Origin of the sequence: Streptomyces sp. KL109B (assembly GCF_030766935.1) — a bacterium.
GTDB lineage: Bacteria > Actinomycetota > Actinomycetes > Streptomycetales > Streptomycetaceae > Streptomyces.
Window position 1 is genome coordinate 224,719 of the sequence record NZ_JASERL010000012.1, and the last position, 56,219, is coordinate 280,937.

Annotated in this window: 55 protein-coding genes and 1 pseudogene (2 of these 56 only partly in view); 29 read left to right on the plus strand and 27 right to left on the minus strand. The window is 71.7% G+C overall.

Annotated elements, in window-relative coordinates; genetic code table 11:
* The 9 genes in view from RBJ65_RS33110 to RBJ65_RS33150 are tightly spaced (at most 43 nt apart) and all read left to right on the plus strand, a layout consistent with a single transcriptional unit that may run on beyond the window.
* Positions 1-330 carry the 3' portion of a glucose-1-phosphate cytidylyltransferase gene (locus RBJ65_RS33110; RefSeq protein ID WP_306320220.1) on the plus strand. It extends 465 nt beyond the left edge of the window, so 330 of the gene's 795 nt are visible here — the last part of the coding sequence; the start codon falls outside the window, past its left edge; it ends in the stop codon at positions 328-330.
* Positions 327-1,010 (plus strand): PIG-L deacetylase family protein, encoded by a 684-nt coding sequence (locus tag RBJ65_RS33115; RefSeq protein ID WP_306320219.1) that lies wholly within the window; start codon positions 327-329, stop codon positions 1,008-1,010. The genes RBJ65_RS33110 and RBJ65_RS33115 overlap by 4 nt, the downstream gene beginning before the upstream one ends.
* 3 nt (positions 1,011-1,013) lie before the next feature.
* A complete protein-coding gene (locus tag RBJ65_RS33120; protein WP_306320218.1) occupies positions 1,014-2,039 on the plus strand; it encodes an NAD(P)-dependent oxidoreductase in 1,026 nt (341 codons plus the stop codon).
* Positions 2,040-2,056: 17 nt separating this feature from the next.
* Positions 2,057-3,310 carry a DUF4910 domain-containing protein gene (locus tag RBJ65_RS33125; RefSeq protein ID WP_306320357.1) on the plus strand — a complete coding sequence of 418 codons (1,254 nt, stop codon included), beginning with the start codon at positions 2,057-2,059 and terminating at the stop codon, positions 3,308-3,310.
* Positions 3,307-4,626 carry a hypothetical protein gene (locus RBJ65_RS33130; protein WP_306320217.1) on the plus strand — a complete coding sequence of 440 codons (1,320 nt, stop codon included), beginning with the start codon at positions 3,307-3,309 and terminating at the stop codon, positions 4,624-4,626. The genes RBJ65_RS33125 and RBJ65_RS33130 overlap by 4 nt, the downstream gene beginning before the upstream one ends.
* The gene (locus tag RBJ65_RS33135) at positions 4,623-5,570 is read left to right on the plus strand and encodes a glycosyltransferase family 2 protein (RefSeq protein ID WP_306320216.1); all 948 of its coding nucleotides are present in this window, start codon (positions 4,623-4,625) and stop codon (positions 5,568-5,570) included. Before RBJ65_RS33130 ends, RBJ65_RS33135 begins: the two co-directional genes overlap by 4 nt.
* A complete protein-coding gene (locus tag RBJ65_RS33140; protein ID WP_306320215.1) occupies positions 5,567-6,781 on the plus strand; it encodes a polysaccharide pyruvyl transferase family protein in 1,215 nt (404 codons plus the stop codon). Before RBJ65_RS33135 ends, RBJ65_RS33140 begins: the two co-directional genes overlap by 4 nt.
* A complete protein-coding gene (rfbC, locus tag RBJ65_RS33145; RefSeq protein WP_306320214.1) occupies positions 6,778-7,329 on the plus strand; it encodes a dTDP-4-dehydrorhamnose 3,5-epimerase in 552 nt (183 codons plus the stop codon). The genes RBJ65_RS33140 and rfbC overlap by 4 nt, the downstream gene beginning before the upstream one ends.
* A 43-nt stretch (positions 7,330-7,372) precedes the next feature.
* Positions 7,373-8,716, plus strand: a complete 1,344-nt coding sequence (locus tag RBJ65_RS33150) for a glutamate-1-semialdehyde 2,1-aminomutase (RefSeq protein ID WP_372341320.1) — start codon at positions 7,373-7,375, stop codon at positions 8,714-8,716.
* A 2-nt stretch (positions 8,717-8,718) separates the two neighbouring features.
* On the opposite strand, the gene RBJ65_RS33155 is transcribed toward RBJ65_RS33150, so the two are convergent.
* Positions 8,719-9,408, minus strand: coding sequence for a phosphatase PAP2 family protein (locus tag RBJ65_RS33155; protein WP_306320213.1), 690 nt, complete (start codon positions 9,406-9,408; stop codon positions 8,719-8,721).
* Between the two features lie 247 nt (positions 9,409-9,655).
* On the opposite strand from RBJ65_RS33155, the gene RBJ65_RS33160 reads away from it, so the two are divergent.
* The gene (locus tag RBJ65_RS33160) at positions 9,656-11,071 is read left to right on the plus strand and encodes a DEAD/DEAH box helicase (RefSeq protein WP_306320212.1); all 1,416 of its coding nucleotides are present in this window, start codon (positions 9,656-9,658) and stop codon (positions 11,069-11,071) included.
* A gap of 6 nt (positions 11,072-11,077) precedes the next feature.
* On the opposite strand, the gene hutH is transcribed toward RBJ65_RS33160, so the two are convergent.
* From hutH to RBJ65_RS33180, 4 genes are all read right to left on the minus strand, one after another.
* Positions 11,078-12,712, minus strand: coding sequence for a histidine ammonia-lyase (hutH, locus tag RBJ65_RS33165; RefSeq protein ID WP_306320355.1), 1,635 nt, complete (start codon positions 12,710-12,712; stop codon positions 11,078-11,080).
* Positions 12,713-12,781: 69 nt separating this feature from the next.
* Entirely contained in the window at positions 12,782-13,843 is a 1,062-nt protein-coding gene (locus RBJ65_RS33170; RefSeq protein WP_306320211.1) for an acyl-CoA dehydrogenase family protein, read from the minus strand.
* Positions 13,840-14,103, minus strand: a complete 264-nt coding sequence (locus RBJ65_RS33175; protein ID WP_306320210.1) for a hypothetical protein — start codon at positions 14,101-14,103, stop codon at positions 13,840-13,842. Before RBJ65_RS33175 ends, RBJ65_RS33170 begins: the two co-directional genes overlap by 4 nt.
* Before the next feature lie 46 nt (positions 14,104-14,149).
* A complete protein-coding gene (locus tag RBJ65_RS33180; RefSeq protein ID WP_306320209.1) occupies positions 14,150-14,641 on the minus strand; it encodes a hypothetical protein in 492 nt (163 codons plus the stop codon).
* Between the two features lie 153 nt (positions 14,642-14,794).
* On the opposite strand from RBJ65_RS33180, the gene RBJ65_RS33185 reads away from it, so the two are divergent.
* Entirely contained in the window at positions 14,795-15,430 is a 636-nt protein-coding gene (locus tag RBJ65_RS33185; protein ID WP_306320208.1) for a YdcF family protein, read from the plus strand.
* A gap of 53 nt (positions 15,431-15,483) precedes the next feature.
* Here the strand turns inward: RBJ65_RS33185 and RBJ65_RS33190 are convergent.
* Positions 15,484-16,416: pseudogene (locus RBJ65_RS33190) on the minus strand (LuxR family transcriptional regulator); the annotation flags it as partial.
* A gap of 83 nt (positions 16,417-16,499) precedes the next feature.
* Here RBJ65_RS33190 and RBJ65_RS33195 point away from each other — a divergent pair.
* The 11 genes from RBJ65_RS33195 to RBJ65_RS33245 all read left to right on the plus strand — a co-directional run bounded on the left by RBJ65_RS33195 (position 16,500) and on the right by RBJ65_RS33245 (position 27,203).
* Positions 16,500-16,676 (plus strand): hypothetical protein, encoded by a 177-nt coding sequence (locus tag RBJ65_RS33195; protein WP_306320207.1) that lies wholly within the window; start codon positions 16,500-16,502, stop codon positions 16,674-16,676.
* 52 nt (positions 16,677-16,728) lie between these two features.
* A complete protein-coding gene (gene hemA / locus RBJ65_RS33200) occupies positions 16,729-17,943 on the plus strand; it encodes a 5-aminolevulinate synthase (protein WP_306320206.1) in 1,215 nt (404 codons plus the stop codon).
* 60 nt (positions 17,944-18,003) lie between these two features.
* On the plus strand, positions 18,004-18,855 hold the full coding sequence (locus tag RBJ65_RS33205; RefSeq protein WP_306320205.1) for a TauD/TfdA family dioxygenase: 852 nt from the start codon (positions 18,004-18,006) through the stop codon (positions 18,853-18,855).
* Positions 18,843-19,802: a 3-oxoacyl-ACP synthase III family protein gene (locus tag RBJ65_RS33210; RefSeq protein ID WP_306320204.1), complete on the plus strand. Its 960-nt coding sequence runs from the start codon at positions 18,843-18,845 to the stop codon at positions 19,800-19,802. Before RBJ65_RS33205 ends, RBJ65_RS33210 begins: the two co-directional genes overlap by 13 nt.
* Entirely contained in the window at positions 19,799-21,022 is a 1,224-nt protein-coding gene (locus RBJ65_RS33215; RefSeq protein WP_306320203.1) for an acetyl-CoA carboxylase biotin carboxylase subunit family protein, read from the plus strand. The genes RBJ65_RS33210 and RBJ65_RS33215 overlap by 4 nt, the downstream gene beginning before the upstream one ends.
* Positions 21,019-22,032, plus strand: coding sequence for an NADP-dependent oxidoreductase (locus tag RBJ65_RS33220; protein ID WP_306320202.1), 1,014 nt, complete (start codon positions 21,019-21,021; stop codon positions 22,030-22,032). The genes RBJ65_RS33215 and RBJ65_RS33220 overlap by 4 nt, the downstream gene beginning before the upstream one ends.
* Before the next feature lie 42 nt (positions 22,033-22,074).
* Entirely contained in the window at positions 22,075-22,629 is a 555-nt protein-coding gene (locus RBJ65_RS33225; RefSeq protein ID WP_306320201.1) for a hypothetical protein, read from the plus strand.
* Positions 22,626-24,461: a phenylacetate--CoA ligase family protein gene (locus tag RBJ65_RS33230; protein WP_306320200.1), complete on the plus strand. Its 1,836-nt coding sequence runs from the start codon at positions 22,626-22,628 to the stop codon at positions 24,459-24,461. The genes RBJ65_RS33225 and RBJ65_RS33230 overlap by 4 nt, the downstream gene beginning before the upstream one ends.
* 11 nt (positions 24,462-24,472) lie before the next feature.
* Positions 24,473-25,738 carry an MFS transporter gene (locus RBJ65_RS33235; RefSeq protein WP_306320199.1) on the plus strand — a complete coding sequence of 422 codons (1,266 nt, stop codon included), beginning with the start codon at positions 24,473-24,475 and terminating at the stop codon, positions 25,736-25,738.
* 236 nt (positions 25,739-25,974) lie between these two features.
* Complete coding sequence (locus RBJ65_RS33240) at positions 25,975-26,676, plus strand: helix-turn-helix transcriptional regulator (protein ID WP_306320198.1); 702 nt, start codon at positions 25,975-25,977, stop codon at positions 26,674-26,676.
* 29 nt (positions 26,677-26,705) lie between these two features.
* Positions 26,706-27,203, plus strand: coding sequence for a YbaK/EbsC family protein (locus RBJ65_RS33245; RefSeq protein WP_306320197.1), 498 nt, complete (start codon positions 26,706-26,708; stop codon positions 27,201-27,203).
* Here the strand turns inward: RBJ65_RS33245 and RBJ65_RS33250 are convergent.
* The 13 genes from RBJ65_RS33250 to RBJ65_RS33310 all read right to left on the minus strand — a co-directional run bounded on the left by RBJ65_RS33250 (position 27,192) and on the right by RBJ65_RS33310 (position 39,605).
* Complete coding sequence (locus RBJ65_RS33250; protein WP_306320196.1) at positions 27,192-27,809, minus strand: LysE family translocator; 618 nt, start codon at positions 27,807-27,809, stop codon at positions 27,192-27,194. The two genes, RBJ65_RS33245 and RBJ65_RS33250, sit on opposite strands and share 12 nt — an antisense overlap.
* A gap of 23 nt (positions 27,810-27,832) precedes the next feature.
* Positions 27,833-28,573: a 2OG-Fe dioxygenase family protein gene (locus RBJ65_RS33255; protein ID WP_306320195.1), complete on the minus strand. Its 741-nt coding sequence runs from the start codon at positions 28,571-28,573 to the stop codon at positions 27,833-27,835.
* 169 nt (positions 28,574-28,742) lie between these two features.
* Positions 28,743-29,762, minus strand: a complete 1,020-nt coding sequence (locus tag RBJ65_RS33260; RefSeq protein WP_306320194.1) for an amidohydrolase family protein — start codon at positions 29,760-29,762, stop codon at positions 28,743-28,745.
* An 85-nt stretch (positions 29,763-29,847) separates the two neighbouring features.
* Positions 29,848-30,423, minus strand: coding sequence for a 3-hydroxyanthranilate 3,4-dioxygenase (locus RBJ65_RS33265; protein WP_306320193.1), 576 nt, complete (start codon positions 30,421-30,423; stop codon positions 29,848-29,850).
* A gap of 40 nt (positions 30,424-30,463) precedes the next feature.
* Positions 30,464-30,940 carry a RidA family protein gene (locus tag RBJ65_RS33270; protein ID WP_306320192.1) on the minus strand — a complete coding sequence of 159 codons (477 nt, stop codon included), beginning with the start codon at positions 30,938-30,940 and terminating at the stop codon, positions 30,464-30,466.
* A complete protein-coding gene (locus RBJ65_RS33275; protein ID WP_306320191.1) occupies positions 30,937-31,719 on the minus strand; it encodes a 2-keto-4-pentenoate hydratase in 783 nt (260 codons plus the stop codon). Before RBJ65_RS33275 ends, RBJ65_RS33270 begins: the two co-directional genes overlap by 4 nt.
* Entirely contained in the window at positions 31,716-33,170 is a 1,455-nt protein-coding gene (locus RBJ65_RS33280; RefSeq protein ID WP_306320190.1) for a 2-hydroxymuconic semialdehyde dehydrogenase, read from the minus strand. Before RBJ65_RS33280 ends, RBJ65_RS33275 begins: the two co-directional genes overlap by 4 nt.
* A 199-nt stretch (positions 33,171-33,369) precedes the next feature.
* Positions 33,370-34,344, minus strand: coding sequence for a LysR substrate-binding domain-containing protein (locus RBJ65_RS33285; RefSeq protein ID WP_306320189.1), 975 nt, complete (start codon positions 34,342-34,344; stop codon positions 33,370-33,372).
* Positions 34,345-34,402: 58 nt separating this feature from the next.
* Positions 34,403-35,206, minus strand: a complete 804-nt coding sequence (locus RBJ65_RS33290) for a hypothetical protein (RefSeq protein ID WP_306320188.1) — start codon at positions 35,204-35,206, stop codon at positions 34,403-34,405.
* 100 nt (positions 35,207-35,306) lie between these two features.
* The gene (locus RBJ65_RS33295) at positions 35,307-36,542 is read right to left on the minus strand and encodes a nitrate/nitrite transporter (protein ID WP_306320187.1); all 1,236 of its coding nucleotides are present in this window, start codon (positions 36,540-36,542) and stop codon (positions 35,307-35,309) included.
* The gene (locus RBJ65_RS33300; protein WP_306320186.1) at positions 36,539-37,402 is read right to left on the minus strand and encodes an alpha/beta hydrolase; all 864 of its coding nucleotides are present in this window, start codon (positions 37,400-37,402) and stop codon (positions 36,539-36,541) included. Before RBJ65_RS33300 ends, RBJ65_RS33295 begins: the two co-directional genes overlap by 4 nt.
* A complete protein-coding gene (locus tag RBJ65_RS33305) occupies positions 37,399-38,223 on the minus strand; it encodes an alpha/beta fold hydrolase (protein WP_306320185.1) in 825 nt (274 codons plus the stop codon). Before RBJ65_RS33305 ends, RBJ65_RS33300 begins: the two co-directional genes overlap by 4 nt.
* 200 nt (positions 38,224-38,423) lie before the next feature.
* On the minus strand, positions 38,424-39,605 hold the full coding sequence (locus RBJ65_RS33310) for an FAD-dependent monooxygenase (RefSeq protein WP_306320184.1): 1,182 nt from the start codon (positions 39,603-39,605) through the stop codon (positions 38,424-38,426).
* Positions 39,606-40,004: 399 nt separating this feature from the next.
* On the opposite strand from RBJ65_RS33310, the gene RBJ65_RS33315 reads away from it, so the two are divergent.
* Genes RBJ65_RS33315 through RBJ65_RS33330 form a run of 4 tightly spaced genes read left to right on the plus strand, consistent with a single transcriptional unit; the run spans position 40,005 to position 44,174 of the window.
* Positions 40,005-41,195 carry a cytochrome P450 gene (locus RBJ65_RS33315; RefSeq protein ID WP_306320183.1) on the plus strand — a complete coding sequence of 397 codons (1,191 nt, stop codon included), beginning with the start codon at positions 40,005-40,007 and terminating at the stop codon, positions 41,193-41,195.
* Positions 41,196-41,232: 37 nt separating this feature from the next.
* Entirely contained in the window at positions 41,233-41,430 is a 198-nt protein-coding gene (locus RBJ65_RS33320) for a ferredoxin (RefSeq protein WP_306320182.1), read from the plus strand.
* Positions 41,427-42,677, plus strand: a complete 1,251-nt coding sequence (locus RBJ65_RS33325) for an NAD(P)/FAD-dependent oxidoreductase (RefSeq protein WP_306320181.1) — start codon at positions 41,427-41,429, stop codon at positions 42,675-42,677. Before RBJ65_RS33320 ends, RBJ65_RS33325 begins: the two co-directional genes overlap by 4 nt.
* Before the next feature lie 33 nt (positions 42,678-42,710).
* A complete protein-coding gene (locus RBJ65_RS33330) occupies positions 42,711-44,174 on the plus strand; it encodes an amidohydrolase family protein (protein ID WP_306320180.1) in 1,464 nt (487 codons plus the stop codon).
* 102 nt (positions 44,175-44,276) lie between these two features.
* Here the strand turns inward: RBJ65_RS33330 and RBJ65_RS33335 are convergent, their stop codons facing one another.
* Together RBJ65_RS33335 and RBJ65_RS33340 are read right to left on the minus strand one after the other, a co-directional pair.
* The gene (locus tag RBJ65_RS33335) at positions 44,277-45,701 is read right to left on the minus strand and encodes a serine hydrolase (RefSeq protein WP_306320179.1); all 1,425 of its coding nucleotides are present in this window, start codon (positions 45,699-45,701) and stop codon (positions 44,277-44,279) included.
* Positions 45,702-45,812: 111 nt separating this feature from the next.
* The gene (locus tag RBJ65_RS33340; protein WP_306320178.1) at positions 45,813-47,309 is read right to left on the minus strand and encodes a DUF6056 family protein; all 1,497 of its coding nucleotides are present in this window, start codon (positions 47,307-47,309) and stop codon (positions 45,813-45,815) included.
* Positions 47,310-47,538: 229 nt separating this feature from the next.
* On the opposite strand from RBJ65_RS33340, the gene RBJ65_RS33345 reads away from it, so the two are divergent.
* Together RBJ65_RS33345 and RBJ65_RS33350 are read left to right on the plus strand one after the other, a co-directional pair.
* A complete protein-coding gene (locus tag RBJ65_RS33345; RefSeq protein ID WP_306320177.1) occupies positions 47,539-49,032 on the plus strand; it encodes a glycosyltransferase in 1,494 nt (497 codons plus the stop codon).
* Between the two features lie 321 nt (positions 49,033-49,353).
* On the plus strand, positions 49,354-50,031 hold the full coding sequence (locus RBJ65_RS33350) for an alpha/beta hydrolase (RefSeq protein ID WP_306320176.1): 678 nt from the start codon (positions 49,354-49,356) through the stop codon (positions 50,029-50,031).
* Position 50,032: 1 nt separating this feature from the next.
* Here RBJ65_RS33350 and RBJ65_RS33355 read toward each other — a convergent pair whose 3' ends face one another.
* Together RBJ65_RS33355 and RBJ65_RS33360 are read right to left on the minus strand one after the other, a co-directional pair.
* The gene (locus RBJ65_RS33355; RefSeq protein ID WP_306320175.1) at positions 50,033-50,356 is read right to left on the minus strand and encodes a hypothetical protein; all 324 of its coding nucleotides are present in this window, start codon (positions 50,354-50,356) and stop codon (positions 50,033-50,035) included.
* Complete coding sequence (locus RBJ65_RS33360) at positions 50,353-51,162, minus strand: SDR family NAD(P)-dependent oxidoreductase (RefSeq protein WP_306320174.1); 810 nt, start codon at positions 51,160-51,162, stop codon at positions 50,353-50,355. The genes RBJ65_RS33355 and RBJ65_RS33360 overlap by 4 nt, the downstream gene beginning before the upstream one ends.
* A 195-nt stretch (positions 51,163-51,357) precedes the next feature.
* On the opposite strand from RBJ65_RS33360, the gene RBJ65_RS33365 reads away from it, so the two are divergent.
* Positions 51,358-53,055: an amidohydrolase gene (locus RBJ65_RS33365; RefSeq protein WP_306320173.1), complete on the plus strand. Its 1,698-nt coding sequence runs from the start codon at positions 51,358-51,360 to the stop codon at positions 53,053-53,055.
* Positions 53,056-53,089: 34 nt separating this feature from the next.
* On the opposite strand, the gene RBJ65_RS33370 is transcribed toward RBJ65_RS33365, so the two are convergent.
* The 4 genes from RBJ65_RS33370 to RBJ65_RS33385 form a co-directional block, all read right to left on the minus strand.
* On the minus strand, positions 53,090-54,262 hold the full coding sequence (locus RBJ65_RS33370) for a hypothetical protein (RefSeq protein ID WP_306320172.1): 1,173 nt from the start codon (positions 54,260-54,262) through the stop codon (positions 53,090-53,092).
* On the minus strand, positions 54,259-55,113 hold the full coding sequence (locus RBJ65_RS33375; RefSeq protein WP_306320171.1) for a hypothetical protein: 855 nt from the start codon (positions 55,111-55,113) through the stop codon (positions 54,259-54,261). The genes RBJ65_RS33370 and RBJ65_RS33375 overlap by 4 nt, the downstream gene beginning before the upstream one ends.
* Positions 55,106-55,390, minus strand: coding sequence for a hypothetical protein (locus RBJ65_RS33380; RefSeq protein ID WP_306320170.1), 285 nt, complete (start codon positions 55,388-55,390; stop codon positions 55,106-55,108). Before RBJ65_RS33380 ends, RBJ65_RS33375 begins: the two co-directional genes overlap by 8 nt.
* 85 nt (positions 55,391-55,475) lie before the next feature.
* On the minus strand, positions 55,476-56,219 hold the 3' portion of the coding sequence (locus RBJ65_RS33385; protein ID WP_306320169.1) for a helix-turn-helix domain-containing protein. It continues 96 nt past the right edge of the window; only the last 744 of its 840 coding nucleotides appear in the window; its start codon lies beyond the right edge, outside the window — the gene reads right to left on this strand; it ends in the stop codon at positions 55,476-55,478.

Here is a 56,219-nt window from a genome sequence, read left to right on the forward strand (position 1 = left end):
CCGCCGCAGTCCTCCTTCCACTGCGTGGACCTCGGCGAGGACGGCCTCGTCGGCGGCATCACCGCGGTCAGCGACATGCCGCTGTGGGAGAACGGCGGCTACTTCGTGCTCCGCCAGGAGGTCTTCGACCACATCCCGGAGAACGGGGACCTGGTCGCCGACGGCTGCCACCAACTCGCCAAGCGGGGACGGCTCGTGGCCCACCAGCACCGCGGCTTCTGGAAGCCCACCGACACCGTCAAGGAGCGGGCCGCGCTCGACGCCGGCTACGCGCGCGGCGACCGGCCGTGGGCCGTGTGGGAGCGCGGCGGCGTGGAGGTGGGCGCGTGATCCGGCTCGAAGCCGGCCGCACGGGCCCGGACCGTGTCGTCGCGGTCGGCGCGCACTGCGACGACATCGCCATCGGAGCGGGCGGCACGCTGCTCGCGCTGTGCCGGGCCCGACCCGGCCTGCGCGTCGACGCGCTGGTGCTCTCCGGCGGCGGAAGCGAGCGCGAGGAGGAGGAGCGGGCCGCGCTCACCGCCTTCTGCCCCGGCGCCGACCTGCGCCTGACCGTGCTCAAACTGCCGGACGGCCGCATGCCCGTGCACTGGGAGGAGGCCAAGTCCGCCGTCGAGGAACTGCGCACGCGCACCGACCCCGACCTCGTCCTCGCCCCGCGCACCGACGACGCGCACCAGGACCACCGCGGCCTCGCGCGCCTGATGCCCACCGCGTTCCGCGACCACCTCGTCCTCGGCTACGAGATCGTCAAATGGGACGGCGACCTCGGCCGCATGAACGCCTACCAGCCACTGACACCCGACACCGCCGAGGACAAGGTGCGGCTGCTCCAGGAGCACTACGCATCCCAGCGGCACCGCCCCTGGTACGACCGCGAGGCCTTCCTCGGCCTCGCCCGGATCCGCGGCATCGAATGCCACGAGCGCTACGCCGAAGCGTTCGCCGTCACCAAACTCACGCTCGACCTGGGGACTTGTACCCCGGGCAGCTCCACTCAGGGGGATTGAACCTTGCGCGTACTACTGACCGGACACCAGGGCTACCTGGGCACCGTGATGGCCCCGGTCCTCAAGGCCGCAGGACACGACGTCGTCGGCCTCGACTCCGGCCTGTTCGCCGACTGCGTCCTCGGCCCGACCCCCGACGACCCGCAGGGACACCGGGTCGACCTCCGCGACGTCACCGCCGAGCACGTGGCGGGCGTCGACGCCGTGATCCACCTCGCCGCGCTCTCCAACGACCCGCTCGGCTCGCTCGCGCCCGAGCTCACGTACGACATCAACCACCACGCCTCCGTCCACCTCGCCCGCCTCGCCCGCGAAGCCGGTGTCAAGCGCTTCCTGTACGCCTCCACGTGCTCGGTGTACGGCGCGGCGGGCGGCGACGAACTCGTCGGCGAGGACGCCCCGTTGCGCCCCGTCACCCCGTACGCCGAGTCCAAGGTGCGCGTCGAGGACGACCTGCACGCCCTCGCCGACGGCGACTTCACCCCGGTGTACATGCGCAACGCCACCGCCTTCGGCTACTCGCCGCGGCTGCGCGCCGACATCGTCCTGAACAACCTGGTGGGCCACGCGCTGCTCTCCGGCGAAGTGCTCGTCCTCTCCGACGGCACCCCGTGGCGCCCCCTCGTGCACGCCGCCGACATCGCCCGTGCCTTCACCGCCGCGCTCACCGCGCCCCGCGAGGCGGTCCACGACCGGGCGTTCAACATCGGCAGCGAGACCAACAACGTCACCGTCGCCGAGATCGCCGAACAGGTCGCCGAGGCGGTCACCGGGGCGAAGGTGCGGATCACGGGCGAGTCCGGCGCCGACCCGCGCTCGTACCGGGTGGACTTCTCCCGCTTCCGCACGGCGATAGAAGGCTTCGACTGCGAGTGGGACGTCAAGCGCGGCGCCCTCGAACTCGCCGACGCCTACCGGAAGTTCGGCCTCACCAAGGACGCCTTCGACAACCGCTTCACCCGCCTCGCCGTGCTCCGCTCCGCCTCCGAGGCCGGCACCGTCGACGACACCCTGCGGTGGCGCCCGTGACCGGGCCGGGAGCGGAGATGCACGCCCTGGTGGAGCGCCTGTACCCGCTCTGCCGGAGCATCACCGGCGACGGGGTGCGCGCCACCCTGGCCATCATCGGCGAACACATCCCGCTCGACGTGCACGAGGTGCCGACCGGAACCCAGGTCCTCGACTGGACGGTGCCCCAGGAGTGGAACATCCGCGACGCGTACATCGCCGACGCCGCCGGGAACCGGCTCGTCGACTTCGCCGCGTCCAGCCTGCACGTGCTCGGCTACAGCGTCCCGGTGTCCGCGACACTGCCCCTGTCCGAGCTGCGCGAGCACCTGCACACCCTGCCCGAACAGCCGAACCTCGTTCCGTACCGCACGAGTTACTACAAACCGGAGTGGGGCTTCTGCCTCGCTCAGGACACCCTCGACGCGATGCCGGAAGGCGAGTACGAGGTGTGTGTCGACTCGACGCTGGAGGACGGACACCTCACGTACGCCGAGCACGTGGTCCCCGGCCAGGTCCCGGACGAGGTCATCGTCTCGTGCCACATCTGCCACCCGGCGCTCGCCAACGACAACATGGCGGGCGTCGCGGTGGCGGTGCAGCTGGCGCGGGAGCTCGCGGAGCGCAACCCGTACTACACCTACCGGTTCATCTTCGCGCCCGGCACCATCGGCGCCATCACCTGGCTCGCCCGCAACAAGGAGCGGGTCGACCGGGTCAAGCACGGGCTCGTGCTTGCCTGCGCGGGCGACCCCGGTGACATCACGTACAAGCAGAGCAGGCGCGGCGACGCGGAGATCGACCGGGTCCTGCGGCATGTGCTGCGGACCTCCGAACGGCCGCACACCATAAAGGAGTTCACGCCGTACGGCTACGACGAGCGGCAGTACTGCTCGCCCGGCTTCGACCTCGGCGTCGGCTCGCTCACCCGCACCCCGTACGCCGAGTACCCCGAGTACCACACCTCGGGCGACAACCCGGACTTCGTCACCCCGGAGGCGATGGCCGACACGCTCGCCGTGTGCCGGGAGGCGTTCGCCGTGCTCGACCGGAACCGCACGTACCACAACCAAAGCCCGTACGGGGAACCCCAGTTGGGGCGGCGCGGGCTGTACGAGGCGCTCGGCGGGCGCAGTGACACCAAACAGGCGCAGATGGCGATGCTGTGGGTGCTCAACCTGTCCGACGGCACACACAGCCTCCTGGACATCGCCGAGCGCTCCGGGCTGCCCTTCGACACCGTCGCCGACGCGGCCGCCGCGCTGCGCGAAGCGGGGCTGGTCAAGGCATGACGTCGACGACCACCGAGGGGGAGGGCGCCACGAACGGGGAGGGGACCACGAAGCCGTCCGCCGGATCCGCGAAGCGGGCCCTCGCGGGCCGGCTGTCCTGGGGCCTCGCCGACCAGGCCGCCTCCAGCATGTCCAACTTCGCGGTGGGCATCTACGTGGCCCGCTCCCTCGGCGTCACCGCGTTCGGCGTGTTCAGCCTGGCCTGGGTGACGTACGGCGTCGTCCTCAACGTCTCCCGCGGCCTGGCCACCGACCCGCTCATGGTGCGCTTCAGCGGGGTGTCCCAGGAGTCGTGGCGACGGGCGGTCGCCCGGTCCTCGGGCACCGCGCTCGGTGTCGGCTGCGCCCTCGGTGCGGCGTCCCTCGTGGTCGGCCTCGCGCTCGGCGACCGGGTCGGGCCCGCCTTCGCGTGCCTCGGAGTCGTCCTGCCGGGGCTGCTGTTGCAGGACTCCTGGCGGTTCGCGTTCTTCGCCGCGGGCACCGGGCGCAAGGCCTTCGTCAACGACGTGGTGTGGTGCGTCGCGCTCGTCCCCGCCCTGCTGATCGCGGCCCGCGTCGGCGGCGTCGCCGCGTTCGTGCTCGCCTGGGGCGGCTCCGCCGCGGTGGCCGCCGCGTACGGCTGGTTCCAGTCCGGGATCCGGCCCCGGGTGACCGGCGCGCGCGAGTGGCTGCGCGCGCACCGCGACCTTGGCTCCCGCTACCTCGTCGAGAACGTCAGCAACAGCGGCGGCAGCCAACTGCGGGCGTACGGGCTCGGCGTGATCGTCGGGGTCGGCGCGGTGGGTGTCGTGCGCGGCGCGGAGCTGCTGCTCGGCCCGTTCATGGCCGTCCTCATGGGCCTTTCGCTGGTGACCGTCGCGGAGGCGGCGCGCGTGCTGCGCCGCGCCCCGCACCGGCTCGGGAAGTTCTGCCTCCTCCTCGGCGGCGGGCAGGCCGTCGCCGCGCTGCTGTGGGGCGCCGCGCTGCTCCTCGTACCGGACAGCGGCGGCGAGTTCGTCCTCGGCGACGTATGGGCAGCGTCCTCGCAGCTCATCGTGCCCGTCACGCTCGGCGTCGCGGGCGCGGGGCTCGGCACCGGAGCGGCGGCAGGACTGCGCGCGCTCGGCGCGGCCAGACGCAGCCTGCGCTCCCAGCTGTTCGCCTCCGTCTTCTACGTCGGCGGCGGGCTCGGCGGCGCGGCCGTCGGCGGCACGGTCGGCTCGGCCTGGGGCGTCGCCACCGCCACCCTCACCGGCTCCGTCGTGTGGTGGCTGCAGCTGCGGACCGCCCTGCGCGAGCACCACCACAACCCCACCCCCGAAGCGAGGACCCCATGACCGACCGACCCCGGCTGAGTATCGGCCTGCCCGTCTACAACGGCGAGGAGTACCTCGCCGAGTCCCTCGACGCGCTCCTCGGCCAGACCTACGAGGACTTCGAGCTGGTCATCACCGACAACGCCTCGACCGACGGGACGCAGGACATCTGCCACACCTACGCGGCCAAGGACTCCCGCATCCGCTACATCCGGCTGCCGCAGAACATCGGCGCCGCCCCCAACCACAACTACGTGTTCACCCAGTGCGACGGCGAACTCTTCAAGTGGGCCTCGCACGACGACCTGTACGCCCGCGACCTGCTGGCCCGCTGCGTGGACGCCCTCGACGAGCGGCCCGACGTCGTCCTCGCCCACGCCGACCAGGCCGTCATCGACGAGCAAGGCAAGGTGAAGGTCCCGTACACCTACACCCTCAACACCGCCTCGCCGTCCGCCCCCGAACGGTTCCGCAGCATGCTCTTCGAACCCGGCGGCGACGACTTCTACGGCGTCATCCGCGCCGACGTGCTCCGCAAGGTGAAGCCGCACGACAGCTACCACCACGCCGACCGCACCTTCGTCGCCGAGATCGGCCTGCACGGCCCCTTCCACCAAGTGCCGGAACTGCTCTACTTCCGCCGCGACCACCCCACCCGCGCCGAACGCGCCAACCCCTCCAAGCGCGCCCGCTGCGTCAACCTCGACCCGCGCCGCGCGGGCCGGCTGCACCCGACGCCGCGCCTGCTCGCCGAGTACGTCGCCGGGTTCGTGTCCGCGATCCGGCGCGCCCCGCTGTCCTCCGCCGAACGCCGTGCCTGCTACGGGCACTTGGCGACGTGGGCGACCAGCCGGGCGAGGCCGGGAGCGGGGGAGCGGGTCGAGGACCGGGCGCCGGTGGACCCGGCGACGTACAAGGTGTCCGTGGACGACATCGTCGCGGGCCGCGAGGGGCGCAAGCCATGAGCCGCGTACGCGTCGGGGTGTTCGGCCTGCTCGGCTCCGGCAACCTCGGCAACGACGGCTCCCTCGAAGCCGTGCTCCACTACCTGCGCGCCGAACACCCGGACGCGATCGTCGACGCGCTGTGCGGCGGACCCGAGATTGTCACCGCCCGGTACGGGATTCCCGCGACCCGGCTGCACTGGAACCGCGGCGAGTACGCGACCGCCTCCCGGGTGGGCGCGCTGGCGTCGAAGGGCGTCGGCAAACTCGTCGACATCGCCCGCACCGCCGCCTGGGTGCGCCGCCACGACGTGGTGATCGTGCCGGGCATGGGCGTCCTGGAGGCCACGCTGCCGCTGCGGCCGTGGGGATTCCCGTACTCGTTGTTCCTGCTGTGCGCGAGCGGCAGGCTGTTCGGTACGAAGGTGGCGCTGGTCAGCGTCGGCGCGGCGAAGATCCGCGTCCCGGCGACCCGCGCCCTCGTCCGCTGGTCGGCGCGGCTCGCCGCCTACCGCTCCTACCGCGACACCCAGTCCCGCGACGCGATGCGGGCGATGGGCGTGAACACCGCGCGCGACGCGGTCTACCCGGACCTCGCGTTCGCCCTGCCGACCCCCGGGGCCACGCCGGACGTGGGCACGGTCTGCGTCGGCGTCATGGACTTCCACGGCGGCAACGACGACCGGGCACGCGCCGACGAGATCCACCGCCGGTACGTGGACGGCACGACCCGGTTCGTGCGGGCGCTCGTCGAGGACGGCAGGCGGGTGCGGCTGCTCACCGGCGACGACTGCGACGTGACGGTGGTCGGCGCGATCCTCGACGCGGTCGACTCGCCCCTCGTCACCGCCGCCGAACCGGCGTCCCTCGCCGACCTGATGAAGGAGACGGCCGCCGCCGACACCGTCGTCGCGACCCGCTACCACAACCTCATCTGCGCCCTGAAGTCCGGCACTCCGACGCTCGCCCTCACCTACGCGGCCAAGAGCGACGCCCTCATGGAGCGGATGGGCCTCGGCACGTACTGCCATCCGGCCCGCGAGGTCGACGCCGACCGGCTCCTCGAACAGTTCCGGGACCTGGAGAAGCGTTCGGCGGACCTGCGCCGCACCCTGACCGGCCGCAACCAGGACGCGACACGCCAACTGGCCGACCAATTCACGGCGTTGACCGCCGCCGTGTTCCCGACCACCGGCCGCACACACCACCACGCACCTCGGGGGAACCGATGAAACTGACCGAAGTCCCGGAGATCGACGGGGCGTTCCTGCTGGAACCCACTCCGCACGCCGACGAACGCGGCTTCTTCTGCCGCACCTTCGACGCCGACGTGCTCCGCTCCGTCGGCCTCGACCCGCACGCCTTCGTCCAGGACAGCGTGTCCCGCTCGGTGCGCGGCGTGCTGCGCGGAATGCACCTGCGCTCCGGCAAGGGCGAGGCCAAGCTGGTGCGCTGCTCGTACGGGAAGATCTTCGACGTCGTCGTCGACCTGCGGCCCGACTCCCCGACGTACCGCAATCGCGCCACCTTCGAGCTGTCCGGCGACACCCAGGCCACCCTCTACATCCCGGCCGGATGCGCGCACGGCTTCCAGGCGCTGACCGAGACCGCCGACACCTCGTACCGCATCGACCGCCCGCACGACCCGTCCGAGGACGTGACGATCGCCTTCGACGACGCGGAGCTCGCCATCCCGTGGCCGCTGCCGCCGACCGCGATGTCCCAGCGCGACCGGCAGGCGCCCAGCCTCGCCGAAGTCCTCAAGCAGAAGGGGAGTTGAGGCCGTCGTGCCCACCGAAGACACCGTGCCCACCGAAGACGCCGTGACCACCGAAGACATCGTGCCCGCCGAGGACATCGACCTGCCCGCGTCGCGCGCGGCCAACGACCGACTGCACGCCATGATCCCCGGCGGCGCCCACACCTACGCCAAGGGCGACGACCAGTACCCCGAGCACCTCGCCCCCGTCATCAGCCACGGCCGCGGCGCCCACGTCTGGGACGTCGACGGCAACCGCTACATCGAGTACGGCTCCGGGCTCCGCTCCGTCAGCCTCGGCCACGCCCACCCGCGCGTCACCGAGGCCGCCCGCCGCGAACTCGACCGCGGCAGCAACTTCGTACGCCCGTCGATCCTGGAGGCCGAGGCCGCCGAGCGGTTCCTCGCCACCGTGCCGACCGCCGACATGGTGAAGTTCGCGAAGAACGGCTCCGACGTCACGACCGCCGCCGTCCGCCTCGCCCGCGCCGCGACCGGCCGCCCGCGCGTCGCGATCTGCGCCGACCACCCGTTCTTCTCCGTCGACGACTGGTTCATCGGCGTCACCCCCATGTCCGCGGGCATCCCGGCTGCGACCACCGAACTCACGGTGTCGTTCCCGTACGGGGACCTGGCCGCCACGGAGGAACTCCTCACCCGCTACGAGGACGAGATCGCCTGCCTCGTCCTCGAACCCGCCGCCCACACCGAGCCACCTCCCGGATACCTCGCCGGACTGCGCGCGCTCGCCGACCGGTACGGCTGCGTCCTCGTCTTCGACGAGATGATCACCGGCCTGCGCTGGTCGGAGGCGGGCGCCCAGGGCCTGTACGGAGTCGTCCCCGACCTGTCGACCTTCGGCAAGGCGCTCGGCAACGGGTTCGCGGTGTCGGCGCTGGCCGGGCGCCGGGACCTGATGGAGCGGGGCGGACTGCGGCACTCCGGCGAGCGCGTCTTCCTGCTGTCCACGACGCACGGCGCGGAGACGCACTCCCTGGCCGCCGCGATGGCCGTGCAGACCACGTACGTCGAGGAGGGCATCACGGCGCGGCTGCACGCGCTCGGCGAGCGCCTGGCCGCCGGGGTCCGGGAGGCCGCGTCGAGCATGGGGGTCGCCGAGCACGTCCTCGTACGAGGACGTGCCAGCAACCTGGTCTTCGCGACCCTCGACGAGACCGGGCAGCCCTCGCAGCCGTACCGCACCCTGTTCCTGCGCCGTCTCCTCATGGGCGGGGTGCTCGCCCCGTCGTTCGTGGTGAGCAGCGCGCTGACCGAGGACGACATCGACGCCACCGTCGACGTGGTGGCCGAGGCATGTGCCGTGTACCGCAAGGCACTTGACGCCGGGGACCCCACGCCGTGGGTGGGCGGCAGGCCGGTGAAGCCGGTGTTCCGACGCCTGGTGTGAGCTCAGCGGGGCGTGGCTGGTCGGCGGGCGTCCGCGACCCGGTCGACCAGCCACCCCGTCAGCGGCACCACCGCGAGCGCCAGGCACCAGCCGCCGAGCACGTCGGTCACGTAGTGGGCGCTGAGGGCGGCCTGCGCCCACCCCATGACGGCGCCCGCGACCAGCGCCGCACCGCACACCAGCCACGCCCCGGCCGCTCTCCCCAGGCCGAGGCGCCCGGCCGCGAGCAGCGCCACGGTGAGGGCGAGCGCGGTGAGGAATCCGGTGTGGCCGCTGGGGTAGGACAGGTTCTCGGGACCGTGGATGGTGCGCCCGACGACCGTCTTCAGGGCCGTCCCCACACCCACCGTCACGGCGACCGCGACGACGACGAGCACCGCCCCGCGCGGCCATCGCAGCAGCAGGCAGCCGGTCACGACGGCCGCGACCAGCACGGCCGAGCCCACGGGTTCCCCCAGGAAGTCGATGGCGAGCCCGATGCCCCGCCAGGGGCTGCCGACGCTGTCCGCCGTCGGGTCGACGAGCCACGAGTCCACCGCGCCGCCCGCGCCGTCACCCGCGTACAGCACGCCGAGAGCGGCGACGAGCAGGGCGGAGAGGGCCGCGACCAGGCCGAGAGGGGCGCGCAGCGCGGTGGGCAGGACCGCGGGCTGAGCGTCGGAGACGGTGTCGTTGGTGTCGTCGTCGTCCACTTCGGTCAGGCAATCCAACGCGAGCCCCCCCATAGCCGTCTCTTCCCCTCGGATCCCCTCGGATCCACTCTTCGGTGACGATATCCGGCCCGGCCGTGCCGTGTCCTTCCAACTCCGCAAGGCGGTGGGGGAGTTGGACGGGCCCGCTCGTGAGCCGCGGCCCCGGTGGCGGGCTCCGTGCTAGCGTTGAGCGTTTGCCGCCGCGCCTTCCCCGGTACGGTCCGGTCCCCTCGGAGGAAGGCTCTCAGTGAGCGAATCAGCACGTGCCGACGCCCGGCAGCAGGACGGACCCCCGTCCTTCGCGGACCTCGGCCTGCCGGCCACGGTGCTGCGCACGCTCGACGAGCAGGGCGTCACGACGCCCTTCCCCATCCAGGCGGCGGCGCTGCCGGACGCGCTCGCCGGGCGCGACGTCCTGGGCCGGGGCCGCACCGGCTCCGGCAAGACACTCGCCTTCGGCCTCGGCCTGCTCGCCCGCACCGCCGGCCGCCGCGCACAGCCGAAGGAACCCCTCGCCCTCGTCCTCGTCCCCACCCGGGAACTGGCGCAGCAGGTGACGGAGGCGCTCACCCCGTACGCGGAGGCCCTGCGGCTGCGGCTCGCGACGGTCGTCGGCGGGGTGTCCATGGGGCGGCAGGCGGCGGCGCTGCGGGACGGCGCCGAGGTCGTCGTCGCGACGCCGGGCCGCCTCCACGACCTGATCGGCCGCAAGGGCTGCCGCCTGGACCGGGTGCGGATCACGGTCCTCGACGAGGCCGACCAGATGTGCGACATGGGCTTCCTGCCGCAGGTCACGGAGGTCCTCGACCAGGTGCGCCCCGACGGGCAGCGCATGCTGTTCTCCGCGACCCTCGACGGCGACGTGGACCACCTGGTGCGCACCTATCTGCGCGAGCCCGCCACCCACTCCGTCGACCCCTCGTCCGGCGGCGCGGTCACCACGATCGAGCACCACCTCCTCGTCGTGCACGGGCCCGACCGCTGGTCCGTCGCCACGGAGATCGCGGCCCGCGAAGGCCGCGTCCTGCTCTTCCTCGACACGAAGCACGGCGTCGACCAGCTCACCCGGCATCTGCGGGCGAGCGGAGTGCCGGCCGCCGCGCTGCACAGCGGCAAGGCGCAGCCGCAGCGCACCAAGACCCTCGCCCAGTTCAAGAACGGCGAGATCACCGCGCTGGTCGCGACGAACGTCGCCGCCCGCGGCCTGCACGTCGACGACCTCGACCTCGTCGTGAACGTCGACCCGGCCACCGACCCCAAGGACTACCTGCACCGCGCGGGCCGCACGGCGCGCGCGGGCCGCTCCGGCACCGTCGTCACGCTGGTCCTGTCCGGGCAGCGCCGCGAGACGGGCCAGGTCCTGGCGGACGCCGAGGTCACGGCGAAGACCACGAAGGTGCGCTCCGGCGAGGCGGAGCTGAGCCGCATCACGGGTGCGAAGGCCCCCTCCGGGAAGCCGCTCGACGGCTCCCCGGCCGCGTCCCGCGCCAAGAACCAGAACACCCCGTTCCGCGGCCTCGGCAGCACCAAGGACCCGAAGCGCGCCGCCGGTTCGGGCACCGGCTCCGGTTCGGGTTCCGGCGGCCGTGCCTCCCGGAAGACCAACGAGGCCCGCAAGCTGGCGGAGGCGCGGAAGGCGGCGCGGGTGCGGCGGGGGCGCTGAGCCCGGCTATCCGGCGGGCTCGTCCTCCAGGTCGAGGGCTCCGCCGCGTACGAGGTCCGCGACGGCCGTGATGTCGTGCTCCAGGGCCCGGTCGCCCTCGACGAACGGCGACACCTTTCGTACGAGGGCGTGCACGCGCCGGAGTTCGGGGGACAGCACGTCCGTGCCGCGCAGGTCGGCGGCCTGGCACAGCGCCAGCAGGTGGATGGCGGTGAGCCGCAGGGTCAGGTCGACGGCGGTGCGGGTGTGGCGGGCCGCGATGGTGCCCATGCTGACCTTGTCCTGGTTGTGCGCCTCGGTGGACCGGGAGAAGCTCGTCGCCGGCATCGTGAGGTGCAGCGCCTCGGCCGCCAGCGCGGAGGCGGCGAGCTGCATGCCCTTGAAACCGTGGTGCAGACCCGCCTCCCGGCTGTCCTCGGGAAAGCGCGGGATCAGGTTGGGCGTCAGGCCGTTGTTGAACTTCTCGTCGACGACCAGCTGCAACTGCCGGTCCAGGAGGTCCGCGACACCGGCGACGGCGGTCCGCAGCGCGTCCATCGCCTGCCCGACATGACCTCCGTAGAAGTTCCCGCCGTTGTGCACCCGACCGGTGTCGGCGTCGAACAGCGGGTTGTCGTTGGTGGAGTTGACCTCCGTCCCGATCCACGGCTCCACCCAGCTCAAGGTGTCGCGCAGCACACCGGTCACGTGCGGGGCGCAGCGGATCGAGTATCTGTCCTGAATGGGCCGATCCAACTGCCGGTACCCCGCCTCCGGGACGCCCGGGCCGCCGTCCTGCCCGGCGGCCTCGGGCTCCGCGGCCCGGGGCTCCGCGGCGGCGGACCCCAGCAGCGTACGGACGACGGCGGCGCTGCGCGCGGTCCCCGGATGGGGCTTGTGCGCGAAGACGAACGGGGCGAAGTGGCCGGGGTTGCCGACCGTGACCCGGGAGGTCAGCGCCGTGCACACCTCGGAGGCGAACGCCAGCCTGCGCGCGTCGTGCACGGCGAGCGCCGCGAACGCCGACATGAACGACGTCCCGTTGAGCAGGGCGAGCCCTTCCTTGGCCACCAGCTCGACCGGTTCCAGACCGGCCCGCTCAAGCGCCGTGGCGGACGGCACCACCTCGCCCGCGCAGCGCACCTCGCCCTGCCCCGTCAGCAGGTTGGCGAGGTAGCTGAGCGGGATCAGGTCGCCGCTCGCGCCGACCGAGCCGCGCTCCGGGACCAGCGGCAGCAGCCCGGCGTTCAGGCAGTCGAGCAGCAGCCGTACGACGTGCGGGCGCAGCGCCGAATGGCCGCGGGCCAGGCAGTTGGCCCGGATGAGCATCGTCGCGCGCACCACTTCGTCGGCGGCGTGCGGGCCGACGCCGCAGGACAGGAACCGGACGAGGTTCGTCTGGAGCGCCGCCGCCTTCGCGCCGGAGATCTGCCGGGTGTTGCTGTCGCCGAAGCCGGCGGTGACCCCGTACAGCGGAACCCCCGCGTCGACCAGTCGCTCCTTCACGTCGACCGAGCGCCGCATGCGCCGCTCCGCCTCCGCGCACAGCACCACCGCGCGCCGCTGAGGCGTGCGGGCGGTCTCGGCCACCTGCGCCAGGCTCAGGCTGTGCCCGTCGACGCGCACCACGTCGTCGACCGGACCGGACCAGTTGTCTTGCATCGTCACGCGCGACTCCACCCTTGACCATGATCATCGGACGCGACACCCAACGACCACCCACCGCCCCGGTCACGCGCGCAGCGCCGCCAAATGGGCGGAGCGGACCTCCGGCGTCTGCCCCTGCACGACGAGGAACAGGCCCTCCCTGGCCAGCCGTTGGGCGGGCTGCGACAGGCCGAAGGCGCGCCCGCCGCCCGCCGCGATGGCCGCGGTGGTGGCCGCGCGCATCAGGTCGTAGGCGCGGGTCTTGGCCGCGAGCCGGTCGTCGAGGCGCTCGGCGGCGGGGACTTCGTCGACGAGGGCGTACGCGTCGCGGCGCACGACATGGATGCGCTCGCGCAGCACCGCCGCCGTCTCCTTCGCCTCGCCGTCGCCCGCCGCGTCGAGCAGGTCGAGGGCGGCGCGGGCCACGCCGAACACGGCGGGGTTGGTGTTGGTGTTCTTCGGCCGGTCCTGCGTGGCCCACCGCTCGTACGGGAGCCGCACCGCCACCGCCTCGTCGGGCAGCACGAGCCCGTCGAGGACCAGGCCGACCGTGCGGGAGCCGGTGAGCGCGGCGAGTTGGAGCGGCGCGGTGGGGGCGAGCCCCGGCTGCTCGCGCGCTTCGGCGGCGGCGAACACCACCTCGCCGTCCTCGGTCGCCCCGCCGAGCAGGAACATGTCGTTCAGGCCCCAGCCGGTGTACCAGGGCACGCGCCCGTCGAAGCGCCAGCCGCCCGCGACCCGGGACGCCCGCACCGGCAGCTTCGGGTACGCGCGCAGGTGCGAGAACGCGATCCCCGCCAGCAACTCGCCCTCGGCCAGCGGCCGCAGCCACCGCTCGCGCGCCACTTCCTCGCCCGTGGCAAGGGTCCGCACCGGCGTGTGGTGCTGCGCCTGGATGAAGAACGTGGAGCAGCAGGCCCCCGCCAGGATCTCGGCGACCTCACGGCCGACGGCCGCCGGTGCGTCCGCGCCGCCGTACGCCGCGGGCGCGTTGACGCCCAGCACCCCGGACGCCTTGACGGCCGCGACGGCCTCGGGCGTGACGCCCCCCTGGTCGTGGGCCTGCGCGGCGGGAGCGAGGACGTCGTCGGCGAGGCGGCGGGCCGCCGCGACGAGAGCGTGGTCGGCGGTGGCGTCGGTGGTCATGCGGTGGGCTCCTGTTCGACGGTGCGGGGCTCGCCCGAGGTGCGTATCGGACGGTCGGCCCAGTCGAACACGGCGTAGCGGTGACGCAAGATGGGGTCCATGACTCTGGCCACCCCATCGCTGCGCACCGCCCGCTTACGGCTGCGCCCCTTCACCGACGCCGACGCGGACTCCCTCTTCGCGCTGCACAGCAGCACGTACGTCATGCGCTGTTGGGACTCCCCGGCGTGGCACGACAGGGCCCGGGGCGAACGCTTCATCGCCGTGTGCCGGAAGGTGGCGGACGAGGGCGCCGTCGCGCATGTGTCAGTCGAAGACGACGGTGTTGGTGTCCGGCGCGCTGTGCGGCAGCATCGTCGCCTCGCCGGTCGCGCCCTTGAAGTCGCCCGTGCCTCCGATCACCGCGGAACGGGTGGGCCGGGGCATGGTGTCCTCGTCCTTCTGGATGGGCTTGAACGCCTGGGTGAAGATCTCGCCCCTGCCGTCGATGACATAGGCGCCGGAACACATCGAGCCCACCGTCTGCTTCCCGGGCGCCTGCGCGGTGCAGTCGTAGTAGAACCGACCCACCAACTCCCCCGTGGCGTCGAGGAGTCGGGCGTCGCCGTCGAACTGCTGGCCCTCCGCGCCGCTGGGCTGCTCGTCCTCGTAGCCGAAGTCGACGGTCATGGTGGGCAGCGGGTCCGGCTCCGACGCCGAGTCCAGGGCCGAGGCCGGGGCGGCCAGGGCGCCGACCGCCGCGGTGACCGAGGCGGCCGCGAGGCCCAGGGAGCGTCCGAGCAGGTGGGTGGGTGTCATGAGGAGCCCTCTCCGTCGAGTCGGGTGCGGGTCACCCCGCGCGGTAAATACGCACGGTAGTTGAGTGACACCGTGTGTCACCGGCATCAGAGGTGTGACGGCGTGCCCGGGGCATCAAGGTGTGGTGGCCTGCCCGGGGCTTAGGGTCGCCGCATGCGACGTACGACGGCAGTGACGGTCACGGGGCTCGCCGGGGTCCTGGCCTGGGGCGAGTGGCTGAACCGGCGCTGGTCCCGGGCGCTCGTGGGGGAGGGGGACGGTGGTGGTGGCTCGGAGGTGGTGGTCGTGCTGGGGTTCCGCAACGCGCGGCGGACGGCGAATCTCGTCAACCGGTGGCGGGTTCGCGCGGGTGTCCGGTCCGCCGTCGCGCGCGACACACGCCTGGTATTCAGCGGTGGCGCGGTCGGCGGTGATGTCACCGAGGCGCGGCTGATGGCCCGGTACGCGCGGTCGGTCCTCGCGTACGACGGCGCCGTGGTCCTGGAGGAGGCGAGCGCGACGACCTGGGAGAACGTCAGCCACGTGATCCCGCTCGTCGAGCACGCCGACCGCATCAAGGTCGTCTCCCAGCCCGCCCACGCGCTCAAGGCCCGCGCCTACCTGCGGCGGCAGCGCCCCGACCTCGCCGAACGGCTCGTGCGCGCGGACGACTACCGGCCCGGCGAGTGGCTGCTCGCCAAACCGGTGCTGGCCGTGTACGGGCTCTGGACGCTGCGCGGTGTCACCGGCGCGCGGTCGTCGGGCTCGGGAAGCTCCTCGTCGAGCAGGCCCGACTTGGCGATCATGTAGGCGAGTTGGGCGCGGCTGCGGCTGTCGAACGCCTCAGCGGCCTTGGCCATATGGGTGGCCACCGTCCTGACGCTCATCCCGAGCCGGCCCGCGATGGTCTTGTCGGTGTAGCCGTTGACCATCAGCTGAAGGACCGCGCGCCGGGTCTCGTCGAGCAGTAGCGGCGGGCGGTATTCGTTCGGCGTGCTGGGCAGTGGGACGGCCCGCTCCCAGGAGTGCTCGAAGAGGCCGACCAAGTACCGGACCACGCCTGGGTGTTCGATGGCCAGCGCGACCTGGCGGCGCTCCGCCACCGGATCGGGGACGAAGGCGATCCTGCGGTCGCACACGATGAGCCGGTCGAACACCTCGTCCAGGGTGCGGACTTCGGCACCGGCGGCCGAGACCCGCTCCACGTAGCACAGGGTCGGCCCGTGCGTGCGGACGGTGTGCTGGTAGATGGTCCGCTGGCGGACCCCGCGCCGCAGCGCCGGCAGATCGCTGGCGAGCGCCGCCTCGAGGAGCTCCTGCGGGCGGCCGCCTCCCGGCTGCGCGGTCAGGAGTTCCTCACGGCAGGAGTGCACGGCGGAGGAGAGCGTGGCGCTGATGACGTCCGCGCCGCGGACGACCCGGATGGACGACGTCTCGTCGTCGCCCCGCGCGCTGCCCCAGTAGACCGCCTCCGCCCGGTGCAGGGAGGACCGGGCCACGCTGAGGGCCTGCTGCGCCTCCTCGATCGTCTTCTCCACCGGGCGCATCACCGAGTGGGCGGCCAGGCCCGGCGGAACCGCGGCGAACCGGCCCCCCGGCGTCCGCCGCAACAGCCCCAGCGCCAGCAGACATTCGGGACCTTCCTCTGATATCCCGTCCCCCTTGAGGGCCTCCGCGTAGAAGCTCAGGCCCTCCGCGCAGATCTCGGACACAGGGCTATCGCCCGCTATGACCAAGTTTGTGCACATATATCGATCCTTCATGTCCTGTCGTTGCACGTTCATGCTCCAGGACATCCCTTTGTCCGACCAGCGGCGGACCCCATGATTCTGGTCACGGGCCCGATCGATTCGGCCCGGCAGAAACCTGGGGGGTTCTCATGCGCGAGCAGCGCATTCTTCAGCACGCTCTCATCGGCCTCACGGCAGCGGTTCTGACGGTTTTGGGGATTTCCGTCGACGGCTCCGCGGGCGAGTCGTCCGGCGCCGAGAAGGCCGTGTCCGCGGCGCCGGCCATGGAGCAGGGGGCGTCGCCGGACGACTCGCAATGGGGCTGACGCGATCCGTACGCCCTTCCTCCGCTTCCACCCTTTTCCCGTAGGAGACGCCATGTCGGCCGTTCCGCTCGAATCATCGCTCGACTCTGTCTTCGTCGGGCTGCACAAGCGGCTGGAGAATCTGAAAGAAGCCGGGCTCTACCGGGAGTTCACACCCTGCTCCTACTTGGCGGCGGAGCCCGGCCACGCGATCCACCAGGGGAGGCGCATCCAGGTCTGGTGCACCAACGACTACCTGGGCATGAGCCAGCACCCGAAGGTCATGGAGGCGCAGATCGCCTCCACCCGGCGGCACGGCACCGGAAACGGCGGATCGCGCAACATCGCGGGAACCAGCGAGGCACACGTCGACCTCGAACGCCGGCTCGCCGACTGGCACCGGGCGCCGCGCGCGCTGGTCTTCTCCAGCGGATACGTCGCCAACTTCGAGACGCTGTCCACGCTGTTGACCGCGGTTCCGGAGACGGTGGTCTTCTCCGATTCCCTCAACCACCGATCCCTGATCGAGGGAATCCGATCTTCCGGAAACGCCAAGCACGTATTCCCGCACAACGACGTGCGGGCCCTGGAAGAACTGCTTTCCCAGTACGACATCGAGCGGCCGAAGCTGATCGTTTTCGAGTCGGTCTACTCGATGGACGGCGATATCGCGCCGATCCGTGAGATCTGCGATCTCGCCGACCGGTACAACGCGATGACCTACCTGGACGAAACCCACGCCATCGGCGTCAACGGCCCGACCGGCGCCGGAATCTGCGAGGAAATCGGGGAGTACCGGCCCACCTTCGTACAGGGCGTCTTCGGCAAGGCCCTCGGCACCACCGGCGGCTATGTCGCGGGACCGGACACCGCCCTGGACTATGTGCGCTCGCACGCTCCGGGATTCATCTTCACGACCACCATTCCGCGCTCGAACCTCGACGCGACCCGGTGCAGCCTCGACGTCGTCCAGTCCCCGGAAGGGGCCGAACTGCGCCGGGCGCTGCGGGAGAACGCGACCCGTATGCGGGCCGCGCTGCACGCCGCCGACATCGACTTCATCGACGCGCCGAGCCACCTCGTCCCCGTGCTCGTGCCGGGCGGCGAGCGCGTCAAGCGCATCTCGCGGCGGCTGCTCGACGAGTTCGGCATCTACGTCCAGCCGATCAACTACCCGTCCGTCGCCAAGGGCGGCGAGCGGTTCCGGGTGACCGTCGCGCCCTTCCGCACCCAGCGGCAGATCGAGGAGTTCGTCGACGCCCTGCGCGTCTGCCTCGACGAGTCCTGAACCGGAACCGAAGCGGACCCGAAGCGGTCCTTCACACCTTCTCACTCAGGAGAGACATCCATGGAGACACAGCGGCTGACCCCGTTCATCGGCGCCGAACTGACCGGCGTCGACGCCGACGACCTGCAGCGGCCCGAGGTCTTCGAGCACTTCCTCGGCCTCGTCCACCAGCACGAACTCGCGGTGATCCGCGGCCTGGAACTCACCCCGGCCCAGCAGATCGAACTCGCGACGAAGGTCGGCCGGCCGGTGCCGTTCCTGATGGCGAAATACCGGCACCCCGAGCACCCGGAGATCATGATCTCCTCGAACGCCATGAAGGCCAACCGCCCCGTCGGCGTCGCCCGGGTCGGCAACTTCTGGCACCAGGACTCCTCGTACACCAAGGACCCGGCGCCCTACACGATGCTGCACGGCGTCCAGGTGCCGAGCACCAGCGGCCACACCCTGTACGCGAGCGCCGCCGACGTCTACGAGCGCCTGCCCCAGGAGTGGAAGGACAGGATCGCCGGCCGGACCGCCCTGCACACCGTGACCAAGCGCCAGCGCATCTCCGCCGAGCACGTCGGCCTGTCCATCGCCGAGTTCAAGGAGCTGGTCAACCAGGAGTACCCGCCCGTCGAGCACGCGCTCGTACGCCAGGACCCGGACACCGGCCGCCCGTACCTGTACGGCGCCCCCGAGTACATGCACTCCGTGGTGGGCTTCGACGCCAACGAGAACGCCGAGTTCTTCGCGCTGATCGACGCGCTCATCCAGGACCCCGAGCACGTCTACACGCACCGCTGGACCACCAACGACCTGGTGGTGTGGAAGACGGCGACGACCTACCACGCGGCGACCGAGGTGGCGCCCGGCGTCGACCGCACCGTGCACCGGGTCAGCATCGAGGGCGGGCAGTGGGCGGCATAGTCGACTTCGACGTCGCCTTCCCCTCCGCGAGGGCCGACATCCGGGCGATGCACAGCGCCTCCGGTGTCGCCCTCGCGGACCTGGCACGGATCACGCACTGCGAGAGCTTCCCGGTGCTCGCCGACGGCGAGCGGTCCTGGGAGCTGGCGCTGCGCGCGGCCCGTGCCGTGCTCGACCGCACCGGCGTGGCGGCCTCCCGGATCCGGCAGGTCGTCTACGCCGGTTCGGGCGAGTGGGACCGGCCCTTCTGGTCCCCGGCCGCCAAGGTCGGCCACCTCCTCGGGGCCGAGGACGCCCACTGCTACGAGGTCGCGAACTTCTGCAACGCCGGAATGACCGCGATCCGGCTGCTGTGCGCGGCGGGCGCCCTGCGCGAGGACGAGTACGCCCTCGTCCTCGTCGCGGACCGGCTCAGCCGGATGGTGGACTACGGTGACCCGGATTCCAAGGCGCTGTTCAACTTCGGTGACGCGGCCGCAGCGGTGCTGCTTCAAGGCGGTGCGGGCCGTTTCCGGTTCCTGCACTCCGCCATGCGCACCGACGGCAGTTGGGCCGACTACTACACGGGGGAACCGGCCGACGGCCGCGTACTGATCCGGCGCGGCGCCCACCGCACGGGCCTCGCGGACGCCTACGTACGGCAGTTCACCGCCCTGGTCGACGAGAACCTCGACGCCGCGGGACGCACCCGGGACGACATCGCCCACTTCCTGATCAACCACGGCGACCGCGACATGCACGAGCGGCTGCTCGGCGCCCTGGGCATCCCCGCCGAGCGCAGTGTCTTCAACTACGACCGCCTCGCCCACATGGGCGGCGCCGACACCCTCATCGCCCTCGGAGACCTCCGGGACGCGGGCCGGCTGCGGCCCGGCGACCTGATCATGCTCGCCACCAGCGCCATGGGCTTCAGCTGGGGCATCACGACCTTGGAGTACCAGGAATGAAGATCCTCGTCATCCACCAGGTGCCGTACCGGAAGATCTCCTACCACCGGGGCATCGACCACGAGCGGCACCACGTGACGTACATCGGACACCCGCACCGGATGGCCGACCTCCCCGAGGAACTGCGCTGCGAGCGCCTCGTCCTGGACGCCGACGAGGACCTGGTCGACGGCATCCGCGCCCGCACCTCACCGGCCGACGGCTACGAAAAGGTGCTCGCGCTCTCGGAGTTCGGCATCACGGAGGCCTGGCACGTCCGCCGGCACCTGGGTATCGAGGGGCCCGACCTCGAACGTCTTGAGCGGGTCCGCGACAAGGTGCGCATGAAGGAGGCCCTCGCCGACTCAGGGCTGCGCTTCCCGCGCTTCGTGGCGGACCCGCTGCCGTGCCGCCCGCTGCCGTGGCAGGGCCGCACGGTCCTCAAGCCGCGCCGGGGCGCCTCCAGCGAGGACGTCACCGTGCACGAGACGGCCCGCGCCGCGCTCAGCGCCTACCGGAAGCTCCAGGACCCCGGGGAGTTCCAGTTGGAGGAGCACATCGACGGCGACATCCTGCACGCAGACGGCCTCGTCGTCGACGGCCGGATCGCGAGCCTGTCGGTCAGCCGGTACGTCAACAAGCCCGTCGACTACGCGTCGGGGACCCCGCTCGGCTCGCACCAGGAGGAAGTCCTGCCCCGGTACCGGGAGTTCGCCGAGCGGGCGGTGAGCGCCATCGGCATCGAGGAGGGCTCCCTGCACCTGGAGTTCTTCGAGACCGGCGGCGAGACCGGCGGGGGCGAGCTGGTCTTCCTGGAGGTCGCCAACCGGGTCGGCGGCGCGGCCGTCGTCCAGACCCACGAGCAGCACACCGGCGTGCACCTGCCCGCCCACGAGATCGCCGTCCGGCTCGGGCTCCCGCGCCCGCAGAGCGCGCCGCCCACCGGCCGCCACCACGGCTGGCTCGCCTTCCCCGGCCACCATCTGGACGTAGACGCGGGCAGCGAACGGCACATCGACGTGCCCGCCTGGATCCGCGCCCACCCGTGCGCCGACCGCATCCACGTCCTCGCCCCGGACCAGGAGACCCCGCGACACATCACGTACCAGGAGTGGGAGGTCCCCGTCTTCATCGAGGCATCACACTCCGACGCCGCGGAACTGCGCCGCTTCCTCACGGAGTGCGCCCGCGCCGTCCGCGTATCGACCCGGCCCCAGGTGGCGAAGGAGCGGGCGGCATGAGTGACACCGCACCCACGGCCCGCGCCGTCCAGCAGGTCCGCAGGCCCCGCGGCAGGCCCGTGCCCGAGGACTTCGCCGAGGTCGAACTCGCCCTGCCCGCACTGGAGTCGGGCGACGCCCTGGTGGAGAACCTGTGGCTGTCCGTGGACCCGTACATGCGCGAGTGCATGGACGCCGACTGGGACCTCGACAGCCCCCTCGAAGGCCGCTCCATCGGCCGCGTCACCGAGTCCCGCAGCCCCGAACTCCCCGCCGGCGCCCTGGTCTTCCACCGCGACGGCTGGCGCACCCACACGGTCCTGACCGCCGCCGACGCCCGGGTGCTGCCGCACTACGACGGGATCGCGCCGGAGACCTTCCTCGGCCTGCTCGGCGGCACCGGCCTGACCGCCTATGTGGCCCTCACCCGAGTCGCCCGACTACAGCCGGGCGAGACCCTCTACATCTCCGCGGCGGCGGGCGGCGTCGGCACCGCGGCGGGACAGCTCGCCCGGCTGCTCGGCGCCGGCCGGATCGTGGGCAGCGCCGGATCGGCGGCCAAGGTCCGCATGCTGACCGAACGGCTCGGCTTCGACGCGGCCTTCGACCACCGGGCGGGCCCCTCCCTCGCCGCACAGCTCGCCAAGGCCGCACCCGACGGCATCGACGTCTGCCTCGACAACGTCGGCGGCGCGCACCTGGAAGCGGCCATCGGCGCGATGCGCGAGTTCGGCCGGATCGCCTGGTGCGGCGCCATCGCGCAGTACGACGCGGCCGCCGCGCCCGCGGCGCCCCGCAACCTGTTCGACCTGGTCGAGAAGAGCATCCGGCTCGAAGGCTTCCTCGTCGCCAACCACCGCGACGTACAAGCCGAGTTGGAGGAGTTCCTGGTGCCGCACCTGCGCTCCGGACGCGTCACCGACCGGCTGAGTGTGACGGACGGCTTCGAGCGGACCGTGGACGCGTTCCTCGGGATGCTGCGCGGCGACAACACCGGAAAGTCCGTCGTGCGGCTCACGCCGCGCGGCTGAGCGAGACCGCGCAAGCGATCCTAACGAAGCCGGAGACCCCTCATGCCCTCCCCACCCTCGGGACTGCACGTCAACGTCGTCTCCCTCGGCACCACGCGACGCGTCTGCGCCATCTGGAAGGTCGCGGGCCCCGCCGCCGAGTCCGAACGCCGCTGCGCCTTCCCGTACGCGCTGCTGCTGCCCCGCCGGGGAGCGGAACAGGACTGGGCGGCCGAGCTCGCGCTCGCCGCGCTGGACGAGCGGGCGACCGGTGACGGGCCCGCCTGCGTCGACCTCACCACGCCCGCCGAGGGAGTCCGGTTCACGGCGCTGCGCCCCGGCCTGTGCCACCCGGACCTGATGGAGCTCTCCCGCGCGGCACTCGGCGGCGGCCACCGGGAGTGGACCGACCTCTCCCGCGACCGCCCCACCGTCTTTCACACCGCCGCGGCCCGGCCCTACACACTGCACCGGCACGCCGCCGCCGTCACCACCCACACCGAGGACGGCCCCGACCGCGTCCACGTCCTGCACCGCCGCCCGGAACACGTGCTGCGCGCCTTCGCCGCCGCACGCCTGGCCGCCCAGCGCCCACCCCACCAGAGGACACACCTGTGAGGCACTACCCCACCGACCTGCTGCTCGCCGTGGAACACGTCGAGCGCGCCATCGACCGCGGCGAACTCGGCGTGCTGCGCGCCGAGTTCACCCGCGCGGGCAGCGCCGCGTCGCTGCGCCGCTTCGACAGCTCCCAGCTCTACGAGGGTCTGGAGCGGCTCCTTGACGGCGTCTGCCAGTACCCCTGGCAGCCCTTGACCGACAGCAACGACGTGCTGGAGTACGGGCCCGTCGGCGCCGTGGTCCTGGACGACGCGTCGGTGGACGCGTCCGCCGACGCCACACTGCGCGGGCTCCTGCTCGCCTGGGCCCTCGGCAACCCGGTGACCGTACGCTCGGCGCGGCCCGCGCTGTGGACCACCGTCATGGACGCACTGCGCGCGGCCGGCGTGCCGCTGCCCGCGGGCGCCACCGCCGAGCCCGGGGCGGACGTCCCCGGCGTACTCGTCGACGTACCGGAGCTGCCCCTGGACGCGGTGCTCGCCCTCGACTGCACCGCCCCCTGGGCGCACGGGCTGCTGCGCCGCAGGCACCGGCCGGGCCTGTCGCTCGCGCGGGCCCGCAGCGAGGACTCCGCCCAGTACGAGGGCAGGATGGCGGCCCGCATCCGCTACCTCCTCGCCCGCGCCCGGCGCACCCCGCACTACGCGGCACTTCCGAACGTGACAGACACCTCCGGCCTCACCGCCCTGCCCGTACTGGACAAGGCCACCCTTGAGGCCAACTCGCTGCCCGCGAGCCGGGCGATGTGCGCCGACGGCGCGGCCACCGGTGAGGTCCTGCGCTCCGGCGCCACCGGCGGCAACCCGAGGTTCATCCGCTACGCGCGCGGCGACTGGGACAACATGGTCCGCGAGGCCGTACCCGTCTGGTACGACCTCGGCGTCGAACCGGGCGACCGCATCGTCAACACCCTCTTCGGCGGCGGCATGTACGGCGGACTGACCACGTCGTTCAGCGAGTTCTCCCGCATGCCCGTCGAGTGCTGCACGACGGGACAGTTCGTCACGGTCGACGATCTGCTGATGCTCACCGAGAGCTTCCGCGCCAACGTCGTCCTCGGCATGCCCGCCCTGATCCTGCCGCTGCTGCGCGACGCCAAGCGCCGCGACCCCGCGTTCCGTATCGAGAAGGTCCTCTACGGCGGCACGCCCATGACGGAGACCGACAAGGACTGGCTGCGCCGGGAGTTGGGGGCCCGCGTGGTCTCCAGCGTGCTCGCGGCCAACGACGGCGCCCAGCTCGGCCACCAGTGCACCCGCCTCGGCGGCACCCTGCACCACGTCAACGACGACTACAACCTCATCGAGGTGGTGGACGAGGACGGCGCCGTGCTGCCCGAAGGCACGGTCGGCGAACTGCTCGTCACCTGCCTGCAGAAGTTCGAGGGCCCCCTCGTGCGCTACCGCATCGGCGACAAGGGCCGCGTCGTCCACCACGACTGCCCGTGCGGGGTGTCAGGAAAGGTCCTGGAGTACCTGGGGCGCTCGGACGGCCTGATCCGCTTCAAGGGCGAGACCGTCCTGTACCGCGACGTACTCGACGCCCTGGCCGAACTGGAGGTCTCCCAGCTGCAGATCGAGGTCCACACCGAGGGCAGCAAGGAGATCCTGACCCTCCGCACCGAGTCCCCTGGCGCCCTGCCGCCCGAGCGCGTACGGGAACTCCTCACCGCCGAATTCCCGGTCCTCGGCGACTGGCAGGACTTCGACGCGTCGATCGACCTGTACGAGCTGAGGGTCGAGTGCCTCGCCGAAGGGGAGCTGCCGCGCAACGCGGTCAGCGGCAAGGTGAAGCCCGTCATCGACCGCAGACTGGCGGTGGCCGCCTGATGTTCCGCGACATGTTCCGCGATCACGTGGCCCGCATGATGCTCTGGGCGATCTCCCTTTCCAGCGTCGGCGTGGGCATCCACACCCTGGCCATGGGCCAGCTGCTCTACGAACGCACCGGCAGCCCGGCCGCGTTCGCGCTCGTCCTCACCCTGCAAGGAGTGGCCGCGTTCTGCGTGCTGCCGTTGTGCGGACCGCTCGTGGACGCCGTCAGCTCCAAGCGCGTGTACGCCCTGTGCGGCGTCGGTCGGGCCGTCACCGTCCTGCTGATCATCGGGCTCGCGACGCTGCCGGGCGACCGGGCAGTGCCCTGGATGGTGGCGGTGGCCGCGCTGCTCGCCGTCTTCGACAACATCGAGCGCTCCGCCCTGTTCAAGCTCACGGCGCACCACGTGGACCAGACCCACATCACCCGGTTCAACGGCCTCATCGGGGTGGCGTTCCAGGCGGGCGCGCTCACCGGCATGGCGCTCCTCGGCCTCATCCTGACGTGGGGCGGCGCCGCGCAGGCGCTCCTGGTCGACGTCGTCATGGCGGCCACCTGCGCGCTCGTCGTGAGCCGCGTCCGCCTCACCTCCGCCGAGACGACGGCGCCGCTGTCGGTGCACACCCTCACCACGGCGATGGCCGGCACGGTGGGGGAGTGGCGGCGCATGCTCGGCCGCTACCGCGCCGACAAGGCGGTCTTCGTGATGATCGCCCTGTGCGCCGCGGACTTCGTGCTCGCCCAGGGGCTGAGCACCCTGGTCATCCCGCTGGCGGACGCCGCGCGCGGCGGCCAGGGCTGGTACATCGCCGCGCTGGAGGCCACCTTCGCGGTCGGCATGATCAGCGCGTCCTTCTTCACGAGCCGGCTGGTGTCCCAACGGCTGCTGCCCGTATGGCTGCTCCTCCAGGGCGGCGCAGCGGCGGCGCTCGCGCTCGGCGGATCGAGCGCGGTGCACTTCCTGGCCTTCTTCCTGGCCGGCTTCGCCAACCTGAACAGCCTGACCTGGCTGCTCACTTCGCTCCAGCAGCGGGCCGAGGACGACGCCAAGGGCAAGATGGCATCCCTGCGGCTGCTCGCCATCGGCCTGGGCACGGCCGTGTTGATGCCGATGGTCGGCTGGTTCGCCAACTCGGGCCTCACGGCGGGCTTCTGGAGCCTCGCGGCCACCATGGCCGCCTTCGCCGTGGCCGGAACCTGGGTCTCCCGCACCTACGCACCACCGGCGGCCTCCGGCCACCCGGTGGTCCCGGCACCGGATGCCGGGGCGGCGACGGCGGAGTACACGTGATGGGGATTCCGTTACGGAAATCCGAGCACGGGGCCGTACGGATCGCCAGAAGTCCGCTGTGGGAGAGCCTGGCCAGCATCGGACTCCTCGCGTCCCCGCGGGGCCCCGTCCCCTGGCCCTACGCCAACTGGGCGGAGAACGCCCGGCGTTCACTGCACCGTTCGGAACTCGTGGTTCCCGGGTGGCTCCGCTCTCTGTACTCCGCGTGCGGAGGCACGCTTCCCTCGTTTCTCACCGTGGTTCCCCTTTCGGCGAAGTGCGACCTGGACGAGGAGATCGAGTCGCTGCGCGCGGTGTCGCCCGCCCGGGTCAGGGCGGAACTGGAGCAGTGGTTTCCTCAGGGCACACCGCCCGAAGTCGCCTCCCTGCACTGTGATCCGGAGGCGGCCGTCGCCGAGCTGTGCGCCTTCCTGCCACGGTATTGGCGAGCCGCGCTGGCTCCGTTCGCCGCGCCCCTGCGGGCGGCCACCGAGGCGGAGATTCTCCTGCGTTTCCCCGTCCTGGCGCCCGGGGTGTCCCAGTTGGTCATCGTTCCGCTGCTGTTCGGCCGCGGCGCGTCCTTCTTCGCCGCGGCTCCGGACGGCACGAAGGCCCTGTCCTTCCAGGCGAAGGGGGCCGCGGCCCTGGTCGGCGACGCACGGGCCGACCGGCGGTCCGACGTGCCGGGCCGCGGCGACCGGCTGGAGATCCTGCTGGGCCGCAGCCGGGCCGGCGTGGTCCGCGGCCTCGTCGCGCCCACCACCACCTCGGCGCTGGCCGCGACGCTCGGCCTCGCCCCGAGCACGGTGTCCGAGCACCTCACCTCGCTGGTGGCGGCGGGAGTGGTGCAACGCCGCCGGGCGGGGGTCCGGGTCCTGTACGAACTGGACGGCTCCGGGGCCGCGTTGCTCGAACAACTCGACAACCACCACAGTGTGGGCGGCGAGGCGCGCCAGTGAACAGACACCATGTGACACAGGAGGAACTGATGGGACCGGAAGACGCCGATGGAACCTACGGCAAACTGCTCGCCCTGCTCGACGAGCACGGGGCCGCGTACCGGGTGATCGAGCACGCTCCGGAGGGCGGGACCGAAGCGGTCAGCCGCCTGCGCGGGCATGAGCTCGGGCAGGCGGCCAAGTGCATCGTCGTGATGGTGAAGATCGGCAAGAAGGAGAAGCGGCACGCCCTGGTGGTGGTGCCGGGGGACAAGCGGATCGACCTGTCCGCGGTGAAGGCGCTTTACGGCGGCAGTTACGCGGGCTTCGCGTCGCCCGGAATCGCCGAGGAACTCGCCAAGTCGCCGAGCGGCACCATTCTTCCCTTTTCCTTCGACGACCGATTGGAACTCATCGTGGACCCCGGCCTGTTGAACCACCCCGAGTTCTATTTCAACGCCGCCAGACTCGACCGCTCGCTCGCGCTGTCCACGGCCGACTACCGGTCCGTCGCCGATCCCCGGGTGGAGCCGGTCTCACTGGACTGACGGGGTGAGTGCCAGGGCCATGCCCAGGCCGACGAGCACGGTGCCGATCACCTTGTTCAGCACGGCCTGCCGCCGCAGCAGCCGGGCGCGCAGGCTCGGGTTGGAGAAGAGGGTCGCCGCGAGGGCGAACCAGACGAGATGCGCGAAGGACATGAACAGTCCGTAGCCGAGTTGCTGGGCGACCGGGGTGTCGGCGCTGACCACCTGCGTGTACGTGCTCAGGACGAACAGCATGGTCTTGGGGTTCAGCGCGTTGGTCAGGAACCCGGTGCGCAGCGCCCCGGCCTTCGAAAGGCCGCCGCCGTCCGAGAGGTCGATGTCCACCTTGGCCTTCGTGACGAACGTCCTGTACCCGATGAACACCAGGTACGCGGCGCCGACCAGCTTCATCGCCGTGAACAGGGCCGGAGTGCGCGTCACCAGCAGTCCCACGCCGAGCATGGTGTAGGTGACATGGACGAGCACTCCGAGGGAGATGCCCACAGCCGCCAGAAGTCCCGCGGTCCGTCCGTACAGATAGCTGTTGCGGACGGTCATCGCGAAGTCCGCACCGGGACTGATGACAGCCAGAATGGTGATGACCGCTACGGCGATTATCTGACCCATTTCCCCGTTTTCCGCCTTCTATGTCAGGGCTTGTGGCGATAGGTGATCACCAGTACGTCACGCGAGGCGGGGGTCCCGGGATCCAATTGCTCGATGGGTGAGACACCATGGTAGACGCGTTCGTCATTGACGAGTGCGAGATCGAGGGTTTCGGCCAGGGTGAATTTCTCCACCGGGGCCTTCTCCAGATCGAAAATGGTGCTCTCGCCGCCGATGGCGTTGTGGCGGCCGATCATGGCCATCAGGACAAAGGTGACACCGTCCCTGTGCACCCCCTCGGGGGTCGGCCTGCCGACCTCCTCGCCGTTCACCTCGATGCGGAACTGGTGCGCCTCGATGTGCCAGCCCGAGTACGGGGCGAGCCGGCCGAAGACGCCGGCACCCAGCCTGATCAGGCTGTCCATCGTGCTGCCACGCAGGATCTCGTCCTCGAACGGCTCGTAGTGCCGGGCGACCCCGCCGTTGAGGTCGTTGAAGTCCAGCGTCTGATAGTGCGGCCGGTGGGCCTCGACCCGGTAGTCGTCGCTCGCCCGGGGCGCGCTCAGCGTGGCGTGCCGCCGGCGCCGGTAGCGGCCTCCGTCGGCCATGTAGCCGTCGAGCGGCATTCGGTTCCAGCTGTCCCGTAACGCGTCCAGATCGGCCAGCGCGTTCCCGGACCGCTTCAGGAGGAGCTCCTTCACCTGGTCGCCCGGGACCAGGTGGTAGCTCTTCCCGGAAAGGGATTCGCAGATGCCCTCAATTCCGGAAACGTATTGCGAATTCATTTGTCCCCCGTTGCCTTCGTGATTTCCGCCGTCCCTGATGATGCGGTTCGCCGCCCCGCGTGTCAACTGCGATCCGGGTCGCTCACCGAATTGTTCGCGCGGACGTCATCCAGGGCTGGTATTTAGTGGGAAGAAATCGAATCGAAGGGGTGTTTCGGCTCCGCCCGAATCAACGGTGGCGACTTTCTCCCGTCCCGTTCGGGGCGAAGAACGACTCCGCGTTTGCGCCGAGAATGCGGGCCCGGTCGGCTTCGGTGAGGGTGGGGCAGTCGCGGACCACCGCGCCGGGGTCCTGCTCGCCGAGGGGGAAGGGGAAGTCCGTGCCGAGCATCACCCGCTCGACGCCCATCACGTCCACCAACAGCCGCAGCGCGCGCGGGTCGAAGACGGCCGAGTCGACGAAGAAGCGGTCGGTGTACGCGGAGGGCGGCTTCGGTGAGTCGGCGCGCACGATGTCCCGTCGCCGCCACGCGTTGTCCGCCCGCCCCAGCAGGTAGGCGAACGAGCCGCCACCGTGACAGAAGCACAGCCGCAGGGAGTCCGGGAGCCGTTCGAACGCCCCGGACAGTGCCAGGTCGAGGATGGTCAGCTGGGTCTCCGCCGCCATCCCGGTCAGCCAGCGCAGCATGTACCGGTCCTGCCGCGCGTCGCCCTGCATGTCCCACGGGTGCACGAGGACCGGCATGTCCTCGGCCGCGCAGTGCGCCAGAAACTCCGTCAGGCCGCCGTCGGAGAGCGGGCGTTCGCCGAGGTGGTTGCCTATGTGCACGCCGCGGTGCCCGGCCGCGCGCGCCTTGGACACGGTCTCGCACGCCAACCGGGTGTCCTGGAGCGGCACTTGGCAGAGCGGAAGCAGCCTGCCGCCCGACCCCGAACAGTGGTCGAGGATGCGGGCGTTGACCAGCTCGCACCACTCGGCCGCCGCCGCGGGGCCGGCGCCGTAGCCGAACATCAGAGGCGTCGAGGAGACCGCCTGGCGGTGCACGCCGAGCGCGTCCAGCTCCGCCAGACGGTGTTCGGGTTCCCACAGCGCCTCGGTGACCGGCCGGTACTCCGTGCCACCGCTCATCATCATCCCGGTGCCGTCGCCGTGGACGCGCAGCCAGGGTTCGCCCGCACCCGCGAGGATGCGGCTCTCGGCTCGGGTCACGCGCGGGTAGACGTGCGCGTGGACGTCGAAGACAGTCAACTCTTGCTCCGTGGTACTCGGCAGGCCGGGGCGCGGGCCGGGGGCGATCGGACCTCAACCACCGGGCCCGTACGGCCTGTTGGGATCAGTTGCGGACGCGGGTGCGTGGGCGGAGTTCCTCGGGCCACTCGCGGCCCGGGTGGATCGCGGCGCAGTGCGGGCAGCGGCGGTCGCCGCCGAAGAACGCCTCGAAGACCGGCGGCAGGTCGTCGACGATCGATTCGAGCTGGATCTCGGAGCGGCTGATCAGGTGGTGGCACTCGGTGCAGTAGAACTCGATGCCGTCCACCTGCCCGGCCGGCCGGGCGAACTCCACGACCAGGCCGATGGAGTCCGGCTCGGGGCGCTGCGGCGAGTGCCGGACGTGCGGGGGCAGCAGGAACACATCACCCTCGTTGATCTGCACGTCGACCGGCGGCTTGCCCTCCTCCTCCATGACCCGCAGCACCATGTTGCCGCGCAGTTGGTAGAAGAACTCCTCGATGGAGTCGTCGTGGAAGTCGGTGCGCTGGTTCGGGCCGCCGACGACGGTCACCATCAGGTCGGCCTCCCGCCAGATCTGGATGTTGCCGACCGGCGGGCGCAACTGGTCGCGGTGCTCGTCGATCCAGCGCTCGAAGTTGAAGGGGACTCCGTTGCTGAGCTTCGGCAGGACTGCCATGGTGGCGCTCCTCATCACTGTCCGGTCTGCTGCGACCGGGTCACTTTCCGGCGCTGCGGGTCTGGGGGATGTGCGCGGTGCACGCGATCTCGATCAGCAGGTGCGGGTGCGGCAGTTGGTGCACGGCCACCGTGGTGCGGGCCGGACCGGTCTCGTCGAAGAACTCGGCGTAGACCTCGTTGTAGCCGCCGAAGTCGTTCATGTTCACGAGGTACGAGGTGACGTTGACGACGTCGGCCAGGCCGCCGCCGGCCGCTTCCAGGAGGTCGCGGATGTTCTCGACGACCGCCCGCGTCTGCTCCCGGATGTCGAGGCTGGTGGTGCCCATCGCGTCGGCGGACGCCCCGGCGAAGGTACCGTCGGGCCGCCGCGAGCTGGTGCCGGAGACGAAGACGAGGTCCCCGGCGCGGCGCAGGTGCGGGAACCGGCCGCGCGGCTTCGCCTTGCCGGTGACCAACAGCGCGTCGGAGGTGCCTTCCTGACGAGTCGTCGAAGTCGTCGGGGAATCCGGAGTCATCGGGTCGCCGCCTCCACACACCCGAGACGGTCCGCCTCGACACGCACCCGCGCGCCGCGAGGCAGCGGCACGGCCGCGGTCGCCGCCCCGGCCAGCACGATGTGTCCGGGCTCAAGGGCGGTCCCGGCCGCCCCGGCAAGGCGCGCCGCGGCGGCCAGCGAGCGCAGCGGATCGCCGAGGATCGCGGCGGACGAGCCGGTGGCGGCGGTCTGCCCGTCGATCTCCACCCGCAGCCCCAGGTCGGCCAGGTCCACGTCCGCCGACGGCGCGTGCCACGGGCCGCAGCCGAACGCGGCGGCCGACGCGTTGTCGGCGATCACGTCCGGGAGCGTGAAGTCGAAGCCCTCGTAGCGGGAGTCGAGCACCTCGTACGCGGCACACACCCCGTCCACCGCCCGCGCCGCCTCCTCGGGGGAGACAGGACCGGAGAGCCGGTGGCCGATCCGGAAGGCGATCTCGGGCTCGATCCGCGGGTGGACCAGCGCGGACGCGTCGAGCACGTTCCCGTCCGCGACCCGCATCGCCGTCGAGAGCAGGCCCCAGATGACGTCGTCGATGCCCATCTGCGCCATCTTCGCCCGGCTCGTGAAGCCCATCTTCACGCCCGCCGCGCTCTCACCCCTGGCCAACCGGCGTGCGAACACGGCGCGTTGCACGTCGTACGCCTGCTCCACCGTGATCGGCGCGCGGTCGCTGGGGCGGGCGGTCAGTCGGCCCTCCCGGGCCGCGTCGTCCAACTCGGCGGCGAGCGCCGCCGTGTCCACCGTGGATGCCGTCATCGGGACACCTCCTCGTCGATCGCGACGCACACGTTCACCGGCTCCGAGAAGAAGTCCAGCGAATGCCCGCCGCCCTCCCGGCCGATCCCGGACGCCTTCGTCCCGCCGAAGGGGACGCGCAGGTCGCGCAGGTTCCAGCAGTTCACCCACACCGTGCCGACGTCGATCCGGGGCGCGACACGGTGCGCGCGCGACAGGTCCCGCGTCCACACGGTGGCGGCGAGCCCGTACCGGCTGTCGTTGGCGAGGCGCAGCGCCTCCTCCTCGGTGTCGAACGGCGCCACGTGACACACCGGACCGAACACCTCCTCGCGTACGGCGCGGGCCTCGGGCGGCAGCCCGGTGAGCACGGTCGGCTCGACGTAGAAGCCGCCGTCGCGCTCGTCGCCGAACTTCGGCGCGCCGCCGCCCGCGCGTACCGTCGCCCCTTCGCGCACCGCCAACTCGTAGGAGGACAGCACCTTGTCGCGGTGGGCGGCGGAGATCATCGGCCCGTAGCCGGTCAACGCACGCGCCTGCTCGGCGAGGCGCGCCGTGAACTCATCGAACACCGACCGCTCCACGTACACGCGCTCCGTGCACAGGCAGATCTGACCGGAGTGCGTGAACGCGGAGCGGACCGTGCCCGCGACGGCCGCGTCGAGATCGGCGTCCGCGAACACCAACGCCGGGTTCTTTCCGCCGAGTTCGAACGACACCGGCGTGACATGGTCCGCCGCCGCGCGCATGATCGCCGAACCGGTCGCCGACTCACCGGTGAACGCGATGGCGTCGACGCCCGGGTGCGCGGTGAGGAACTCCCCGGCGGCGCCGGGGCCGTGGCCGTGCAGCAGGTTGAACGCCCCGTCCGGCAGCCCCGCTTCGCCGATCGCGGCGGCCAGCAGGGTCGCGGTGGAGGGTGTCTCCTCGGACGGCTTGGCGACGACGGTGTTCCCGGCGGCCAGCGCGGGAGCCACCTTCCACGTGAGCAGCAGCAGCGGCAGGTTCCACGGCGAGACGACCGCGACCACGCCGAGCGGCTTGCGCACGGTGTAGTTCAGTGCCTGCCCGGCGCCGCCGCTCCAGCCCGGTACGTCGGTGGCCCAGGCGTGTTCGGGGCGGCCGTACAACAGGTCCGCGTAGGCACGGAAGTTGCCGATCGCGCGGGGGATGTCCACCGTGGCCGCGAGGTCGCACGGCTTGCCGGTGTCGGCGGCCTCGGCGTCGACGAACTCGTCGAACCGCGCGTCGATCGCGTCGGCGATCCGGTGCAGCGCGGCGGCGCGCTCCTGCGGCGCGGTGGCTCCCCAGGGGCCGTCCGCCGCGGCGCGGGCGGCGGCGACCGCGGCGTCCACGGTCGCCGCGTCGGCTTCGGGTACGCGGCCGGTCTCGGTGCCGTCCACGGGGTTGATGAGGGGGAATGTCCCGCCGTCGTCCGGCGGCAGGAACGCTCCGCCCACGTAGTGCGACATACGCATCCGCACGGTTCGCCTTTCCGTCACGCGCCTTGGGGTGTGGGGTTCTCGTTTCGGCGCGGAGCACGGCGGCGGCGTTTCGCCCGGCCGTGATCCGCGTCCCCCTGACGGGGCGCGCTGTCACCCGTCGTCAAGCTGCGCACTCAGCCTGCGGCGGCCGGGCCATGCCCGTCCAATGCCCTTTGAGGGGCCGGGCTTAGCCGTTTGGGCATAGCGCCCGGTGGGGCGGGGTCGGGTCCTGCGGTGCGGCACCCGTGAGCCGGTCCGCCGCCTCCCGCAACGCGCCCATCAGCGCCTTCGCCGAAGGCCCCATCGGCCGCTGCGCCGCCGTCGTCACACCCACCCGGTGGCCGATCCGGCCCAACTCCACGGGCAGCGCCGTCAGCCGTGGGTCGTCCCGGCCGATGAGACCCGGCAGCACCGCCACCATGTCGGTCTCCAGAAGCAGCTGCCGCACCGTCAGGTACGAGGTGCACTCCACCCGTTCCTCCGGCAGCTCAAGCTCGGAGCGGGCCACGCACTCCTCCAGCTCGCGCCGCAGCACGGTCTCGGTGCCCGGCAGGATCCACGGGTGTGCGAGCAGGTCCTCCAGCGTGGGCCGGTCCATGCGCGCCGCCGGATGCCCCGCCCGAACCACCACCCGTACCGACTCCTGGTACAGCGTCCGGCTGACCGTCCCCGTCGCCGAAGGGCCCACAAGGCGGCCCACGATCGCGTCGAGCCGGCCCGCCTCCAGGTCCACGAGAAGTGTCTCCGGCGTCGCCTCCCGCACCGACACCGTGAGGCGCGGATGGTGGGCCTTGAGGGCCGCGATGGCGCGCGGCAGCAGCAGGTTGGAACCGGCGAGGTGGGTGCCCACGGTCACCGTGCCGCGATCGGCGTCGGCGATCTCCGACACATGTCGCGCCGCCTGCGTGAGTTGCGCGAGGACCGCTCGGGCGTGTTCGGTGAAGGCGGTGCCGAACACCGTTGGTGTCACCCCGCGCGGGCCGCGCTCGTACAGCTCCACACCGAGGATGGCCTCCAGATCGTGCAGGCCACGTGTCACCACCGGCTGAGTCACATGCAGCGCGGCGGCGGCCGCCACCACACTGCCCTGCTCGGACAGGGAGTCGACGAGGATCAGATGACGCAGCTTGAGGCGGCCGTCAAGCAGCCGGGGAAGGTCCATAAAGGCGCACCGTAATGCCGTACGAGGTGTCTACGGAAGGGGTGGTATGCCCCGATGGCTATACCCCCTGGGGGAACAGGCATTGGCGCACCCCCGGCGACGCCCGGAACCATCGGCGCACACGGCCGACCTGCCCGGTCGGCCGAAACCCCGATGCGGACCCATCCGGGAGGCCCGCATGAGCCCCAGGCGCACCCTGATCACCGGCGGCCAGGTGGTCACCATGGACCCCGCACTCGGCGACCACCCCGAGGGCGCCGTGCTGATCGAGGACGGCCGCATCGCCGCCGTCGCCGCCCGCGCCGACGAGTTGGACGGCGCCGACGCCGAACGCGTCGACGCCCGCGGCGGCATCGTCCTGCCCTGCCTGATAGACAGCCACCGGCACACCTGGATGGCGCTGCTGCGCGCCGCGTCCGCCGACCAGTCGCTGCCGGAGTTCCTCGCCACCACGTTCTACGGCATCGGCTCCCTCGTCCGCGCCGAGGACCTGCACGCCGCCTCCACGGTCGGCGCCCTGGAAGCCCTCGACGCGGGCGTGACGACGATCCTGGACTGCTGCGACTGCGTCAATTCCCCCGACCACGCCCGCGCGGGCGTCGAGGCGCTGCGCGCGGCCGGGATCCGACACACGTACGCCTACGGCATGCAGGAGTACGACGTCCGGCCGCCCGCCTTCACCGCCCACACGCAGCGCGTCGACGACGCCCGCGCGCTGCGCGCGGAACTGTTCCCCGGCGACGACCCGCGGTCCCTGTCCCGGATGGGCGTCCTCTACAGCGACTTCGGTACGGTGCCGTTCGCGGCCACCGCCGCCGAGATCCGCCTCGTCCAGGAACTCGGCATCCTCGGCGCCTCGCACACCGGCGCCGCCACCTCTGCGTGCCGCCCCGGTCCTGGTTCCGTGAGGGTGGGGCGGCCGGCTGTGCGCCGACCCGGTCCTGTGCCGCGGGTCGGCTCCGTCAACGTGGCGCGGCTGTGCGCGGAGCCGGTCCCGATTCCGTGGCGGACGACGCGTCGGCGTTCGCGGCCCGCTCCCCGCGGGCGGCGAACGCGGCCAGGGCGCAGGCGATCCCGACGGCCGCGAGCACCGCCCACGCCGCCGGGTACCCCGCCGCCTCCCGGACCGCCCCGAACACCGGCGGCAGCACGAACGAGCCGATCGCCGCCACCGACAGCATCAGCCCGACCGCCGTCCCCAGGTGCTCGGGCTCGACCCCGGGCGCCCGGCCGGGCGCCGACTGCCACACCGCGAACGTGAAGTTGAACAGGAAGCCGACGGCGCAGGCCAGCGCCACGAACCCGGCCGTCCCCGACAGCGGCAGCAGCGCCAGGCCCACCCCCATCAGCACCGTCCCGGCCAGGAACGGCACCCGCACCCCGGTCCGCGCCGCGCACCACCCCGCCGCCAGACTCCCCGGCACCCCGGCGATGCCGATGAGGAACCCGGCCGCGCCGACCGCCCCGCCCGGCAGCCCGCGGTCGTTCCCGTAGCCGACGATGAGCTGAGAGCCCGTCAAGTAGCCGCCGTACGTGCCGAGGAACGCCACCCCGTACGCCCACACGTTCCGGTTGCCGAGCGCCTGCCGCAGCCCGGCCCGCTCGATCCGCACCCCTTCGAGCCGGTCCTGTCCTGGCGGTACCCGGAAGTACAGCGCGCAGCCGACCGCAGCCACCACACACAGCACCGCGCCGTACGCCAGCGACCAGCGCCACCCGGCGGTGTCCGTGATGCCCGACCACGCGTACAGGCCGAGCGCCGTGCCGGTGGAGAACCCGGCGGCCGAGACACCCAGCGCGAACGCGTGGAAGCGGCCCTGGAACCACACGCTCACCGCCGCGATCCCGACCGCCGAGAACACCGCCGCGCCCGCCCCGCACAGCCCGCGCGCGATCAGCAGCAGCGGAAAGTTCCCGGCGAGCGCCGCGCACAGCGCCCCGACCCCCTCGACGGCGAGCGCCGCCGCGAGCACCGTCCGCATCCCGTAGCGGGTGGCGAGGAACCCGCCGGGTATGTGCAGCAGCCCGTACGCGAGCGCGAACACCGAGATCAGCAGCGCGGTGGCGGCGGGCGTGAGGTCGAACTCGGCCGCGATGGGCCCGAACCCCGTCGACACGTCGAACCAGTTCACCGTCATCGCCACGAAGCCGAACGTGACGAGGCCGAGCATCCGCCACCTCGTCGCGGCCGGACTCACCGCGCTCTCCCGGTGTCGCGCACCAACTCCACGAGCCGGCCGAACAGTTCGGACTTCGGGTCGGCCAGGTCCAGGAACACGTCGTAGTGATGCCGGTCCGGCACCACGAGCAGCTCGGCCGCCGCGTGCTCCGCCCACGCCGCCCGGAAGGCGCGGCTCTGTTCCAGGAACCCGGAGCCGTCGCGCTCCGCCACCGCCACCACGGCGGGCGGGCCGCCGGGGCCGACCGCGAGCAGCGGGCTCAGCGCCGCCGCCCGCTCCCCGTCCAGACCGAGCCACTCGTTGCAGAACGCGTCGACGAGCGGCCGCAGGTCGAACAGGCCACTGATCGGCAGCGCCGCCTTCACCACGTCCACGGGCAGCCCCGCCGCCTCCTGCCAGCCGGGCACCATCAGCGCCCCGGCCAGATGACCTCCCGCCGAACTGCCGCCCACCGTGATCCGCTCCGGGGCGAGGCCGTGCGCGACCCCGCGCCGGTACACCCAGGCGACGGCGGCCCGTACCTGACGCACCATCTCCTCCAGTGGCGCATCCGGTGCGAGCGAGTAGTCCACCGACACCGTGGCGATGCCCTCGGCGTCCAGCGCCCGCGCCATGAACGCGGTGTCGAGCCGGGACAGGCGGCGCCAGTAGCCGCCGTGCACGACGAGGAACACCGGGCGCCGCTCGCCGTCGCGGCCCGGACCCCACACGTCGAGCAGCTCACCACTGGGCTCGTCGTACGCGATCCCGGGATGCCCGGCGAGTCCCTCCACGGCCTCGTCCGAGCGCTCCCGGTAGGCCCGCAGCATCCGCGCGAACTCCGCTTCGCTCACCGTGTGTTGCACCTGATACGCGGCGTCCGCGGCCGGGTCGCTCATCGCGCGGCCGTCGCCGTCAGCGCCACGATCTCCTCGGCCACCAGGGCGGGGGAGTCCAGCGTCGGGAAGTGGGTCGGACCGCCGAGCCGACGGTGCGAGAACCACGGGTGCCCGGCCGAGAACTCCCGCTGCGCCCGCTCGTACGCCTCCGCGTCCGGCTGCGAGAACAGATGGCGGACCGGCCGGGTGTGCGCCATCGCCGCCATCCGCTCCAGCGGCGAACCCCACCGCTCGTACGCGTCCGCGATCACCCGGCAGGAGCGGGCCCACATCTCGAAGCCGAACCCGGCCATCTCCTCGTCGAGATGACGCGCGACCAGCGGGTGCCCGCTGCCGTTGAGCCACGTGTCGAACAGCCCGGCCCGGCCGTGCGTCCAGCGCTCCGGGTCCTGCACCTCGGCCAGTCCCCCGGCGAACTCGGCGGGCGGCGGCGTCATGATCCAGTCGATGACGGTCACCGTCGGCACCCGCTCGGGCCCCAGCCGGTCGGCCAGCTCGATGTTCGCCCAGCCGCCGTGCGACGTCGACACCGGCAGGAACCGGTCGATGCCCAGCTCGTCCAGCACCTTCACGGTGTCGGCGGCCTGCTCGGCGTACCCGAAGTCGGCGACGGGGGAGCGGTCCTCGCCGTGCCCCCGCCAGTCGATCCGCACGACCCGGTGGGTGTCGCTCAGGTACGGCAGGAGCGGGTCGAACAGCCGGTGGTCCTGACACCAGCCGGTCAACAGCACGACCGTAGGTGCCTCGGCGGGGCCGTGCACGTCGTAGGTGATGCGATGCCCGTCGACGACCGCGGTGCGCAGCTCGGTGCCAGCGTCCATGGTGACTCCTCAGATTGGTGTGTCGGCGCTCAGTGGTGTGTCAGCGTTCGGTGGTGTGTCAGCGCTCAGTGGTGTGATCCGGTGCGATCCAGTGGGTGATCCAGTGGGTGATCCGGTGGGTGATCCGGTGGGTGATCCAGTGGGTGATCCGGTGTGTTCCGGTCTGCTCTTGGTGTGTTCGCGATGCGGCCGGCGGGCCGTCAGGCCGCCGATCCGGCGACCGGCTCGGCCCCTGTGGGCACCGCCATCGCCGCCCGCAGCCGCGACGTGCCGAACGTCCGGCACCGGCCCGCCAGGCTCAGCAGCGAGGAACGCGGGGCGTCCGGGACCCGGTTGAGCAGCCGCAGCCGGTACGACCACTGCTGGGTGTGCTCGATCAGCGGGCGCTCCCGCTCCTCCCACGCCGCGAGCCGCTCCTCGATGCCACCGGCCCCTTCGCGGGAGAGCGCGTCGGCGAGCCCGAGCGCGCCCATCATGGCGCAGGCCCCGCCCTGCCCCAGGTACGGCGGCTGGGCGTGCGCGGCGTCCCCTGTGACCGCCACCCGCCCCCGCGACCAGGCACGCAGCGTCAGGAACTCGAACGCGTCCCAGCGGCCGTCGACCCCCGCGCAGGCCCGCAACAGCCGCTCCAGATGCGGGAAGGAACGGACCCACGCGTCGACGTCGACCGGCACCCGGCGCCCCGCCGCGTCGTCCTCGTCCGCCACCAGCGCCACGTACAACTCATCGGCGCTGGACGGTGTGTAGAGCACGCGGCGACGCCCGGCGAAGAACTCCAGGTACTTGTCGGCGTCGCCCGCCGCCACATACCCCTCCGCCCGCGGAACGGTCAGCCGGGTCGCGCCCTGACCCACCCGGGCCCGCGAGGACAGCAACCCGAGCCGGTCGCGCAGCCGGGAGTTGACACCATCGGCGACGACCACCAGATCGGCGCGCGCCTCCTCGCCGCTCGCGGTGCGGATCGTGCCGTCCGGGTCGGCCACCACCACCTCGGAACCGGCGGCGATCTCCACACCGGCCTCCACCGCGCCGTCCACGAGGGCTCCGATCAGCCGCTCGCGCAGCACCGTCAACACCTCTGGCCGGCCGGGGTCGTTGATCGGCAGCCGCTCCACGGGCCGGTCGCGGTGGTCGCGCGTCTCCAGCACCGGGCCGACGTGCGCGCCCGCCACCGCCTGCTCGTAGCGGCCGAGCGCGCGCAGCGCCCGCAGCCCGTTGCCCCACACATAGATCCCGGCGCCGAACGCCCTGATCCGCTCATTGCGCTCGTGCAGCCGCACCGACCAGCCGCGCTGCGCCAGCGCCGTCGCCGCCGTCAACCCGCTGATGCCGCCGCCGACGATCTCGGCGCGGCGGCCCGCAGCACTGGGCGTGATTGCCATCGCGATGCCTCCTGTGGATGATGCGCCTCATCCTGGAAGCCCAGGTCATGTGTGTCGAATGCCGACTTGGCGCCAAGACATGCCCACCCGGACATAGCCGGAGGCCGCCGCAGGTGCCGAAGTTGACATGCCTGCACGGGACACCACGACGTGCCTCCACTGGGCACCACGACATGCCTGCACGGTCCACCACGACATGCCTCCACGGTCCACCACGACGTGCCTCCACTGGGCATCCGACGTACCTCCACGGTCCACCACGACATGCCTCAACGGGCATACCGCGCCCGGAAATCGGCATTAGACACGTCTCGACGGCGCGCCCGAGGATGACCGGCACGCAGCGCAGTCCGCACCGGCCCCACCGAGGGCCCTGCCGAACGAAAGGCGTCACCCCGGATGAGCATCAGCGCCCTCGACCTCCCCGTCTACTCCGAGGACCTCTACGCGGACGACGCCATCACCGACCCGTACCCGCACTACCGCAGACTGCGGGAGCTTGGCCCCGTCGTGCGCCTCGACCGGCACGACGTGTACGCGATCCCGCGCTACGCCGACGTACGCACGGTCCTCGCCGACGACGACACGTTCCGCACCGGCGACGGCGTGTCCCTCAACTCCCACTACAACGCGCTGATCCGGGGCTCCACCTTCGCGAGCGACGGCGACCGGCACACCTTCCTGCGCGGCCTGGTCGGCCACCAACTCACCCCGAAGGCCCTGCGCCCGATGCGGGAACCGGTCGAGTCCACCGCCGCCGGCCTCGTCCAACGCCTCGTCGACCAGGGCTCGTTCGACGCCGTGCACGACCTCGCCCGCGCCATGGTGATGGCGATCGTCCCCGACTTCCTCGGCATCCCCGAGGACGGCCGGGAGCACCTGGTCGACTGGGCGGCGGCGAACTTCAACTGCCACGGCCCGCTCAACTCCCGTGCGAAGGAGTCGCTTCCACTGTCCGAGGCGATGGCCGGCTACGCCCATCACCTCGTCCACGACCGGGCCGCGCGCCCGGAGGGCGTCGCGCACTGCGTCCTGGACGCCCTGGACCGCGGTGACATCGACACGGACCAGGCCGTCTCCCTGATGATCGACTACATCGTGCCGTCCCTGGACACGACGGTCACCGGCCTGTCCACCGCGGTCTGGCTGTTCGCCCGCCACCCCGAGCAGTGGGACCTGGTCCGCGCCGACCCGTCCCTCGTCCCGCGCGCGTTCAAGGAAGTGCTGCGGTACGAGACACCCGTCCGCGCCTTCGGGCGCCGCGTCGCACGGGACACGACGCTCGCCGGTGTCCCGCTCCCCGCCGGCGCCCAGGTACTCGTCATGTTCGCCTCGGCCAACCGTGACGAGGCCAAGTGGGACCGCCCGGACGACTTCGACGTGCTGCGCGACCCCGCCGACCACGTGGGCTTCGGCTACGGCGCGCACGGCTGCGCCGGGCAGGGCCTCGCCCGCCTGGAGACACACGCCGTACTCACCGCGCTCGCCGAACGCGTCGCGCGCTTCGAGGTGGACGAACCCGTGCGCGCCGTCAACAGCCTCATGCGGTCCTTCGACTCCGTCCCTACCCGGATCCGCACGACCCGCTGACGACCGACCTACAGACCTCCCACGACGAAGGAGACCGATGCACATCATCGTTGACACCGCCCGATGCGAGGGGCACGGCATGTGCGAGGAACGGGCCGATCAGCTGTTCCGCCTCGATGACGAGGGCGACCTGCACCTGGTCCACGGTGACCAGGCGATCCCGACCGACCTGGAGGACGACGCACGGTCCGCCGTCGGCGTCTGCCCGGTGGCCGCGCTGCGGGTGCGCGAGTGACCGGCGTGCTGCGGGACATCGTGATCGTCGGTGGTTCGCTGGCCGCGGCCACCGCCGCGGGCGCGCTGCGCACGGCCGGGTTCGACGGCGGCATCACGCTCGTCTCCGACGAACACCGACCGCCCTACACCCGTCCACCGCTCTCCAAGGACATCCTCAAGGGCCGGGCGGAGCCCGAGTCCGCCGCGCTGCCGCTCGCCGAGGGCGTCGACCTGAGGCTCGGGGCCCGGGCCACCGGACTGCGCCCCGACCGGCGCCGCGTCCTGCTGTCCGACGGAGACCAACTCCCGTACGACGGGCTGATCGTGGCCACCGGCGCCCGTGCCCGCAGCCTGGCGGTGGCGGACGGGGCGCCGGAGCTGCGGCTGCGGTCCATGGACGATGCCCTCGCCCTGCGCTCCGCGGTGCGCGACGCGCGCACCGTGGCCGTCATCGGCGGCGGCCCCCTCGGCATGGAAGTGGCCTCCGCCTGCCGGGAACTGGGCCGCGAGGTCACCGTCGTCGACCCCGAGCCGCCGATGCGACGCCAGCTTGGCGGCTACCTGGCCGACCTGCTGACCCATGCGGCCCACGACGCGGGCGTACGGTTCGTCAGGCCCGGCGGCCCGGTGGCCGTCGCGTCCGACGGGGCGGGCGGCGCGGTGGTCGTCGGCCAGGACGTGCGAGTGGCGGCCGACGTGGTGGTCACCGCCGCGGGCGACCTCCCGAACACGGAGTGGCTGGCCGGCTCCGGACTGCCGCTCGACCGCGGCCTGTTGGTCGACGGCACGCTCACGGTGGCGCCGGGCATCGTCGCGGCGGGCGACGTGGTGGCGTGGCGGGACGGCGGGGCGAGCGCCCGCACCCCGCTGTGGACACACGCGCTCGACCAGGCGACGGCCGCCGCGTCCGCGCTCCTGAACCCGGGTACGGCCGCGAAGTACCGGGCCCGCCCTTACTTCTGGACCGAGCAGTTCGGCCTCGCCGTCAAGGTCTGCGGCACCATCCCCGCCGACGCGCGGCCGACGGTTCTCGACGGCTCGTACGCGGACCGCCGCCTCCTCCTGCAATGGGAAGCACACGAAACCCCGGTCGCGGCCGCCACCGTCAACCACCGCATGCCGATCACCCGGCTGCGCCGCCTGGCGACGGCCGCACCGCAGACACCGGCCACCCACGCCACCAGCGGACCCACCACTCACGCCATCAGCGGACCCACCACCCACGCCGCCACCCACGCCACCTCCCACGCCACCAGCCACCCCTGACAGGCCCCCGAGGGCCGGAATCGAGTCAGCCCCATGGGCACCCGACGCACCGTCATCTCCGGCGGCCACGTGATCAGCATGGACCGCTCCCTGGGCGACATCCCGGGCGGCGCCGTCCTCATCGAGAACGAGCGGATCGTCCAAGTCGCCCGCTCGGCGCAGGAGCTGGCCGGAGTGGACGCCGAACGCATCGACGCTACCGGCGGCTATGTGCTGCCCGGCATGATCGACAGCCACCGGCACACCTGGCTGGCCCTGCTCCGCGGCATCTCCGCCGACCAGGCGCTGCTGGAATTCATCGCGAACACCTTCTACCGCACCGGAGCCGTCATGGGGGCGGCGGAGATGGGCACGGCGACCCTGGTCGGCGCCCTGGAGGCGCTGGACGCGGGTGTCACCTCCATCTTCGACTGCTCGGACTGCGTGAACAGCCCCGAGCACGCCGACGCCAACATCGAGGGCCTGCGGACCGCGGGCCTGCGCTCCGTGTACGCGTACGGCATGCAGCGCTACGACTACGAACCCCCGGGGTTCAAGCGGCACACCGATCGCCTGGCCGACGCCGCCCGCGTCCGCGCCGAGCACTTCTCCGGCGACGACGCCATGCACCAAATGGGCATGCTCTACAGCGACTTCGGCACCATCCCGTTCCACGACACGGCCGCCGAGATCCGTCAGGCAGCCGAACTGGACGTGCACGGCGCCTCGCACACCGGCGCGGCGGCGGGCTCCTCCCTGCTGCGCGGCCTGCGCGAGCTGCACGACCACGGCCTGCTCCGCGAGGGCCATCTGCACGTGCACTGCAACGGCCTCGACGAGCAGGAGTGGAAACTGCTCGGCGACAGCGGCGCGCACGTCGCCACCTCACCGGAGACCGAACTGCAAATGGGCATGGGCCTGTTGCCGATCCGCCCGGCGATGCGCAACGGCATCGCACCCGGCATCGGCACCGACAGTGTCATCTGCGGCTCCGGCGACCTGTTCGGCCAGCTGCGCCTCGCCCTGCAACACCAGCGGGCCATGGACTGCCTGCCCGTCCACGCCGAGGGCCGCGCACCGCTCGAACTCGACCTCACCGTGCGCTCCGCCCTCACCTGGGCCACCGCCAACGGCGCCCGGATCATGGGCCTGGAGTCCGCGATCGGCTCCCTGACGCCCGGCAAGCTCGCCGACGTGATCGTCGTCAAGCCACGCTGGAACGTGGTGCGTTCCAGCGCGCCGGCCGCCACCGTCGTCCTCCAGTCCGGCGCGGCCGACGTCGAGACCGTGCTCGTCAACGGGCAGGTACGGAAGCGGGACGGCCAACTCGTCGGACACGACCTCACCGCACTGCGCTCCCGGGCGAACGCCGCTCTCGACGCCATCGAGCGCGCCGTGGCCGCACTCCCCGAACACGGCCCGCAGGCCCTTGCGGCCTTCGTCGGCCAGGCCGAACGCGCCGCGACCGTCCACTACGCCGATGCCTACCGGGAGGATGTCGCCCCCACGGCCGGGTAGTTGGCCCCTCCGCCCGTGCGGACCCGCACCCCTTGTCACGCAGGGCCGTCAGGGCCTACGTTGAGCGCTCGTTCGGGGGCCTGCTCGTCCAGGAGGCCGCCGCTACAGCAGCCCCGGCAGCGCCCGCAGGTTCTGCGCCAGCCCCTTCGTGGGAATGGTCCCGTCGCAGAACACGAGGTTGCAGTGCGGGTTGGTGACCGCGTCGCTGAGCAGCACCGCCGGATCCAGGTAGTTCCTGGGGTTCACGTCCAGGTCGATGGGGTCGCCGGGGTAGGGGCCCGGATCGTGGACGTGCGCGTCCTCGACGGCAGACATCAGGGCGCGGAAGAACGTCCACTGCATTTCGTCCGGTGCCGAACCGAGCAGAACGGGCGGGTCGAGGGCCAGGCTGCCGAAGTATCCCGTGGTGACCACCGTCATGTTCAGGCTGGGGATCATGATGGCCAGTTGGCCGCCCGTGCCGTTCATTTCGTAGGCGTCGGCAGGCGCCGAGGGGATCGCGTGGCGCCGCAAGGTCTGGGCCGTGGGAATGTCGGCTCCGGTGCACGGCTTTCCGCGGTTGGTCCAGAACAGCAGCCCGTAACAGCCGTTGGTTGCATGGGGCCGGCTGACGGCGGCGACGTACGAGGACGGGACGACCTGGGAGCCGTTCCAGCGCCCGTGGTTGCTCATCAGCAGGGCGAGGCGCGCGAGTTGAGGTGGCGTCAGGAAGAGGTGGGCGTAGCCGTAGGCGTTTCCCGAGCGGTCGCGCAACCAGAAGTAGCTTCCGCGCTCGATGCCGATCGGGCCGAACAGACGCTCCTGGGCGAAGTCCACGAGGTCCTGGTGGACGGCGCGCTGGACGACGTAGGCGAGCAGGGCCGGGCCGAGCTGGCTGTACTGGAAGGTGGTCCCCGGCTTGTGCACGAACGGCTGGGACAGCGCCTCCTGCGCGAGATGCGGATCGGTTCCCGTGGTGGCTGCCTCGGAGACGATGGACTGCCGCAGGCCGCTGGTCTGCGTCAGGAGCTGTCGTACGGTGATGGCGCGATGTGCCGCGTCGCCCCAGCCGGGGCCGGTGGGCAGGTGCCGGCCGATGGGGTCGTCGAGGCGCAACTCGCCCTGGCCGACGGCGATTCCGGTGAGCATCGACACGACCGACTTCGTCGCGCTCCACAGATTGTTGTGCACCGCCCCGCCGACGGCTTCGAGCGGATGCGTGGCGACCAGACAGTTGTTGCGGAAGACCTGCACCGACAGGCGCAGCCGCGTGCTCAACGTGGTGACAGCGGAGACGAGTCGGGCGGCGTCCAGGTTCTCCTGCGCTGGGGTGGCGGTGCCGAAGGGGTCCGAGGCCGATGGGGTGCCGCAGGTCTTCGGCGCGGTGGTGGCGGAGGCGGCAATGGGAGCGGAGGCGGCAGTGGTGGCGGGGGCGGCAGTGGTGGCGGGGGCGGCAGTGGTGGCGGAGGCCGTGGTGCTGCCGGGCCCCACCGCGACACCGGCCACCAGCGCGCACGTCAGGATGATCCGGCCCACCAGTCGTCGCATCCTGACCGCTTCCTCGCACAGTTCGGCAGGCGGCCGTCCCTCGACCGCGGACCGGCCGAGCGTAAGGTGTGATGTGCACGTACACAAGTCCCGTACGCGGGAACGCAGTTGTCAGGGCAGCTTGTGGCTCTGGGTGATGTGTCGCACGTCGTAGTAGTGGGCGATGCACGAGGCCGGCCACTTCGCGCGCCCGCCGTGCCGGAACGGTTCGGTCATCCTGGCCAGCGGGAGCCGCTTGTACGGGAGGACCTCGCCGCCGGCGGCGGCCCGGGCGCGCATCGCGCGGTCCTGGCGGTCCCAGTCGTGCGCGTGGGCGGTGATGTCCGAGGCCAGACCCCCGAGCGACGCGGTGAGCGAGAGACAGACGACGGCGCACACCACACCACCCGCGGCCAGCACCGGAGTCGCCGACCGCACCCGGCCCCGGCCCCGGACCCCGCCCCGCACGACACACCCGGCGAGGGCGCCCACGTACACGAGAAGCAGGACGTAGAGCAGGAGGTAGTCGTTCCACAGGCGGGTCGAGGACACCACCGCCTTCCCGAAGACGGGATACGTGATCACCGTGCACACGTAGCCGGAGACCAGCAGTGTGCAGACCCAGGCAGTGGCCACCAGTACCTGGTTCCTGCCGGGGACGACGCGCCCCGCCGGGCCGGACACCAGCACACCGACGACGAGGCCGACCGCGAGCGCCCCCACGTACGGCCAGGTCGTGAGCACCGAGGCCATGATCTCGCCGAAGCCCCGCAAGGCCCCGAGCAGCGAGTCGGCCGTCAGTATCGTCGAGGCGTGCTTGCGCTCCCTGCGGCGCACCGAGCCGGGTGATGTGTAGAGGACGAGGACGCCGATCGCCGTGCTCGCGATGCCGGCCCCGCAGCACACCCGCAGGAACCGGCGGCGCGCCGCGGGGAAGAGGCGGCCGCTGAGCAGCAGCGCACACGCGAGGGCGGTCGCGACGACGACGCTCGTCTCCTCCGAGAGCAGGCCAAGGGCGACGCCCGTGACGACGACCGCGAGCAGCGCCAGGACCTTCCCGCGCCGGGTCGCCGCCCGCAGCACCGGGACGGCGGCCGCGCAGGCGAACACCGGGGGCAGCGTGTGGGAGACCGCGGCGGCGGGCCAGTAGAACGTCTTGTAGGTGTTGGGCGAGCCGAACAGGAACAAGGCCGTCACCATGGCCGCCACCAACAGCGGCACCCCGCGCGGAACACGCAGCCGGGCGGCCCGCACGACCGCCGCGACGAAGGCCCACAGCAGCGCCAGTACGACGACCCCGCAGGCCGGCGCGAACCACCGCTGACCCGCCTCGCCGAACCGGGCATAGGCCCACACCAGAACGGCGTTGACGATCCGTCCGTTGTCGTGGAGGTAGAACTTGCCGACCATGGCGGGCAGTCCACCGTCGCGAACCACTGGAAGGAAGCACCAGTCGTCGCCACCGGGGCGCACCCAGCGGGCGGTCCACGCCGCGAAGGCGAACACCGCCAGCGGCAGGAGCGCGAGCAGCCCCGGCGGCACGCGTGTCCACCGGCCGCCCGGCTTCCGCTCTTCCGGTACGACACCAGTACCCCGGTCGCGAACGACCTCTTCCGGCGCGTGGACCACGGACTGCCGCCTTCCCATTGGCACCGGACGGAATATCTCCCGGCGCGAAGATACGTTTTGCAGTGTGCCGACAACCGGTTCCGCCATCTCGGCCCGAAATGTGTCGCCGTCACGAGCCTACATAGACACAGCCGTTCAGCCCTGCCTTCTTACCGTTATCTTGAGTTGATGCGTCATGGTGGTGCCGTGGTCGTAAAGGCCGCACTTCACACACCTGCTGGGGTGGCAAATGGAAGCGTGTCAGGTCTCAGTTGTTGTGCCGTGTTTCAACGAAGAAGAGGTGATCCACGCATTTCACCGCGCACTCCTGGAAGTCCTGGACGGGACGGGGCGAACCTTCGAGATCTGTTACGTCGATGACGGCAGCCGCGACACCACACGCGCCCAACTCCGGGCCCTCGCCGCCACGGACGAGCGCGTCCGCTACACCTCCTTCAGCCGGAACTTCGGCAAGGAGGCGGCCATGCTCGCGGGGCTGCGCATGTCACGCGGCGACGTCGTGGCCCTGATGGACGCCGACCTCCAGCACCCGCCCGGACTGCTGTGCCGCATGCTCGAACTGCGACAGCACGGCTACGACCAGGTCGTGGCCCGCCGGGACCGCTCCGGCGAGGGCGTGCTGCGCAGGGCCGTCAGCTCGGCGTACTACCGGGCCATGGGGCGCTGCATGGACGTCGATGTCGTCGACGGCGAGGGCGACTTCAGGCTGTTGTCGCGGCGCGCCGTGCGGGCCGTGCTCGACCTGCCGGAGGCCAACCGGTTCTCCAAAGGGATCTTCTCCTGGATCGGCTTCGACACCGTCAGCTTCACGTACCACAACGTGGGCCGCGCCGCCGGACGGTCGAAATGGGGCGGCCGACGCCTGCTCAACTACGGAATCGACGGCCTCCTCTCCTTCAACAGCCGCCCGCTGCGCCTGGTCATCTACGCGGGGCTCGCGCTGGCGCTCGCGGCCTTCGCGTACGCGCTGTGGATCGCGGCGAACGTCGTCACGCACGGCGTCGACGTGCCCGGCTTCGCCACGCTGCTGGTCGCCGTCGCGGCCCTCGGCGGCATCCAACTCGCCACCCTCGGCGTCATCGGCGAGTACGTCGGCCGGATCTATGGCGAGACGAAACGCAGGCCGCCCTACGTGGTGCGGGAGACCGAGGCGAGCGCCCACGGCACCGGAACGCCGCCGATTCCGGCCCCGACCCCGACCCTGGTTCCAGTCCCAGTCCCAGTCCCAGTCACAGTCCGGGTCCCGGTCCGGGAGCGCGACGGGCTGCGCACCTTTCGGCAGTTCGTCGTCTTCGGACTGATCGGAATCATCAACACCGCCGTCTACATGGCCGTTTACGCCTCCCTCAACCGCTGGATCCCGTATCTGATCGCCCACGTGATCGGATTCTCGGTCAGCGTCGTCGGCTCGTTCCTGCTGAATACCTACATCACTTGCCGCACAAAGCCGACGTGGCGGGCCTTCTTCCGCTTTCCCCTGTCGAGCCTCGTGAACCTGCTATTCAGCGGCACACTCCTATTTCTCGGCGTGCACATGTTGGGAACGGGAAAGAACATCACGGCCCTCGCGGCGGGCATCCTCGCGACGCCCCTGTCGTTCCTGATCGCCCGCTGGGCCATCAATTCCGGTACCCGGCACGCCGTGCGGCAAGAGGTGGACCGGGCGACGGCATTCGACCGTTCCGCCGACCTTCCGAGGCAGGAGGAGCACCAGACTCTGTGAGACGTGAACGGGGCCCCGGCCGCCGACTGCCGGGGCCCCACTCAGGACAGCGCCAAGGGAACAGTGGCTGTTACATGCATAGGGTGCTCGCCCCGCCTCGTCGACGGTGCGGCGTTGTAGCCGTCGGAATGGCCCGTTTCGGCCTATCTGTGCGGCTTCCGAAGGGTGTTCTCCGGTTGGACAATGCGGCCACCACGTCCTCGTTCGACGCATGGAGTGCGCCGCGAGGGTGGCCAGGTGGTTCGTCACACAACGATCGCGGGCGCGCTCGCCTCATCACCGCATCGACCACGGCGCCCGCAAACGAGGAGCTCGCTGACGATGGCTACGTATGTATTGATTCCGGGAGCAGGGACCAGCCCCTGGTACTGGCATCTGCTGGAGGCCGAACTGTGTGGGCGGGGCCATGACGTGGTGGCGGTGGACCTGCCGTGCGACGACGACTCGGCCGGGCTGGCCGAGTACGCCGACACGGTGGTCGACGCCATCGGCGACCGCACCGGCCTGATCCTGGTGGCCCACTCCTTCGGCGGGTTCACCGCACCGCTGGTGTGCGACCGCCTGCCGGTGGACCTGCTCGTGATGCTCCAGGCGCAGATCCCGGCACCGGGGGAGACCCCGGGCCAGTGGTGGGCCAACACCGGCTACGAGCAGGCCAGGCGCGAGCAGGACGAACGCGACGGCAGGCACCCCGACGACGACACCGCCCTCTTCCACCACGACACCCCGCCGGAACTGGCCGCCGAGGCCGACAAGCACACGCGCACACAGTCGGCGACACCGTTCCTGGTGCCATGGCCGCTGGCCGCATGGCCGGACGTGCCCACGAAGTTCCTGCTGTCCCGCGACGACCGCTTCTTCCCAGCCGAGTTCATGCGCCGCATCGTGCGGGAGCGCCTGGGCATCACCCCCGACGAACTCCCCGGCGACCACTGCCCCATGCTCGGCCACCCCACAGAACTGGCCGACCGCCTGGAGTCGTACCGATCCGAGGCATAGCTCAACTACCCGCATCCGGCGCCCAGTTCCCCTCCTTGAGGTCCTTGAGGTCCCTGAGGCCGTCGAACATGGTCGTGACCTGACCGCGTGAGGTGAAGCCGAGACCGAGGGCTGCGTTCACGAGTTCGTCGACCGGGAGGGCCTGACCGTACGTGTGCTCGCGGGTGAAGCGCTCCGCGCCGAGCGCCGACATCGGACCGGCCTCCGTGCGGTGGTGCGCCTCGACCAGCCCCGGTGACCCCCACAGCAGCGTGCCCGCCGCGTGCCACAGGGGCGCCGCGCCGCCCAGGAGCCGGGCCCCGTGCTCGTACTTGCCCGGTGTCACCGCGGCGTGACCCGGAACTCGAAGGGCACCGCACCCGGGTCGACGACCGTGGTGCCACCGTCGACGGTGAGCGTGGTGCCGTTGACGTACGAGGAGTGCGGGCCCAGCAGCCACAGCACGGCCTCCGCGACCTCCCGCGCCTCGGCGGGGCGGCGCTGCGGGACGAGCGCGGTCACCTGCTCGTAGGAATCCTCGACCCCGAGCCCCAACGGGCCGCCGAATTCCCGCATTTCCTCGTCGGCCATCCCGGTGCGCGTCCACCCCGGGCACACCGTGTTGGCGCGCACACCACGCGGCCCGAACTCGGCCGCGAGCGTCGTCGTCAGCATGGTGGCTCCGGCCTTCGACGCGGCGTACGCGGACATGCCGCCCGACGCGCGCAGCCCGGCGATGGAGCCGACCGTCACGAACGCACCCTGGGATGCGACGAGTTGCGGCATTCCGGCGCGCGCGAGCAGGAACACCGACGTGAGATTGGTGCGCAGCGTCGCGTCCCAGTCCTCGTCGCTGAGGTCGAGCACCCCGCCCGGACGCATCACCCCGGCGTTGGCGACGATGCCGTCGAGCCGTCCATGGTCCCGTACGACATCGGCCACCAGGCCCTCGACCTGCTCGCGGGAGGTGACATCGGCGACGTAGGGCGTCGCTCCGCAGTCACCGGCGACTTTGCGCAGGGTGTCGGCCCGGCGCCCGCAGATGGCGACGCGGGCCCCGGCCGCGGCGGCCCGCACGGCGACGGCCGCGCCGATGCCGCTGCTGGCACCCGCCACGAGATGCACGGGAGTCGAGGGTGCGGTGGGGTGCATGTGTTCTCCGTGGTGGTGGTGATCGTGCGGGGCGGGAAGGGTGGGTTGTTTGGGGCCGTACGTTATGTGTGGCGCGATGCCCGCACAACCCTTGCCCGCGCGTTCCCGCCCTCCTAATGTTTGACCTCAAACGATCCGAGTGTCCGCCTGACCCACCTGACCCGTCGCACCACGTCCCCTTCAGAGAGGTCACCCATGTCCGAAACGGCCGAGCTGATCCTGACCGGCGGCGAAGTGCTCACCGTCGACTCGGAGTTCACCGTCGCGCAGGCCGTGGCCGTGCGCGGAAACCGCATCCTCGCCGTGGGGAGTGACACGGAGATCCGGGCGCTCGCCGGACCCGGCACCCGATCGCTCGACCTCGCCGGCCGCACCGTGCTGCCGGGCATCAACGACTCCCATCTGCACGGCGCTACATGGGGGTTGACCCGGCCACCGTTCGCGCTCGCCGTCGGGCACCCGGCCGTGCGGTCCATCGCGGACATCGCCGACGCGGTGCGGCGGGCCGCGGCCGAGACACCGGCAGGGGAGTGGATCACCGGCATCGGCTGGGACGTCGGGTACCTCGCCGAGTGTGTCGCCGACCCGGGGCGGCGCCCGCACCGCCTCGACCTGGACGCCGCCGCCCCGCACCACGCGGTCTGCCTGACCGACTTCTCCGGCCACATGACCTGGGCGAACAGCAAGGCGCTCGAACTGGCCGGCATCGAGCGGGGTGTCACCGCGCCGCCCGGTGGTGTCATCGAGACCGACGCCGCCGACGTACCCACCGGCATCCTCAAGGAGGCGGCACAAGCGGCCGTCCAGGAGCTGGTCCCGCCCGCGACCGTCGCCCAGCGCAAGGCGGCGATCCGGTCGGCGGTCGCAGCGCTGCACGCCGAGGGCATCACCAGTTACACCGAGCCGGGGCTCGGCCCCGGCGGCACCCGGATCCTCGGCGGCGGCCTCGGCACGGACTCGCTCGACGCCTACGTCGAGCTGGCCCGCGCCGGTGAACTGGCCGCCCGCGTCAGCGTGTTGCTGCTGCCCGCACCGATGGGCGGCTCGGCGGCCGACGTACGGGAGAACCTGGCAGGGCTCGGAGTACCGGACGACGTGGCGGCCGACCGGCTCGCCGTCATCGGGGTCAAGGTGTTCGCGGACGGTGTGCCGCCCAACGAGACCGGCTGGATGAGCGAGCCCTACGCGGGCGGTGGCCGCGGCGCGCTCTGCGTCCACGGCTCCGACCCGGGCCTGCAACAGGCGGAGCTCGCCGAGATGGTGCGGATCGCCCACGAGGCCGGGTACCAGCTGGGCGTGCATGTCACGGGGGACCGGGCGATCGACGCGGTGGTGGACTCCTTCGTCGCCGCCCACGACGCCCACCCGCGGCCCGACGCGCGCCACTACGTCATCCACGGTGACTTCGTGTCCGCCGCGAGCCTCAAGAAACTGGCCGCGCACGGCTACGGCGTGAACATGAACCCGGCCATCAAGTGGACCATCGCCGACCTGATGGACGAGGTCGTCGGCAAGGTGCGCTCCGACTACCAGTGGCCGGTCCGCTCCGCGAACGAGGCCGGTGTCGCGGTGTGCGCCAGCTCCGACGCCCCCATCACCGAGCCCAACTGGCGCCAGGGCGTCAGCGCGATGCTGCTGCGCGAGTCCAAGGCGACGGGCCGGGTGAGCGGCCCGGAGGAACGCGTCACCCTGGAAGTGGCCCTGCGCGCCTACACCGTCAACGCCGCCCGCCAGGACTTCGCCGAGTCCTGGAAGGGCAGCATCGAGGCGGGCAAGGTGGCCGACCTGTGCGTCCTCGGCGGCGATCTGCGCGCCACCGACCCGCACGACATCCCGGCACTGCCGATCGACCTCACGGTGTTCGACGGGGAGGTCGTCTTTGAGCGGGTGTGACGGCTTCGAGCGGGTGTGACGGCCGGGGGAGCGCCTACGCCGGCTTCGTGTGCAGCTTGGTGCCCTCCGCTCCTCCCGCGGCCTCGACGATCGAGTAGATGAAGCCGCTGATGCCGAGGAAGAGGCCGGACCCGCTGATGAAGAGGTCCAGCTTCGACAGGATCGGCTTGGGGAAGTGCGTGGCGGTCTCGGTGACGCGTCCCAGGGCGTCGAGGATGTCGAACTCGATCCGCTCCGCCCCCGCACCCGGCGTGTACCGGAACAGGTTCTTGAACCACTGCCCCAGGCCGACCTTGCCGATGGCGCTGACGCCCTTGCCGAGCGCGAGACCGACGCCGCCCAGGATGGACCCGATGGTTCCTGTGACGATGCCGATGATGTCCCACTCCCCGGTTTGCGCCCCCTTCACCACCGACATGATCACCGAGCCGACGCCGAGGGCGACGGAGAGACCGCCGATGACGAGCGCGACGGGACCGGTGACGATCAGGGCGATGACGCCGAGGATGGCGCTGACGACGGAGAACGCCAGATTCAGCCAGTCCCCGATCTTCTCCCACCAGGCCTTCGCCGCGACCGCCTCGTCCGTGGCCTCTTCCAGTTCCCGCTTGGCGATGGCCGCGTCCGACGTACGGATCTCCTGAGCGTCGACGGCGAGCATCCGGGCCGCTTCGAGCTCCGACTCCGCCGACTCGACGTCCCGCGTGGCCTCGTCCTGCGCCATTTTCGCGTCGGTCATCGCGCGCCGTGCGTGGCTGCGGGCCTCCTCGTCGTGGGGCGGCGGGGGTTCCGCGAGGTCGAGACCGGCCACGTGGGCGCTCGCCGCGGCCGCCACCACGATGGCCGCGTCCAGCTTGTCCTTCGCCGCACGGCCCTGGTTCAGGGCCTGGTCCGCCTGGCCCTGACTCTCCCGCAGCCGGTCCGCGTACTTCAGGATCGCGTCGGAGGCCATCTCGTACGAAGTCTGCAACTTGCCCGTCTGCGTGGGCAGTTCGCTGAGCTTGCCGCGCAGCTTCTCCATGGACTCGCCCTCGCCGAGCTCGTTGGAGTCCATCCGGGCGACGACGGAGTGGGCGGACTGAGCGTCCGAGGAGACGGTCCCGTACTCGGAGGCGAGCTGTTCGAGGACGTCCGGGTCGCCGGGGGTCGGGTCCTCCGAGAGACCGAAGACCGACTCCCATTCGGTCAAGGGTGGCCGTGTCGTCACGCTCCGACCTCGCTTCCTTCGCTCGGTGCCGGAGCCTCGGGTTCCGCGGACTCGTGGAACCGGAAGGTGCCGGCGATGGCGTCGAACACCTCGAAGAACGTCTCGGCCATGTTGATATTGGGCGTCGTACTGGCGAGCACCATCAGGTCCCGGCTCGACGGCACGGGGATCACGACCTGGTGCACGGCGGTGCGGACGGGGGCGGGACCGCCGTGGTCGAAGTCCTCGACCGTGGTCAGCCGCCCGACGCTGCCGACCTCCGGCAGCTCCATGATGTGCACCTGGTTCAGCTCCGAACCCCGGCCCGGCGACGTCCTGTTGACGTGGATCCCGCCGGTCAGCATCAGCTCCCCCAGGTCCGTCGACTCGCCCTCGGGGATGCGGGTCCGCAGGACCAGGGCCGTGGCCGAGAGCGGGTTGCCGTCCGAGAGGAACGCAATGAGGGAGGCGATCTGCAGGGCGCCCCGCGCGTACGCCTCGCGGGCGCTCCTGCGGGTCCCCCGGATCAGCTCGTCGACGAGGTCCCGGTCCACCGCCTTGCCCTTGGCCCGCAGCTTCGCCGCCTCCTCCTCGACGCGGCGCCGGATGGCGACGTCCCTGGTGGACGGGTCGAGGTCGAGGTGCGACCACGTGGACGGGTAGTTCAGGGTGTAGCGCGCCGGGGCGCCCTGCGGCCGTTCGTCGGAGGGCAGCAGCCGCGGCCGGCCGTCCGCGTCCCGCATCTCATCCGGAGCACTCCGATCGTTCGGATCGCTCGGGTCGTTCGGGTCGTTCGGATCATTCATGGAGTTGTTCATCGAGCCATTCATGGAGTCGTTCATCGAGGAGCCGGTTATCGGTGTGTCATTCATCGAGTGCCGTCCCGGCCTCGTCGTCCGTGGCCGTGAAGTTGTCGACGATGCCCTGCGCCGCGTCCTTGAACGTGTCCACGTTCTCCTGGACGCGTTCGTGGCCGGCCAGCCACGCGCTGTCGAAGCCGTTGACGGCCGAGGTGAGACCGGAGTCGCCCACATCGCCCTCCGAGCCGACGTTGTCCAGCTTCGCCGTCCTGTCGATCCGGGCGCGGATGTCCTTCAACGCGTCCATCGTGTCGGTGAGTTCGTCGACCGGGATGTGAATCCGCGACATGGCATCCCTCTCTCGTCTTGTCTCGATCGCGCCGCGGTCGGGGATCAGCGCTCACCGGGGACTACGGGGCGCCTGACGAGGCGGTTCACGAAGCGTGGCGCTCGGTGGCGGCGAGGGAGCCGAGGAGGGCGAGGGCCTCGCTGCTGGGGGAGGCGGGCTCGGCGTGGTAGACGACGAGTTCCTGGCCGGGCGCCGCGCGGACGTCGAAGGTCTGCATGGTCAACGTCAGTGGTCCGACGTCGTGGTGGGCGAAGCGCTTGCGTTCCAGGGCCTTGCCGCGGGCGTCGTGCCGGGCCCACAGGTCGGCGAACTCGGCGCTGCCGTCCAGGAGTTCGGTGAGCACCTGCCGCATCCGCGGATCGTCGGGCGCCACGCCGTGGCCGAGCCGGAAACCGGCCACGGAGTTGCGGGCCACCTCGTGCCAGTCGCGGTAGAAGGTCCGGGCGGCCGGGTCGGTGAACACGACGTGCATCAGATTGCGGGAGTGCGTCCAGCCGTGGAAGAGCGCGTCGGCGATGGCGTTCGAGGCCAGCACGTCGTACGCGCGGTTGTAGACGATGGCCGGGTTGTGCGGCCAGGCGTCCATCAGCGTCAGCAGGCTGGGCTCGACCCGCTCCGTGACGGCGGCGCCCCGGGGGCGCGGGGCGAGCCCGGCGATCCTGAACAGGTGCAGGCGGCCGTCCTCGTCGAGCCGTAGGGCCGCGGCCAGCGCGTCGAGCACCTGCGCGGACGGCGTACGCTCCCGCCCCTGTTCGAGCCGTACGTAGTAGTCGGCGCTGATCCCCGCGAGCGCGGCCACCTCTTCGCGGCGCAGCCCCGGCACCCGCCG

Bases quoted from the DNA above. Each gene is read 5' to 3' on its own strand.
- RBJ65_RS33255 (WP_306320195.1), bottom strand. From the start codon at position 28,573: ATGAATTCGCAATACGTTTCCGGAATTGAGGGCATCTGCGAATCCCTT.
- RBJ65_RS33175 (WP_306320210.1), bottom strand. From the start codon at position 14,103: ATGAAGCGTTCGCCCCGGGCCCTGTCGTGCCACGCCGGGGAGTCCCAA.
- RBJ65_RS33130 (WP_306320217.1), top strand. From the start codon at position 3,307: ATGACGTCGACGACCACCGAGGGGGAGGGCGCCACGAACGGGGAGGGG.
- RBJ65_RS33305 (WP_306320185.1), bottom strand. From the start codon at position 38,223: ATGGACGCTGGCACCGAGCTGCGCACCGCGGTCGTCGACGGGCATCGC.
- RBJ65_RS33265 (WP_306320193.1), bottom strand. From the start codon at position 30,423: ATGGCAGTCCTGCCGAAGCTCAGCAACGGAGTCCCCTTCAACTTCGAG.
- RBJ65_RS33300 (WP_306320186.1), bottom strand. From the start codon at position 37,402: ATGAGCGACCCGGCCGCGGACGCCGCGTATCAGGTGCAACACACGGTG.
- RBJ65_RS33330 (WP_306320180.1), top strand. From the start codon at position 42,711: ATGGGCACCCGACGCACCGTCATCTCCGGCGGCCACGTGATCAGCATG.
- RBJ65_RS33250 (WP_306320196.1), bottom strand. From the start codon at position 27,809: ATGGGTCAGATAATCGCCGTAGCGGTCATCACCATTCTGGCTGTCATC.
- RBJ65_RS33345 (WP_306320177.1), top strand. From the start codon at position 47,539: ATGGAAGCGTGTCAGGTCTCAGTTGTTGTGCCGTGTTTCAACGAAGAA.
- RBJ65_RS33185 (WP_306320208.1), top strand. From the start codon at position 14,795: ATGCGACGTACGACGGCAGTGACGGTCACGGGGCTCGCCGGGGTCCTG.
- RBJ65_RS33170 (WP_306320211.1), bottom strand. From the start codon at position 13,843: ATGACCACCGACGCCACCGCCGACCACGCTCTCGTCGCGGCGGCCCGC.
- RBJ65_RS33215 (WP_306320203.1), top strand. From the start codon at position 19,799: ATGAAGATCCTCGTCATCCACCAGGTGCCGTACCGGAAGATCTCCTAC.
- RBJ65_RS33350 (WP_306320176.1), top strand. From the start codon at position 49,354: ATGGCTACGTATGTATTGATTCCGGGAGCAGGGACCAGCCCCTGGTAC.
- hutH (WP_306320355.1), bottom strand. From the start codon at position 12,712: ATGCAAGACAACTGGTCCGGTCCGGTCGACGACGTGGTGCGCGTCGAC.
- RBJ65_RS33280 (WP_306320190.1), bottom strand. From the start codon at position 33,170: ATGTCGCACTACGTGGGCGGAGCGTTCCTGCCGCCGGACGACGGCGGG.
- RBJ65_RS33180 (WP_306320209.1), bottom strand. From the start codon at position 14,641: ATGACACCCACCCACCTGCTCGGACGCTCCCTGGGCCTCGCGGCCGCC.
- RBJ65_RS33320 (WP_306320182.1), top strand. From the start codon at position 41,233: ATGCACATCATCGTTGACACCGCCCGATGCGAGGGGCACGGCATGTGC.
- RBJ65_RS33360 (WP_306320174.1), bottom strand. From the start codon at position 51,162: ATGCACCCCACCGCACCCTCGACTCCCGTGCATCTCGTGGCGGGTGCC.
- RBJ65_RS33365 (WP_306320173.1), top strand. From the start codon at position 51,358: ATGTCCGAAACGGCCGAGCTGATCCTGACCGGCGGCGAAGTGCTCACC.
- hemA (WP_306320206.1), top strand. From the start codon at position 16,729: ATGTCGGCCGTTCCGCTCGAATCATCGCTCGACTCTGTCTTCGTCGGG.
- RBJ65_RS33135 (WP_306320216.1), top strand. From the start codon at position 4,623: ATGACCGACCGACCCCGGCTGAGTATCGGCCTGCCCGTCTACAACGGC.
- RBJ65_RS33225 (WP_306320201.1), top strand. From the start codon at position 22,075: ATGCCCTCCCCACCCTCGGGACTGCACGTCAACGTCGTCTCCCTCGGC.
- RBJ65_RS33375 (WP_306320171.1), bottom strand. From the start codon at position 55,113: ATGAATGACACACCGATAACCGGCTCCTCGATGAACGACTCCATGAAT.
- RBJ65_RS33220 (WP_306320202.1), top strand. From the start codon at position 21,019: ATGAGTGACACCGCACCCACGGCCCGCGCCGTCCAGCAGGTCCGCAGG.
- RBJ65_RS33245 (WP_306320197.1), top strand. From the start codon at position 26,706: ATGGGACCGGAAGACGCCGATGGAACCTACGGCAAACTGCTCGCCCTG.
- RBJ65_RS33270 (WP_306320192.1), bottom strand. From the start codon at position 30,940: ATGACTCCGGATTCCCCGACGACTTCGACGACTCGTCAGGAAGGCACC.
- RBJ65_RS33125 (WP_306320357.1), top strand. From the start codon at position 2,057: ATGCACGCCCTGGTGGAGCGCCTGTACCCGCTCTGCCGGAGCATCACC.
- RBJ65_RS33195 (WP_306320207.1), top strand. From the start codon at position 16,500: ATGCGCGAGCAGCGCATTCTTCAGCACGCTCTCATCGGCCTCACGGCA.
- RBJ65_RS33205 (WP_306320205.1), top strand. From the start codon at position 18,004: ATGGAGACACAGCGGCTGACCCCGTTCATCGGCGCCGAACTGACCGGC.
- RBJ65_RS33285 (WP_306320189.1), bottom strand. From the start codon at position 34,344: ATGGACCTTCCCCGGCTGCTTGACGGCCGCCTCAAGCTGCGTCATCTG.
- rfbC (WP_306320214.1), top strand. From the start codon at position 6,778: ATGAAACTGACCGAAGTCCCGGAGATCGACGGGGCGTTCCTGCTGGAA.
- RBJ65_RS33315 (WP_306320183.1), top strand. From the start codon at position 40,005: ATGAGCATCAGCGCCCTCGACCTCCCCGTCTACTCCGAGGACCTCTAC.
- RBJ65_RS33275 (WP_306320191.1), bottom strand. From the start codon at position 31,719: ATGACGGCATCCACGGTGGACACGGCGGCGCTCGCCGCCGAGTTGGAC.
- RBJ65_RS33335 (WP_306320179.1), bottom strand. From the start codon at position 45,701: ATGCGACGACTGGTGGGCCGGATCATCCTGACGTGCGCGCTGGTGGCC.
- RBJ65_RS33235 (WP_306320199.1), top strand. From the start codon at position 24,473: ATGTTCCGCGATCACGTGGCCCGCATGATGCTCTGGGCGATCTCCCTT.
- RBJ65_RS33140 (WP_306320215.1), top strand. From the start codon at position 5,567: ATGAGCCGCGTACGCGTCGGGGTGTTCGGCCTGCTCGGCTCCGGCAAC.
- RBJ65_RS33380 (WP_306320170.1), bottom strand. From the start codon at position 55,390: ATGTCGCGGATTCACATCCCGGTCGACGAACTCACCGACACGATGGAC.
- RBJ65_RS33310 (WP_306320184.1), bottom strand. From the start codon at position 39,605: ATGGCAATCACGCCCAGTGCTGCGGGCCGCCGCGCCGAGATCGTCGGC.